The following is a 55,727-nucleotide window of genomic DNA, read 5'->3' as shown; positions in this document are numbered from 1 at the left end:
TCTCTTGATTCTCTTGATTCTCTTGATTCTCTTGATTCTCTTGATTCTCTTGATTCTCTTGATTGATTTTATCATCCATATCTAAATTTATACTAAAATTCTCTTTAATTTTTTTGTCTTCTTTTAACACTTTTTGCTTTATTTGTTTTTTACCAATTACTGAGTCTAATACAAAATTCAAAAATATTTCATACAATTTATTTTTGGAATTAGCTACATCAAAATAAGCACTTTTATTAAAGTAGCTTGCAAATTCTTCAAAAAACTTGAAAGGTCTATCATAATATCTATCAATTATATAGTCTGTAGATAACAAAAAATTACCTGAATTGTAGTATGTTTCTAGTATTTCCTCTATATCTTTTAGCCTCAATATTTCTCCATAAGAGATATATTTATTTGCAAGAATCTCATATGGAGGATAGTCTTTATAGATATAATCATGTATATCTGCCTCATTTCTAATACCTGTACCCTTGATCATTTTAAGAAAACCCAACTGTAAACATTCTGATTTGAGAGCAAATACATCGTCAAAAGAATACCCAAATCTATCATAATTTTCATATGGAAGTCCCGCTATAAGATCCAAGTGTTGATGAATATTTCTATATTCTGATATCGTATTCACTACTTTAGTCAATCTTTCAAAGTCATCTTTTCTGCCAACAGCTTCAAGTGTTTTATCATTTGTTGATTGAACTCCTATTTCAAACTGAAAAAGTCCTGGTTTACAATCTTTTAAAAAGTCTAGCATGTCGTCATCTATTAAATGTGCAGTAACTTCAAAATGATAAGTTGTATACCCGTTATCATTTTCCATGAGAAAATTCATTACATCTTTTGCTATTTCTCTATTTGCATTAAAAGTTCTATCTATAAATTTAATTTGAGATACTCTAGCATCTATTAGATTTTTAAGATCTCTTTTTATTCTAGCAACACTAAAATATCGCAATCCTTTTATTGCTGAAGATAGACAGTATTGGCAGTTAAATGGGCAGCCTCTTGATGATTCAAAATATACTATTTTGTTTTCATACTCACTCTTGTCTATATGCTCATATGGGCTCGGTATTTCATCCAAATCAGCGATTAGTGGCATTGCTTGATTTACTACAACTTGATTATTGTTTCTATAGGCAACTCCTCTTAGATCTTCCCGTCTCATTTTGCCCATCAAGCTCAGCATCAAATCTCTATAGACTCTCTCACCTTCTCCATACAATATATAATCTACAAATGGATACTTGCTCATAGCATTTTCACAATCATAACTAACTTCTGGTCCACCCAAAACAATTTTTATATTTGGTCTAACTTTTTTTATATTTTCACATAATCTCACTATATCTTCCACATTCCAAATATATACAGAAAATACCAATACATCTACGTCTAACTGATATATATCTTTCATAATATAGTCTATGCTATTGTTGATTGTGTATTCCTTCATAAAAAGTTTATAGTCTTCACCCTCTAAATATCTAGAATACTCTCTAATATATCTAATTGCCAAATTCGTATGTATAAACTTCGAATTCAACGTTGTAAGCAATACTTTCATAATTTCTCCATTCAAATTTATAAGCAAACTGTTATCTATTAAAAATAACAGTTGTGTCTTACACTACTATTTCTTATATTTATTTTCTAATGTTACTTCTTATATTTACTTTCCATTGTTACTTCTTATTTTTAGGGTATCTAAATTTATAATTTCCCGTTTTTGTAGATACCTCTATGATATATTTATCTTCACCGTCTTCTTTTTCTATATCTTTATAAAGAATTTTAGCTTGATTCAATATCGGATCAACAAATTCATCACCTATATTCATATTTAAAAAAGACTTTGGATTAGAAGATGCGTTATACTTTTTTGTATTAACTTCTATATTTCTTATTTTAATCAAATAATCTCCCATTGCATCTATAAACTTTTCATTTTTTATTTCTAAGCTGTCAGAACCTTTTGATTCAGATACCTTTTTAATAAAATTATAAACACTTATAGATCCACAATCCATATTTTCCAAGCTTTTATCCACATCTTCAACATCATATGCACATTGCAATATATCAATCAATTTTATTTCTGACTCAAAGAAAGATTCTTTTTTTTCAATTTCGTAATGGTCTATACACTTGTGTATATTCTCTATGTATTTTATTTTTCTTATCTGAAATTTTATATTTTCTTTTTTATTTAATTTATAAGGGTTAAATTCTATTAACTTGTCTTTTATTTCATACAAAATTTCTATCATAGCAGTATCTGATAATAAAAGTTTTCTAAATACAATGTCATAGCAAAGAAGATCCATTGTATAGTCATATTTTTTATTAGGCAAATTATAAAACTTACATAATTTTTCAATCAGGCTCAATGCCTCTTCTTCATAATTTTCAAAACTTCTACTGACCACCATCAGTGGCATAAAAAAATTAAGCAAATAATCATCACTCATTTTGCTATAGTATCTAAAGTATACAAATTCATCATATAATCTATCAATATCTACTGTTATTTTTCTATGTCCTTTATTGCAGTACAATACTTTTGTACAAATCAACATCAAATAGTATATTTCATTATCTACAGTTTGAAAAGATGCCCTGTAAGCATCCTTTATTGTACTATCTATTTTATATCCTACTCTATCTAAACTCATTTTTACACCTCATATGAAATTCATCTGTACTGTATATTTTACTCTAAAAATCAAGCCTTAACAAGCTATGTATACAAAAGACTTTTTGTTGGAATTGTTTAAACACTTATCAGTTTTGTCATGTATTATTTATTCTCTAAAATTAACAAGAAATTTATTAATTTCTTATTGGATATATAATTAATTTGATAGATCTTTATCCATTAACTATATTTTTAATTAACTATAACTTTTTCTTAGTATTTATAATTGACATAAAAGCTCTTTTTATATATAATTATTCAGACAAGTAGTCTTTTCTTGCATTTATAATCTATAGCGTGCTCAAAGGCTTCTTAGCTATAACTTTATAATTCTGACATTACTCATCATAAATAAATCTAAAAATGCAAATCTATAAGGGTATAAAAATTTTAATATTACCATATAGATATGTATCTAAGTATATTTAAATGAAATAAAAAAGGAGAAATATATGAGAGAATATGAAAATAAAACTGATTTAATAGAAGAAATTAAAAAAACCTCCAAATTGTTTATTGGAGAATTTGATGATATAGAAGAAAAAGATCTTCACAAAATAATTGAAGGCGTAGATAGATCACCTTTTCAAATGATTGCTTATCAATTAGGCTGGATCAATCTGATTCAATTCTGGGAGAGTCAAGAAAAAATTGGAAATAAAGTAATCACTCCAACTCCAGAGTATAAATGGAACAAATTAGGAGAACTATATAATGATTTTTATAGACAATATGAAAATTACAAACTTGAGGAACTAAAAAATTTGTTTAATAAAGATCTTGATAGTCTAATTGATTGGATCAATTCTCTTTCAAACGATGACCTTTTTGTACCTGACTCCAGACAATGGGCCTCTTCTACACCATCTAAATGGCCTATTTGGAAGTGGATCCATATAAATACTGTTGCCCCTTTCAAAACATTTCGAACTAAGATAAGAAAATGGAAGAAATTAAATAAAAAATCATAAATGTTTAATTAACAGCAATATATAAATATAAAAAACAGAGCAGTATACTGCTCTGTTTTTATTTTATACTGATTATCTAAATTTTAAGATAAGTTATTACTAAGCACTTAACTTTTCTACGCTAGATAAAGCTTTCTTTCCACTGTTTACTATTGCTGCTCCATATACAATTGCCAAAACAACACCAACTACATTTGCAATATTTTGAGGAAGATTAAATCCAATTTTTGCTCCTAATAGATAGGCTACTATAACATAAGTATAGAACATTCCTGGTATCAAAGCTATAATATAATTTTTCTTAAGTTTGTATAGATACATAGAAATCATAGCAAATGCAAATATTGCTATTGTCTGATTTGCCCATGCAAAATACTGCCATAAAACATTAAATCCTTCTGCATTTACCTTTGCAAATACTAGTATTGCTGCAACTGGTATAAATATAAATGTAGATAAGATTACTCTGTTCTTAGCCTTTGTCTGATCATATCCTATAGCATCTGCTACCATTAATCTAGCTGCACGTAGAGATGTATCTCCTGAAGTAATAGGTAATACAATAACACCTATTATAGCTATTAGTCCACCAATTGTACCTAACATATCATTAGCTACTAGTCCTATTACTGCTGGCTTTCCAACTAGATCTGGTGCTATACCCTTATTGTATAGTCCCATAGCTGCTGCTGCCCATATCATTGCTATTAATCCTTCAAATATCATCATATCATAGAAAGTTTTTCTACCTTCTCTTTCACTTGTTACTGATCTACCTATTAAAGTTGCCTGAGTTGAATGGAATCCAGATACTATACCACAAGCTACTGTAACAAAGAATACTGGTAAAAGTGGAACTCCTCCTGGATGTGATCCCATCCAATTTGACATGCTCAAGTTTTCTAATTGGTATCCATTTACAAATAATCCAATAAATATACCAACTGATGAAAGTAATAATATAATACCAAATATTGGATAAACCTTACCGATTATTTTATCAATTGGGAAAAGAGTAGCAGCTAAGTAGTATGCAAATATACATCCATACACTATCCAAACTACAGGATTACCCACAACTGATTCTTGCTTTAACAAGTTTATAACTATAAGATCGCCAGGAGTATATATAAATACTGCACCAACTAGTATCATAAGAGCTATAACAAAAACATTATATACCTTATAAACTTTACCACCTAAGTGATCATTTATTAGTGCTGGCATCTGCTTACCATTACTTCTGACAGAGATCATTCCGCAGAAATAATCATGTACTGCTCCACCTAATACACAACCTATTGGAATAAGAATAAATGCAATAGGTCCAAATAATATACCCTGTATTGGTCCAAGTATTGGTCCAGTACCTGCTATATTTAATAATTCGATTAGTGCGTTTTTACGTTGTTTCATAGGAACGTAATCTACACCATCGTTTATGCTTGTTGCTGGAGTTGGTCTATCATCTGGTGCAAATACTTTTTCAGTAAATCTACCATATAGAGAGCCACCAACAACTAACATAACTAGTCCGATTAAAAACGTTGTCATAATAATACCTCCGAAAATAAATTTTTACTCATATAAATTTTTACATATTTTATTACAAGTACAGTATACACCATTCTGTATCTATATGGAACTCATTTTTGAAAATTAATTAAGTTTTTTTTAAATATACTTTTCTTTTTATCATAAAATATACAAAAGGCTTTATTTTAGTAAAATTCTTAATTTTATGTTAAATTTAAGTTAAATCTTTCGGTATTCATTTGTAAGAGTATTCTTAATTTTTAAATTAAGAATACAATAAAAAAAGACAAAGTCAAACTTTATCTTTTTTTTATTATTATTTTTAATTTATTTCTAAAAGTTTTAAGTAGATAAACGTCACTTTCAGTTAGATCACAAAAATCTATAAAAGGATTATTTATATTCTACTTTTTAGTTTTATTGACACTACTCTATTTCAAAAACTATACAGTTTATTACATCTTCACTGGTGCTTGCATGCCCAATAGGTGAAGTGCATTTTCTATAGTCTGTCTAGTACATTCTACCAAGGCCAATCTAGCCTTTCTTAATTCTTCATCATCTACAAGAATTGGTCTATTGTGATAGAATTTGTTAAATGCCTGAGCAAGATCTAGAACAAATCTTGTTACTATATGAGGTTCGTTCTTTGACATAGCAAGCATAATATTTTTATTAAATGTTTCAAGAACCTTAAGTACCTCAGATGCTTCTTCATCACCAAGTAAATCAAAGTTTATATCCGATGAAATCTCTGTATTTGCCTTTCTTTCAACAGCACAACATCTAGCGTGAGTGTACTGAACATATGGTCCTGTTTCTCCTTCAAAGCTTAGAGTTCTTTCCCAAGAGAAAGTATAGTCCTTGATTCTGCTATTTGATAGCTCCTGGAACACTACAGCTCCTACTCCTACCTCTTTTGCAATTTCTTCTATATTATCCGCATTTGGATTTTTTTCTTCAATAATTTCTTTTGTCTTGTCTATTGCTTGATGAAGTACATCCTCTAGAAATACTACTCTACCCTTTCTAGTTGACATAGTTCCTGCTTCAAGAGCAACCATACCAAATGGAACATGTACCAAATCTTTATACCAATCATATCCCATCTTTTTAATAATAGCAAAATACTGTTCAAAATGAAGTATCTGCTGAGATCCAACAACATATATACATTTATCAAAATCATAAGTTTCTTTTCTATATATTCCGGCTGCTATATCTCTTGTGATATATAGAGTGGATCCATCTTTCTTCTGTATAAGTGCTGGAGGAAGTTTTTCATCCTCTAAGTCTACAATCATCGCTCCTTGAGATTCTTCAAGAAGACCTTTTTCATTTAATGCGTCTATTACTGCTGGCATCTTGTCTGAGTAAAAGCTTTCCCCTGTTAGTGAGTCAAACTGGATATCTAATAAATCATAAACATTTTGGAATTCCTTTAAACTCTCATCTCTAAACCATTGCCATAATTCAGTAGCCTCTTCATCGTGATGCTCAAGCTTTGTAAACCAAGATCTTGCCTCATCTTCCATTTCTGGTTTTTTCTCAGCTTCATCGTGGAATCTAACATACAGCTTCAATAGTTCCTTGATAGGATTTTGTTCAACAACTTCTTTCTCACCCCATAATTTATAAGCTACTATTAACTTGCCGAACTGTGTTCCGTAATCTCCAAGATGGTTAATTCTAATAGTATTATAGCCTTGAGATTCATAAAGTTTGTATATTGCATTTCCTATTACAGTTGTTCTTATATGCCCTATATGGAATGGCTTGGCAATATTAGGTGAAGAAAACTCCACTATTACATCTTTTCCCTCTCCATAATTACTTCTACCATAGTTTTCTTTTTCTGTTAGTATCTGATTTATTACTTTCTTTGCCAACTGTTCTTTGTTGACAAAAAAGTTTACATAGCCACCTAAGTTAATTATCTTAGAAATATCATCTGTTAATTCTAACTCATTTGCTATTTCTTCAGCTATCATATTTGGTGACTTTCTAAAAATTTTTGCTAACTTAAAGCAAGGAAACGCATAGTCTCCCATATCCTTATTTGGTGGTACCTCTAAAAGAGCTTTTATCTCTTCAATTGTCATATCTTCTATCTTTGCCTTTAGGCTTTCAGATATGACTTGCTTAAAATCTACCATATTGTCTTCCTCCCTAATGTAGTTCAAGTATATTTCATTGCAAACTATAACTTCAATATACAAAGTAATACCCTGTATTTTTTATATATCATAATAATATTTATTACTAAATAATATTTTAAAATTTTTGAGTATTTTCCCCTATATAAATAATAAACTCTATCCCCTAGATATTTTTTATAAACTAATACCCAATATATTATAATATATTATTTATCAAGATATTTCAATACAACATACTTATTTTAACGTAGATTTTGATCTTTATAGTATCTACTATTGTAAATTTAACAGTTATGCTATTATTTGAACTTTATCATATAAATTACCTATTATATTTTTGTTTATTAGAAGTCTACTTTGATATGATTTTTATTTATACACTTTCTATTTACTTATTATAAACTATTTAACCGATTTAAAGGACTTCTATCTTAGTTTTATTTATCAATTTCTATATATTAATAAATTCAAATCCACAAAAGTCCTCAACCTTTTTTTATTTTAAAGATCTTTTTCACTTATTACCATTATATTGTGTTTCTTGAATAAAGCTGTTGTTACACCTTGCCCTTGCTTTTTATCACCATCAAATTTTCCAGTGTAAATAGTATTTACCCCACATGATGGACTGGACTCTTTTAAAATAGCTTTGGAAACTCTATTATCTAGAGCTATTTCTAGAGCCTTTTGTGCGCCTAAAAGGAATTCTTCAGTAACATCTACCCCTTCTTTAGAATAAACTTTTGCATAATCATTTTTTTTAAATTCATTATTTGTACTTTTCTCTACTTTATCCACTAGATCTTCGCCACTTTTTCCATACTCTATTTCTGATGGAACTCTTGGTGTACTCAATCCTCCAAAGCATTCTGGACATATTGTAATATATTCTTTATTTTTTAAATATTTTATAACATTTTCATCTTTATTATTCTTTCCATTGTATTTACAGTCAATACCTACTAGACAAGCAGATACTATTATTTTTTCCTTATTCATAAATTCCTCACAAATAATTATTTTACTGTTACTATTGTTACTCCTATTCCACCTTCGCCATACTTTCCTTCTCTCATGGATTTTACATGAGGATTAGTTTTTAGCCACTCAGAAATTCCTCTTTTTAGTACTCCTGTACCTACTCCATGAATAATGGTTACTTCATCATGCCCAGCCATACAGGCATCATCTAGATATTTTTCTACCTTCATTATGGCTTCTTCTAGGTTCATTCCTCTTAGATCTACTTCTCTTTTTACATTTCCTGATTTTGATCTTATTATTTTTCTTGTAGCCCTTGTTACGTTACTTTGTTCTTTCTTTTCTATTCTTTTTAGAGATTTATAAGGAAGATTCATCTTCATTATACCTACCTGAACGAGTGCTTCTTTCTTTTTATCATCGGCTGATATAACTGTCCCTTCCTGTCTCAATGTGATTATATCTACATCTTCCCCAGGCTTTAAACTTTTGATTTCTTTTGATGCATATTTTGGAACTACCATGCTTTCTACACTTGGCTGTAGTTTCCCCATAGATTCACTGATTTCTTTACGAATTTTTTCTATTCTTCTATCATTGTCTTTTGACGCACGTTGTTTTTCTATTTCCTTTAACTCTTTAATCATATTGTCAGTAGAATCTTTAGCCTGTCTGATTATAGAAAAAGCTTCACTTCTTGCATTTTCCAACATCTTATCTCTAGAAGTTTGAAGTTTTTCCATTTTTATATTATAATCGTCTTTTATATTTTCTACTTCTTCTCTCATTCTTTCGGCACGCCTTAGCTCTTCTTCAGTCTTTAGTCTGCTCTTTTCCACATTTTGAAGAACATCTTCAAGTTCTATATTATCACTTGTCAAAAATTCTTTTGCACTATCTATTATGTGGTCTGGAAGTCCCAACTTTCTAGAAATTTCAAAGGCGTTTGACTTTCCTGGTACACCAATCAATAATCTATATGTAGGAGATAGCTCTTCCATATCAAATTCAACTGCCGCATTTTCAACATCTGGCTTAGCAAGTGCATACTTTTTAAGTTCACTATAGTGAGTAGTTGCAATACATGACGCTCCTGCCATTCTTATATCTTCCAATATAGCGATTGCAAGTGCAGCTCCTTCTTCTGGATCAGTACCTGCTCCCAACTCATCGAAAATTACTAAAGAATCTTCAGTTACATTGTCCAATATTTCTACTATTCTCGTCATATGTGATGAAAATGTTGATAGACTTTGCTCGATACTTTGGTCATCACCTATATCTGCAAATATATTATCAAAAACACACATACTACTTCCATAATCTGCAGGTATATGAAGACCACATTGAGTCATCAAGGCAAATATTCCCACCATTTTAATTGTAACTGTTTTACCACCTGTATTTGGTCCAGTAATCAAAAGTGTAGTAAAGTCTTCTCCTAGATATACTGTGTTTGCTACAACCGTACTCTTATCCAAAAGAGGATGTCTGCCCTTTACTATTCTAAATTTTTTATCTCTATTTAACCTTGGCTCTACAGCTTTCATTTCAAGTGACAGTTTTCCCTTTGCAAATATAAAATCTAGCTTAGAAAGTATTTCCTGATTAGATATAAGCTCACGGCTTACCTCTCCTACCATAGCTGACAACTCAGCTAATATTCTTTCTATCTCTTCTGCTTCTTCTAGCCTCAACTGTCTAAGATCATTGTTCATTTCCACTATTGACATCGGTTCAATAAATAAAGTCGCTCCAGAAGATGATTGATCGTGAATTATTCCAGAGACCATAGACCTATACTCTGCCTTCACTGGTACAACAAACCTATCACCCCTCATAGAAATAATAGCATCTTGTAGGTACTTTTGATAAGTTGTTGAAGATATAATAGAGTTTAGTTTTGATCTAATTGATTGGTTCTTCTGTATAGTTCTTCTTCTTATACTTCTTAATTCACTAGATGCTGAATCCGAAATTTCTATTTCGCTTACTATTGCATTGAAAATCTCTTCTTCCAAATCTTTATGTATATAAAGAGAACGTGCTAGTGACTGTATTATAGGGTACTTAACTATATCCTCTTGTTCTTCTTCTACTGCTGTTTCAGCATTTCCAAAAGTTTCTACTTTTATATCTCCACTTAAAATATTCGAAAGTATTCTAGTAGTTCTCATGGTATCGGCTATTTGTAATAGACTTTTGGCATCTATTGTAGCCCCTATGTCCGCTCTTTTCACCTTATCTACTATATTGTGAAGACCTTGTATTGGTATATGTCCTCTTTTTATTAATATCGATTGTGCCTCTGTTGTTTCTTTTAGAGCCATCTCTACTTCGCCATAGCTAAAAAATGGTTCTATATTTTCTATAATAGATTTTCCAAGCTCTGATGAAGCTTTTGTTTTTAATTGATCTATTATTTTATCTAATTCTAATACATTGTAAAATTGTTTATCCATAAAACTAAGTTTCTTTCTCCTTCCATCATCAGCTTCTATATAATAATATTATACAGTTGCTCTGATCTTAAATTAGTTCTTTCAAGCATCTGTTTTTGACAGATTATATATATTTTGCTCTACACTATATCTTTAAAAATTTTATTACTAGTTCTTTCTTTAAAGCTCACACTCATTCAATAGTTATTATATCATAAATATGATTTTGTTTGAAAATTTTTAAATAATTTGCTCTAATCATGCTATAATAGAAGTGTATACATTTTTATATGCAATTATATATACAAATTTATCTCTCAAGGAGGTGTTAATAATGGACTACATCACAGGAGGACTGACACCAAGCAGAGTTTTCAAAAATTTTGAAGATATATCTAGAATACCTAGAACATCTGGCAACGAAAAAGAAGTCAGCGATTATATTAAAAATTTTGCTGAAAATCTTGGTTTAGAGACTACTCAAGACGCATACAACAACTTAATAGTCAAAAAATCTGCCACAAATGGAAAACCTGAGGGGCGTACAGTTATGTTGCAAGCACATATTGATATGGTTGGAGAAGCAACAGATACTTCAGAGCATGACTTTGAAAAGGATCCAATAGAGCTTGTAATTGATGGAAATAAATTGATGGCCAAAGATACTACTCTTGGCGCTGATGATGGTATTGGTGTCGCATATATGATGACAGTACTTGAATCTTCTGATATATCACATCCGAACCTTGAATGTGTATTCACTACAAGTGAAGAGGTTGGCTTAATTGGAGTAAATAATATGGATTTATCTTCATTAAATTCAGAATATGTGATCAATTTAGATTCAGAAGAAGAGGATTACATTCTTACAGGATGTGCTGGAGCTATAAATTCTACTATTTCATTAAAGAAAGAGTACAAGCCAGCCAATACAAAGAATGTTGCACTAGAAATTAATGTTCATGGATTGTTAGGAGGTCACTCAGGAATTGATATTGACAAGCAAAGAGGTAACGCCAATGTCATAATGGGGAGATTATTAAACGCCATAACTCAAGAATTTGATCTTTTTAACATTAGTGGAGGATCAAAGAGAAATGTAATACCAAGAAATTGTGGAGCTGTAATATCTATAAAAGATGAAGATCTTGAAAAAGTTGTAAGAGATATACAGAAAATGGCAGCCAAAACTCAAAAAGAGATTTATGCCATTGATCCAAATTTAAAAATAAAACTAAGAAGATCTGCACCAGCATCTTTTAAGGTGTTTTCAACGGACTGTAAGAAAAAGATTATTCGTATCTTAAACTTGATTCCAAATGGAATTTTGTCTATGTCTACTTCACTAGAAGGTAGTGTTGATACATCATCAAATTTTGCTGTTGTAAAGGAATCCAATACCAGAATTGACTTTGTTAGTTTGACTAGGAGCTCTATGCAGTCAAAGAAAGAGTTTGTCATGACAAAAATGGCAATGCTTGCAGATATTTTTGATGCTTCGATCGAATTTTCTGCTGATTATCCTGCATGGGAATATGATTCAAACTCAGGTCTAGAAGAAATCGCTGTCGAAGTATATGAAAAGAAATTTACAAAGAAACCTATCGTAAGTGTAATGCACTGTGGGTTAGAAAGTGGAATATTGCTTAATAAGCTATCACACAGGGCCGAAGCTATATCAATAGGACCAAATGTATTTGATGTACATTCTTCAGGAGAATATGCAGAAATCGATTCGATAGCTAATATGTGGGAATACCTATTAGAACTATTGAAAGAACTATAGTTAAAAGGAGTGGGCGACTACTCCTTTTTTTTATACTCGTATATTTTTCAATATTTTTATTTTTATCAATTTACCTATCTTTTAAAAACATTGATTAATATTCTCGTTATTTTATTTTATATTTCATTAAAAACTCTAATAAATAAAATACTTCCTTCTATTTTATTCTTAATTTTCTAAATATTGACTATTCATATAATATTGTGCTAAATTAGTTCTACAAAGAGAGGATGATTTTTATGAACTGCAAAAAAAGTAACTTTTTTTATTTAATTGTTTTTTTAATATTTGAGTTTATTACTCATTTCGCCTATAAAGTTGGTCTGGTAAGCAACCTTATAGCCCCTAATCACACATATCTTTTTATATTTAGATTTTTTGAGCTTGCCTGTCTATTTTTCCTTGGATTCTATTTACTGAGAACTCTTATAGAAAAAGAGTTTATCCATGTAAAAATATTTTACAAGATGGACGCCATCTCAAAGTCAGTGTTTATTCTATTTATTTTAGGTATCATGTCATTTGAGGTTATCGCCGCCAATATAGACCGAGGCGTACCTCTGCTTTACTTTGATATAATAATGGGAAATATATGGCTACCTACAACACTTTTATTAGGTTGTGCTTGTGGATATTTCCATAAACCTGCTATAGAAGTTGTTGCTTAAATAAAATATTAGGGGATATTGCAAATGCAATATCCCCTTTACTTTATTTATTTATTTTTATAACATATAAATCCTGTAACACCAGGTCCACCATGTGTACCTATTCCACAACCAATCAAGAAATATTTTATTTCTTTTGGATTGAATTCTTCAATTAGTTTTTGCTCTAATCTTTCTCTTTCTTTTAAATCGTCTGTATAACCCAAAAATACCGTTTGGTCACTAAGATCAGAAACGCCATTTTCTTTGGCAATTTCTACTAATTTAGACGCAACATTTCTTTTTCCCCTGGCATTTGCTACATTGTCCACGATTCCTTCTTTTATTACACATAGAGGTTTTATATTCAAGACTGTACCTATCATAGCCATTGTTCCAGATATTCTTCCACCTCTTTTTAAATACTCTAAATCATCACAAGAGAATGTTACATATACTTCATCTTTAATTTTTTCTATTTCTTCTACTATTTCGTCAAGAGATTTACCTTGATCTCTCAATTCAGCAGCCTTGATAACCAATACAGCAATCCCATAACAAAGTGTATTAGAGTCTATTATCCTAATATCTCCGCCTTCTACCTCACTTCTAGCAAGCATAGCACTTTGCATAGTACCTGTTGCTGAAGCTGCTGCAGAGATATAAATAATCTTTTTACCTTCTTTTGTATACTTATCAAATACTTCATAAAAATCTGCATAAGTAATCTGTGAAGTCTTAGGCATTATCTTATCTTCTCTAATTCTTCTATAGAACTCTTCACTGCTTAGATTAACCCTGTCTTTATATTCTTCTCCTTCAATCATTACATTTAAAGGAATAAATTCTAAATCATATTTATCTATATATTCTTGTGTAATATCCGATAAGCTATCACACACTATCTTTATATCTTCCATATAATACCTCCAAACAATTAAGACGGCATACCTCTATACCGCTTCTCGACCAAGTCCCCACAAGTCAATTTTACAGTACACTTTAATATCCCGCTTTGGATTAGATTACAAATTAAATATCTAAATAAAAATATAAACTATTATATTTTTATAACTTCAAAATTTAGCTTGTAATTATATTAAATCCTGAAAATCCAACTGTCTCATAGCCTCATATGCAACTATTGCCACTGCATTGGATAAATTCAAGCATCTAGCCCCAGGTATATCTTTCATAGGTATTCTAATACAATTTTCAATATTTTCATCTATCAAATCTTTTGGTAATCCCTTTGTTTCTTTTCCAAACACCAAGAAACAGTTATCCTCATATTTTACCTCAGCATGATTTTTATTTCCCTTTGTTGTTGAATAGAAGTACTGAACATCTGGATATTTATCATGAAGCTCTTTAAAGCTATCATAAAATTTAATCTGAGCTATATCCCAGTAATCGAGTCCACATCTTTTCAAATGCTTATCATCAAAATCAAAACCTAATGGTCTAATAAGATGTAATGTTGCTCCTGTATCTGCAACTGTTCTAATTATATTACCAGTATTATGTGGTATTTCAGGTTCTACTAATACGATATTTAAAGCCATCGCGCCCTCCTAATCCTTTACTATAACTTATATTTTTCTCACTTGTTTTTTAATTTAATAACTATAATAATTTCAAAAAAATCCTCTTCAGTCCACACTATATAATACCATAAATGGACTATAAAATCTATATTCTAACAGTAAGAATGGTGTTTTATTTACTTATATTAGGTTCTACATCTGTTTTATAGTAATTACAATACTCTGTAATATTGCAATTTTCACACTCTGGCTTTCTTGCTTTACACACTCTTCTTCCATGAAAAATGAGTAGATGGTGGCTATGAGACCATCTCTCTTTTGGTATGGCTTTCATCAGAGCAAACTCTGTTTTTTCTGGTGTTTTTTCATTTACAATTCCTATTCGATTACTTACTCGAAACACATGTGTATCTACCGCAATTGCAGGAACTCCAAATGCATTGCTTAGCACTACCCCTGCTGTTTTTCTTCCAACACCAGGAAGAGTAAGTAATTCTTCTAGTGAATCTGGTACGTCTGAGTTGTACTTATCCACAAGAATAGAAGATGTTTCTTTGATTTTTTTTGCCTTACTCTTATAAAGCCCACATGTTTTTATTTCTTTTTCTATTTCTGATAGACTTAGATTGCTAAAATCTTCTGGTGTATTATATCTTTTAAATAAATCTTTTGTAACCATATTTACTCTTACATCTGTACATTGAGCAGACAAAATGGTTGCTATCAAAAGCTCAAATGCTGAATTATGTAGCAATTCACAGTGGGCATTTGGGTGCATTTCCGATAATAAGTCTAAAATCTCTATTACTTCTTTTTTTGTTTTTTTTCTAGGCAAAACTATCACTCCCCTCCTTTAGTAAGTGCAACAAAATAAAGTTTAAATATCAAACTGTTACTATGTGATACTGATATCTAAATTTTAGCAAATAGTCTGAAATTTTTATAAGCATATTTTTAAGTTTTAATTTATCAAATTTAAACTATCCTACTTCCACCTATAAACTCCCTAATTATAGCAGTTGGGCCAATATCGTCTATATCATTTAGCTCATCAAAATATTGAAGCAACTTTCTAAGTCTTACTGCCTCCAAATGATGTCTGCTGGTTTCACTTACCTCTTTTAGAATTTTTATTACTTGCTTTTTAAGGACTGGTATTTCATATATACTTGCCGAGTTAAACATTACATCTGCTTGCTCTTGATGAGGAAAAATATTTTTCTCTTCACCTCTTCTAACTGACGGCCATATATCCATAGTTGTCTCTGCATTCATTCCTCTAAACTGATAATCCCTGACCATTCTTCTTATCAATCTAAGGTCAGTGGTCGGTATTCTATTGTGATCATCTAGATTTACCTGAGTAATAACACTTATATAGATTCTAAACTTCAAAGACTCTTCAATAGATTTAGTAAGTATCGGATTTAATCCATGAATTCCCTCTAGTATAATCGGTTGTTTTTCATCGATTGAAATTTTTTCTCCAGTATATACTCTTACTCCATCCATAAAATCAAACTTTATTTTTTCAATTTCTTCTCCAGCCAACAGTTTATTCAAATCGCTATTAAATCTCTTTATATCTATAGACTCAATAGACTCGTAATCAGCTTCACCATCTTCGTTTCTAGGCGTATCCACTCTATTTACAAAGTAATCATCAAGAGATATAGCTAAAGTGTGAAGACCGTTTACTCTCAATTGAGTAGATAATCTATGTGCAAAACTTGTCTTGCCTGAAGACGATGGAGCGGCTATTAGTATTATTTTTTTATTGCTTTTCACTATAGTATCTGCTATTTCTGCAATCTTTTTTTCGTGAAGAGCCTCTACTGTTCTTATCATCTCACCGTAGAGATTGTTCTCAATTATTCTATTTAAATCTACTACTGTATCTATACCCAAGGCTTCTGACCATGTTTCAGACTCTCTGTATACGTCTGATAATTTAGGCATTTCTTTAAATTTTGTAACTGTTCCTTTGACTCCTTTTTCTGGACCCAAAATCACCAAGCCATCGGCCATTTTTGCAACTCCTAAGTCCTTTAAATATCCTGTTGACGGATACATATAGCCATAGAAATAATCAAAGTAACCACAGCACTCATATACTTTTGTCAAATCCTCAGTTCTATACTTTAATATTTCTGCCTTTTCAAATCTTCCTAATTTTGAGAATTTTTCAATGGCTTGATCATTTGGAAGGTATCTGCATATTATTTCATGATCTTCTCTAACATATTCCAACATCTTGTTTTTAATGTCTTTTATATCCTCATCTGTAAGAATAGGCATATCTTCTACCACACAGTAAAGTCCATCACCTATTGAATGTTTAATATATACCTTTGATCCATGATAAAGATCTCTACAGGCTAACATCAAAAGAAAAGAAAGTCCTCTAAAGTACATTCTATCTCCCTCAACTGCTGTGGTATCTATAAAGTTTATTTCACACCCTCTATATAAGGTTCTATTTAAATCATAAAGTTTATTATTTATAACCCCCATACAGATATAACCTTCATATCTATCCTCCAACATATTGGCTATTTCACTAAGTTTAATACTCTCTTTTTCAATTTCTAATGCTTCTCCATCCACCATAAATTTCAAAGTTTTCATAAACGCCTCCTACCCCTCAGCACAATCTTTCATTTTTATTTTTATAAACTACCTTACTATATTTAATAATTCTCTTATTATAAATAAATTCAAGGAGATAGCCCCTTGAATTTACTCCAAACTTTTAGTTTACTCTTCCAATATTTTCTAGTGGTAATAACCTAACTAAAACGCTACCAACTAACTTCTTTTCTGGTACGAATCCTACTTCTGGATATCTACTATCCAAGCTTCTCATTCTATTATCACCCATACAAAATAACATTCCCTCAGGTACTACTGTATCTATATTTCCTTCTGTTATGTTACCTTCAGAAACATATGGTTCCGAAATTTTTTGATCATTTACCTTTACTACGCCATCTTTTACAGTTATATGATCTCCGCCAACAGCAATAACTCTTTTTACCAAATCTTTTGTACTACTGTCATCTTGAAGAACGACATCTAATACTTTCTTTGCTGTGCTCTTTTGATCCTCTCCAGCATTTATAGGCATATCACTGTCAAATACTACTACATCGCCTCTATCAACTCCAGTATATCTGCTAACTCTATTAATTATAAGATAATCATTGTTATCTAAAGTTGGATACATAGACAACCCATCTACTCTAGTCGGTCTTATAAACTGTACTATTACCATAGCCAATACCATGGCCATCAATAGTATTTTTATTACCTCCCAGATTTCTCCTAGAAATCCCTTTTTAGCTCCTCGACTCAATGCAATCTCCTTTCTCAGCAAACTGATTTATTATTTTATTGTTACTCCCTTAGATTCTCAAGGCATAAATATTCAAAATACTCTCCTTGATTTTTAAAAATCAAGATAATATCAGTCGTTTTAATATTTATGTGTCTATCTATAAATTTGCACTTCTAATCAAAACTAAATCGCTTTTATATTCTTATTTGATAAAATCAATTTGATATGATTTTAATTTTATAAAAATATCCATTTAAAAAATTATCTATAATATCTTATATCTGTTATTAAGGAATGCAAAATATAGTCATACTTCAATCATAATATAATATATACATCGAATAATCTATAATTAAATAAGCACACATATGTCAATTCATAATTCTACTGAAAATTTTATAATATTTTTAAACATCCTCTACTTAGAAGAAGGAGCATCTATAAATACTTTATCAAAGAAACCTTTAAAAAACGTTAATAAAGTACCTAATTTTAAATTTATTATTATATATTTACTCACTATAAATAAAGTCTTTATCGGTCAAATAACTTTATTAGCCAAAAAGATTTTATCATATTTTATAAAACGTTTACATTACGCATTTTCATATCAATATTTTCATTAATATAGCTCTATTTTTTATTAATTTCAATGTTTTTATTAACTGCCATTTTTTTACTGATTTCCATATTTTTATTAATTACAGCATTTTATTAACTGCCATCTATTTCTAACCTTCGCCTATCTATTTCTTATCTACAAATGGTGTAGGGTCTCAATAAAAAATATTTTTTATCAATTAAAGTCCCTACACCCTATATAGTTATATAAAATCAATTTTTTTCAAGTATTTCATTTAAAAATCGGAATTTTATGATTTTTTCTAACCTATAGATTCATAGATTTATCTTTAAATACCCTTAGTGATATTCATATATCTTTGAAGCTTCACACGCTACAATTTTTAAGGATCCATGAATACATTCTCTATAGTCTGTTATCACAGCATTTAATTCATCATCAGCAAAATCTATTTTATTCTCTGTTACGATTGTTATTTTATCCTCTTCCATAAACATTATTAAATCATTTTTTTCTGTTTTAAGGTGAAATTCAGGGATTTTTTTATTTGTTATTTTATCTTTATAAAAATCAAAAAAAGCTATCTCCTTTATTTTTTTAGTATCAAATGAATTTTTATTTTCACCATCTGAATCTGAATTGGACCCACTTTTTTCCAAGCCTTCTAATATTTCCATTTGCTTATTGAAATCATTTATATCTATGTCTATTCCCATCTTTTCCAATAATTTTTTCTGTAGTTCCATTAATTTTTCATTTGAAATATTATTGTCTAACTGATACTTGCTCATCTTAGCAGTAAACTCAGAAATAGATATATTTCCAGTTACCACGTCTTCCATCATCATATTTAGAAAGTCTTCAAACTTATCTACTTCCTGCTCATTCCATTTTTCTTGAAGCTTGCCAAATTTTATAATTTTTTCATCAGACATTTTTACGCCTCCTAATTTATATTTTTAAAACATTTACAATAAATTTGGAACAAAGAATATTAGCTTTGCTCTCTTTTTAGTCTATTTTGACTATACTGATTTTTTATAAAAATTTAATCATTTATTTTTAGATAAAGCCTTCATTATATTTCAGAAAACTTTTTAATATTTTCATCTAAAAATCACTCAATTTTTTTATTTAAAATTGATCAATATTTATTGAATATACCGACAGACAAAGAATATTTTCTTAAATTCCAGACCTACAAAATCTTATATAGCTTGATATATTATGTCTAATTTTCAACACAATATACCTATTATATGTGAGTATATTTTACCACATTATAATAGATAGTACAAAATATATCAACAAAGACTGCTACCAGAAAAATCTAATAGCAGCCTCTCATTCTTTATTTCATTTCTATTGACCTTGTTTTCTGACCAATAATTATTTTTAATCTCCAATTAACTAGAGATTTATTTCGCATTTACTTTTGTTTTTACTTTTACTTTTACTTTTACTTATTTTATATTCTTTGTCCCTACAAGTCATACTCAGCCTTATTCAGCTGTTTCTTTATCATCCATATAACTTCTGTAATGCATATTTGACTCCGAATTTATTATTCCCATCTCTCTAGCTTTTTCTTCTTCTTTATAAATTAATTCTAAATAGAAGTTTGCACTTGATGTCATTATGTATGAGTTTACAAATATAACCCCTATACCAGCTGTCAGGATAGATAGTAAATACCATCCTATAAATGATATTTGTAATTTGAAAAATTCCCATAAATGACCTTTTAAAAGCGATCTTGAATATTTCATAGACATTATAGCATCTATATCTTCATTATCTCTTAGGATTACATACTCTGTCATACTATATATTAAGTCTATATATACCATCACAATAAGCAATATTAAACCTACTATTGCTAAAATCATTACAGCTCCCATATTCTGGCTTAGGGCTTTCATCATATTTTCATCAATATTTGATGATCCAAGCATAAATGATGTTGCAAGTACTCCACTACTAACCAAAGCAAATATTATCCCAATTAACATTTGTATCATCGCAAGTATCAAAGTGAATACTAAATATCTAATATACACAGTTTTATTTGCTATAAAGTTATTAAGATCTAACTTTTCTCCATTTGCTACACTCAACATCAATTTAGAAGAACCGACCATCAAGGGAACACAAAGTATTTGTGCTATTATTCCATTAACATAGTATCCTAATAGAAGCATAACTGCTACAACACCTAAATTTACTAAAGCAAGTTTTCCCCATTTCCCTTTCAATTGTCTTCTGCTCAACGTTTTAATTTCTTTATTTGTTGGCATATTGCCACCTCCTCAATCAAAACCATCTAATATTCTTTAACTATATCATATAAATTAGTTTACAATTTTTTATTTATATGTTTTCAATAATTCAATATTTAAAATAAAATAGTTAGGCATATCTATATACATCATTATATATTTTATAATATATTTTTGCAATAAATCTTTAAAATATACAATTTTTTCTTATTATTTTTTTCTTTTTCTCACTACTAGAACATTACTATTTATATTTTTATAACTTTTTTCTTTTCATTTACTATATATATGTTCAATATTTTATAGATCTATATAATAGATTAATAATTTATATGAAAACTATTTACGATTTCATACATAATTTTAATTAATATAGAAATAAGTTAAATAAAATATAATTAATATATGCTTAAAATTAAATCAAACTAACAAAAAGGCTAGTTCTAACTTTTAAAGTCAAAAATAGCCTTTTGCATTTAAGTTTATTTTATAAACTCTATATTTCATATTTTTTATAATAAGCATATAGCAATAGTTCTTTATTTATAAATCACTATTTCTACCATTATTTATACTGTTATTTCTGCTGTTTCTATAAGCTCTACACCCTTTAAAGCTGGAGCTACTATTTCTTTTAGAAATTCGTCTACCTGCATTGGAGCACATCCTACATATAGTTCAGGCTTTAGTACAGCCAGTATCTCTTCTTTTGTAATTCCAAATGAAGAATCATTAGCTATTCTATCAACTAAATCATTTTCTTGTCCCTCTACTTTGACCATTTTGGCTGCCTCTAGAGAGTGTACTCTAATTTTTTCATGTAATTCCTGTCTATTTCCACCCTTTTTAACTGCATCCATCATGATATTTTCTGTAGCCATGAAAGGAAGTTCCTTCATTAATCTTTGTTCGATTACCTTAGGATATACAACTAGACCATCACTTACATTTGCACACAAGTTAAGAACTGCATCTATTGCAAGAAAAGCTTCTGGAACTGCTATTCTTTTGTTTGCAGAGTCATCTAATGTTCTTTCAAACCATTGTCCTGATACAGTCATTGCAGGGTTAATCATATCTGCTATTACATACCTTGATAAAGATGCTATTCTTTCACTTCTCATAGGGTTTCTCTTATACGCCATTGCAGAAGAGCCTATCTGGTGTTTTTCAAATGGTTCTTCAACTTCTTTAAGATGCTGAAGAAGTCTTATATCATTAGAGAATTTTGTTGCAGATTGAGCTATTCCAGCAAGTATATTGATTACCTGGCTATCTATCTTTCTTGAATATGTTTGACCTGTTACCTGAAAAACATCATCATAACCCATCTTATTTGCTACAGTTTTATCTAAAGTTTTCACTCTTTCATAATCACCATCAAATAATTCTAGGAAAGAAGCTTGTGTTCCAGTAGTTCCCTTTGCCCCTCTTAATCTTTTTCTCTGTAGAAAATCTTCTAGACTTTCAAGGTCAAGCAAGAAATCTTGAATCCAAAGAGTCGCTCTTTTTCCTACAGTTGTAGGCTGAGCAGGCTGAAAATGAGTAAATCCAAGAGTTGGAAGATTTTTGTACTCATCTGCAAATTTAGATAATGTAGTAATTACCTTAGCAAGTCTTTCCTTTACTAGTTCCAAGGCTTCATACATCACAATTAAATCAGTGTTGTCACCTACAAAACAAGACGTTGCTCCTAGATGTATTATTCCAGCTGCCTTTGGACACTGAACTCCATATGCATACACATGGCTCATTACATCATGTCTTACTTCTTTTTCTCTAGCCTTTGCTACATCATAATTGATATCATCTTGAAATTTCTTTAATTCATCTATTTGCTCTTGAGTTATATCAAGACCCAATTCTTTTTCTGTCTCAGCTAAAGCTATCCAAAGCTTTCTCCAAGTTTTAAACTTCATATCTGGTGAGAATAATGCCTGCATTTCTGCACTTGCATATCTCGAAGTCAGTGGTGATTCATAAGTATTTTTCATCTACAGTCCTCCATTTTACTAGAAAGTAATATTTCATATATATTAGTTCTACATTAATTAATATTTTTTATAAATGTATAGACATAATATAGTATTTTCTACACAATAAACAATCTTATTATAAAATAAAAATGCTATAATTTACAAAATTCGCAGAACTAGTCTGCGAATTTGTAATTTATCGATACAACGCCTTATGGCATTACTATATACTGTTCTCTTTCTGGTCCAACTGATACATACTTGATCTTACAGTCTACTACTTCTTCTATATATCTGATGTATTCAATTGCTTCCTTTGGAAGTTCTTCTAATTTTCTACAGTTAGATACGTCTTCCATCCAACCTTTTCTGTATTCATATACTGGTTCTGCCTTGAATAACTTTTCTCCTATTGGGAATTCCTTTAGCATTTCACCATTGAATGTGTATCCTACACATACTGGAATTTCCTTTAGGTATGAAAGTACGTCTAGCTTAGTAAGTGCTATTTCATCAGCTCCCTGACATCTAACACCGTATCTTGATGCTAATATATCAAATCCACCAACTCTTCTTGGTCTACCAGTAGCAGCACCATATTCATTACCAGCCTTACGTAATTCTTCTGCTCTGTCTCCAAACATTTCAGCTGTAAAAGGTCCTTCTCCAACACAAGTTGAATAAGCCTTCATTATGCCTATTGATTTAGTTACCTTTAGGTTTGGAACACCAGCTCCTATTGGTGCATATGGAGCTATTGTTGAAGATGAAGATGTAAATGGATAAATACCATAATCTATATCTCTAAGTGCTCCTAACTGAGCTTCAAACATAATGTCCTTACCATTTTTATTTGATTCATTAAGGAATACTCCTGTATCACATACGAAATGCTTTACTATTTCACCATATTCTTCTAAATATGCCCACATTTCATCAAAAGATATAGCTTCTTTACCATATCCTTTTTCTATCATAAGGTTCTTCCATTCGATTATTCCCTTTAATCTTTCTTTTAAGCCTTCTTTATCATCTAGAAGCTCACCCATTCTGATGCCCTTCTTCATATATTTATCTCCATAAACAGGAGCTATACCTCTCTTAGTTGATCCATATGCTGCATCTGCTAGTCTTTCTTCTTCTAGACAGTCCTGCTCAACATGGTATGGCATAACGATTATAGCTCTATCACTCACCTTTAGATTATCTGGTGTAATATTTATTCCACCCTTTTTTAGCTTATTCATTTCTTCTACTAAGTGCTTGATATCAACTACAACACCATTACCTATTACGTTTACTACATCATCACGTAGTATCCCTGATGGCAATAAGTTTAGTACAAACTTACCCTTTTCATTTACAACGGTATGACCTGCGTTGTTTCCACCCTGATATCTAACTACTATATCGTAGTTTTCAGATAACAAGTCCACCATTCTTCCTTTTCCTTCATCTCCCCAGTTTACTCCAGTAATTGCTGTTAACATAAATTCTGTCCTTTCTTCTTTCTCTTTTTATAGATATTTACAAATATTGTCAAAAAAATAGTGCTCTAGATGGTTTTGAAATTTTATATTGTTGTAACAAACAAAATTTCCCACAAGAACACTGCCTATTACCTGTAGATTATACCATATAATTTTACGAAAGTCTATGATAATGTATATCTTTATACTTATTTTTTATTTAAAAGTGAAAAAAATATTCGTGTATTTGCAGTTTTTTTAATATTTTCTCTATTCATTCAAAAAAATATTTTTTTGTCATTCTAAATATTTTAAATAAGCAATATTATAAAAAGACATCACATTTTTATGCTCAAAAGTGTATTATGCAGTCAATAATTTTGCTGATATTCTGTATATTTATTTCAAAATATACCTTTTTTTGATAAGTAACTATAATTTCTGCAAATTGAATAAATTACACTGAACAAATTATCTAGACAATAAAAAAGACGATTTATTATAAATCGTCTTTTTATATTTACTTACTTTCTATTTTTTATTCTATTAAAATCTTCTCTTATACATCCTTGGACTAAATAAAAGTAAAATTGGGAATATCTCCAACCTACCAAGCAACATATCAAAGGATAATACAAGCTTAGAAAAACCTGAGAAAGTAGAGAAGTTTCCAGTTGGCCCAACAATGTTACTTATTCCTGGTCCAACATTATTTATACAAGTAATAACTGATGTAAGACTTGTTTCAAAGTCAAATTCATTGAGTGATATCAACAAAAATGATATTACTATCAATGAGAAATACATCAAACAATAAGCTAACACACTACTTATTACAGATGCCTCAACAGGTTTTTTATCAATTGTTACACCCACCATCGCTCTTGGATGTATCATTCTTTTTACTTCTGATTTTATATGTTTTCCCATTATAAGTATTCTAGAAACTTTTAAACCACCTGCTGTGGAGCCTGCACAGGCACCGACTATCATTATAAGCATTAATATAGCCTTTGAAAACATAGGCCATACATTAAAGTCTGCGGTCATAAATCCAGTAGTTGTAATTATAGAAGCTACTTGGAAAGACGCATATCTAAATGCCTTCATAAGAGAAGGATACATATGTCTTATATTGAACGTTATAAGTATTGTAGATACAGCAATTATCGCCAAATAGGCTCTCAACTCTTCACTTTGGAAAATTCTTTTAAACTTTTTTAAGATTGCTAAATAAAACAAGTTAAAGTTGATACCAAATAATATCATAAATATTGTTATTACACCATCTATATAGGCACTATCATAGTGTCCTACGCTGTTTGCCTTATTGGAGAAGCCTCCTGTACCTGCTGTAGAAAAGGCATGAATTATACTATCAAATAGTGGCATCTTGCCTGCCATCAAAAATAATATCTGTAAAATTGTCAAACCTATATATATAAAATATAGTATTTTAGCTGTTTGTTTTGCCTTTGGAACTATTTTATCTACTGTAGGTCCTGGTATTTCTGCCTTCATTATATTCATAGATCTGCTACCTGCCAATGGAATGATTGCCATTACGAATACCAATACACCCATTCCGCCTATCCAATGTGTAAAAGCTCTCCAAAACTGAATCCCATTGGGAAGGGCTTCTATATCGGTCAGTATAGTAGATCCTGTAGTGGTAAATCCAGACACCGTTTCAAAAAATGCATTTATAAATCCATGTATGCTTCCTGTTAAATAAAAAGGAAGTGCACCTATTATTGAAAATGCTATCCAAGCAATACCAACTATAAATAGGCCATCTTTCGCGAAAATATCTGATTTTCTTGGCTTTTTAATTGTAAATAGAAAGCCAACTGCTGCAAAAAATATAGCTATTAAGAAAATAGTCTTTGCTACATCATATTCACCATATATCAATGAGACTATTCCAGGTATCAACATTAAGACACCCTCTATTTTTGCTACATTTAGCAGAATATAAACTACCATTTCATAATTCATTATATTTCTCCTAATCTGCTATTATATCTTCTATATCATTGATATTTAGTCGTTTTGTTACTATTATAATATTATCTCCCTCTTGTATTGAATCATTTCCATCTGGAACTATAATATCTCTGTCCCTTACTATACAAGCTATTAATATATCTTTTTTCAAATTTAATTCAGAAAGAGGCTTGTTCATTATTTTACAAGATTCTGTTACTGAAAATTCTAGAGCCTCTACCTTGTTATCTATTATTCTATACAAAGAATTTAGTTTACTTCCATATGAATTATTCATTGCCTTTACATATCTCAAAATTATGTTACTTGTCAAATCTTTTGGAGATATCACTGTATCTAAATTAAAGTTTTCTGTAAGTTCCTTAAATGAAGACTGGCTTACCTTTGTTATTACCTTGTTTACATTTTTCATATTTGCATACATAGAAAGTATTATATTTTCTTCATCTATGCCTGTAAGCGAAACAAATGCATCTACATCCTCAATCCCTTCTTCTTCTAATAGCTGACTATCTGTACCATCACCATATATAATATCTACATTTGGTAGTAATTCTGATAACTCCTTACAAGTATCATAGTTATTATCTATTATCTTCATATTGAAATTTATCTGTTCTAAGCTTTTGCAAAGATAATAACCTATCTTACCTCCACCAACTATCATTACTGTCTCTATCTTTCTCTTTAGCCCTCCAACTTTTCTTAGAAATTCCTCTAAGTTATCATGAGAAGCTGCAATATTTATCTTATCACCTAGTTCAAGCTCTACATTTCCATCTGGAATGATTACCTCACCATTTCTTTGGACTGCACATATAAGCATTTTTAACTTTGTAGATCTTATAATTTCACTCACCTGCATACCTATTAGTGGAGAAGCTTCTTTTATCTTAAATTCAAGCAACTCTACCTTACCTTTGGCAAAAGTCTCTACCTTAATTGCAGAAGGGAATCTAAGTATTCTAGATATTTCATTTGCAGCTACATATTCTGGATTTATAACCATACTTAGCCCTAAATCATCTTTAATGTAGCTTAATTGATTATAATAAGCTGGATTTCTCACTCTTGCTATTGTATTTTTGGCACCTTGTTTTTTTGCAAATAAACATGAAAACATATTTGTTTCATCAGAAGAAGTGCACCCTATTACCAAATCTGCACTATCTACTCCTGCTTCTGTTTGTACTTCATAATCAATCGCATCACCATAAATACAGGCTACATCTTGATGTGAGTTTATCTTGTTTATTACATCTATATTTCTATCTATTACTGTAACATCATGTGATTCCTTTGATAGCTCTTCAGATAGTTTTTTACCTACCTTACCAGCACCTATTATTACTATTCTCACGGATATTCCTCCTATTATTTTCCATATACTTTGGTAAATTATATTAAAACGCTAAAACTCACAGCCTTCATTTAAGTTGAGAGTTTTCTCATAGGCTACAATAGTTGACATACCTTATCTTCAGCAGATAAATATATCATGTAGTCCTGACTTAAATTTGACTGTGAATTCCCGATTTTTAGCTATAATTCGCCACCTGTTATAATAGTTTAACACCTTTTAAGTCAATATACAACTCCTTATATTTTTCTGATATATAAAGTACTTTTCTCCATATTTATTTTGATTCCAAATAACATTTTTTTATAAAAATTATTCTTTTTTATTTTATAAAATAAAATCATTTTTTTATCTTTTTTTCATTACAATTTACTTCTTTATTAAGCAAAACAGATAATTTTTCACTTTTTTTATTTTAGTATTATAAAAAATTTCTATGCTATGATTAATTTATTGTATATTTTATCTAATTTATATTATATAAAAAAGAGGTTCATCCATAAATTATGATTTACCTCTTTTTATATTTAACTTCATTAACTTTTCTTATAAATCCCTATCTTTATCTTAATTACTTATAAAAATATTCTTCTGGCTTGCTTTCCGGAGCATCCTTTGGTAATCCTTTTTCCTTGTCTTCACTGTCTGGCATCTTAATCCACTGGTACCATCCACCAACATATACTCCTATATCATCCCAGCCCATAGCCTTAGCTATATAGTATGTTTCTGCAGCTCTCCAGCCTGTTCCACAGTGAAATGATACTGTCTTATCTGGAGTTATTCCCCATTTTTTCCATCTATCAGCACATATATTGTAATTAAACATTGTATTGTCTATATTTCTATAATCTTCCATAGCATATGGATTAGACCCTGCATATGCAAATCTAGCATTTTTAATATCTCCTGCCTTATCTATATAAGTATATCCACTCATTTTTCCAATATATTCATCAAAACTTCTAACAGATGCTATTACAGCATTTTTATCATTTGTAAGTTTCTTTTCTTTTTCATAGTCAAATACTATTGAAGGATTTTGTGGAAGCTCTGCACCAAAATCCACTGGTTCTATAGATACAACCTCTTTATCTAGTGGTCTTTTTTCTAATTTCCAAAGTTCTTTACCACCATTTACTAGTTTAATATTCTTAACTCCTGCATAGTCCATTACTAGTGCTGCTCTATTTGCTGCCGTAGTTGCATTTCCTGTTCCATAAAGAACGACCATTGTATCTTTGTCAATTCCAGCATTTTCAAGGATTGCTTTTATTTTTTCATCTTCAGGAAATCCCCAAAATTTAAGTTGTTCTTCCATTGGTATTCCTTCGTATTCCTGAACTGTTCTTGGGCCTGCTTTATGATTAATTTCATCAGAGTTCATATTTATTGCTCCCTTTATATGACCATTTTTATATTCATCTTTTTCACTTGGAAGGGATATCTCTACAATTTTATACTTCTCTCCATTATATCCTTGAGGTTTTTTGCCATTACTCAGATCTTCTACCCACTGAGGTGATACAAACATATCATAACCTGCTAGTCTCTCTAGCTTTCTACTATCCTTTGCATACTCATTGATACCACCTTCTAACACATGTATATCATGGAACCCTAAACTAACAAATTTATCTAGTTCTTCTTGCTTCACATCTCCATCTGAGTATAGAACTGTTTTTTTATCTTTATCTATATGACGTCTGTGTAACTCTATATTTAAGTTTTCTTTATTTGCTTCATAACTAATCCACTCTACAGGAAAGTCCACCGCTTTGGCAATATGGCCACTTAGCTTCTTTTCATTTTCCCAACCTATAAATTTATCTGGGTGTCTTATATCAATTATTTGTGTTGCATCATCTAAAGAATCTGATTTTACTACAGCCTCTTCAATTTTCAAAGTTTTTTGAGCTTCATTTTGAGCTTTTTTTTCGTCATGGCAAGCTGTCAAAGCAACTGTTAGAGAAAAGGCGCCTACGATCAAAAGTGTCTTTTTAATTTTTTTGAATTTCATCTTTGAATTCTCCTTTTTACAATATAATTTTTCATAGATTTGTTACTCTTTTAATAATAGCGATTATACTAACTTACTTTTAATATTCTTAATTTACTATAGCTCTTTAATACAAATCTCAATGTCACTCTAATATGTTATTGACTTCAAATTGCCTATAGACTTGCTATGAGTTTGTATATATGTTTATTGTCCATAGATCTCCCAGTTGATTTATTGTGGGAGCTTTTTTTGATCTAATTCTTAGCTTTATTATTTTGTTTTTGTAAGTAATAATAAAACTTGATAAAAAATTAGAGTTATCAAGCCTGAAAATCCATATATTTTTGCTTGCTCTAAAACTGCCTGAGTTTCAAATAAGGATGATGTATCCCTAGAACTAGTAGTTATCCAATTAGAAATTCCTATTGATAGTGGCTTTGCTAATATTGATAGTAGAATTGATGACACTACTATTACTAAAGTTATATACACTTTCTTATTTTTAATCATGTTCTTTGATATACCATTTTTTACGATGGAAATAATAGAAATGTCTATTACCCACAATATCAATGAGTAGTTCAAAAACTCCGCTGATAAACCAAACTTGATCATTATTATTTGCATTATAGCTATAAATACTAAAGATGGAATAATTCCAAAATAAATTGAAAAAATAAATATTCCTATTATATTCAAATAAATATAACTTGGAACATTCAAAAATATTAAAGAACAAGTTGTATATATAGTGATAGCAGAGGCTGCTAGAAGTATAAATATAGCTTGAGACATTTTAAAACTATTATAAATTCTTTTATTGTACATTTAAATTCACCTCCCTCACTATTGCATACGATTTCAACTCAATAATATCATATTGATACACATTATACAAGGTATATACTTATTTATGGTTTAATTTTTTATAGTATTCTTCTATTTTTGATGCTTATAGTATTTTTTATTTAGATTATCTATTATATTTCAAAACTTTTTACGCTTTTGCTTATTTATTATAAATTTTTATACCTTACTATTTTTTTTATTAATTTTAAATCATTTCTTTTATTTTATTAATCTATATTTTCTGTAGTGGCTTTTAATAATAGGACTTTTTTAATATCTTTTTTCAGTTTATTTTTATGAATATTCTTTAAAAGGTTCATATGATAGATAACTTCTTTAAAAGATTTCACTTTTCGTAATCTTTAAAAAAGAAAATTTATTGATTACTAAGTAATCTTTTATATTTTTAAAATATTGTTGACAAGGGAAACAATATTTGTTAAACTGATTATAGTTTCTAAGGAAACAATATATTTGAGGAGTATATAAATGGATGTTCAAAATAGAGTATTAGATCTTTTTAAAAATATATATGAAAAGCAAGATGAATTAAGCAAGTTGACAGATTCTAAATTATTCAATGAATTTAGCAATTCTGAAGTTCATACTATCGATATTATTGGAAAAACAAAAGATGTAAATGGTGTCACAATTTCATCTAAATTAGGTCTGACTAGGGGTGCGGTCAGTAAAATCATATCTGGATTAAAGAAAAAAAAATTAATTGATAGCTATCAAAATTCAGATAACAAGAAAGAAATATATTATAAGCTAACAGAAAAAGGAGAAATTATATTTTGTAAGCACGAAAAAGCACATAAAGAATGGGAGGAAAGGGAATTAAAATTCCTCAATCAAATTTCCCCTCCTGAAATAGATATCGTATCTGATTTTTTAAATAGATACAACTCTTATCTAAAGAGTTTAATAGTTGAAAGGAGTAATAACTATGATAATAGATTTAACAACGAAAATAAATAAAGAACTAATAGAACCTTGGCTAGTAAAGCAAGAAAATAAACATTTGGCAACTGGACACGTAGGTACACATCTTGACACTTATATGAAATCAAATATACCAATGGAATACTTTAAAAGAAATGGTGTTTTAATTGATGCCAGTCAATATGCCAAAGAAAGAGAAATTAATATCTCTGATGTTTTAAACGCAGAAATTAAAGAAGGAGATTTCGTACTTTTTAGAACAGATCAAATAAAAAAAGAGTACGGCAGAAAAGAATATTTCGATAATCATCCTCAACTTTCTCATGAATTAATCCAATTCTTATGCGATAAGAAGGTTAGCTTTATAGGAATAGATGCAGCGGGAATACGTAGAGGTGCTGAGCATAGAGACGCAGATGTTCTTTGCGAGGAAAATAATATATATGTTATCGAAAATCTTACTAATTTAGATCAGTTTAATAATGATTTTACTGTATACACTATGTGGCTAGAAGATGAATTAGCTACAGGTCTTAAGTGTAGAGTGCTTGTTGAAACTAACTCTAAATAATGTCAGTATATAATTGCTAAAATGTACAATAGCTTATACTTTAAAAGTATCTGTTATTGTACATTTTTTTTATAATTTTAATTATTTTATCTAGTTGTCTTTCTATTTTTTATTTTTTTTGCTAAATACTTATTTATGTTTTCTTTTAGATTAATCTCATAATTTTATTACAATATGGTAAAACTCTTTGAAATCATTCAATATTTGCCATTTCTGTTGTATAATATATTTATTGTTTTATATTATAATTTACTATTAATGTTTCATAACATTAATAATTAAATATATTTTTATAACTATTAGATATAAAAATTTGGAGGGAAAATTATGTTTTTAAGTAAAAATGCAAGTAGAAAATTTAAAAAGGGAATGATCTTGTCTGCATGTTTTGTCATGCTATTCTCAGCTGTAGGTTGCGGAAGTGACAAGTCAGAATCAAGCAAGAACAATAAAACAAAGGCAGAAAATATTTTAGATGTAAGAACTGCTGATATAGTTGGTCAACAACAAGCTATCTTAAGATTTACTACTGACCACAAGGCTGGAAGTATAATTTCTATCGAGCTAAAACCTTCACAAGATAAATACACATATACAGTAAATGCTGTGGATAAAAAAGGTATTGAGTCTATAATGACAATTGATGCCAAAACTAGTAATGTTTTGAAAAAGGAAGAAAAAGGTCCAATTGATAAAAATAACGCACCAGGATACATTGATTTCACACCTGTATTAGATGTAGACAAAGCAGCTAAACACGCTACAAGTTTTGCCTCTAATAAAGATATGGATCAAATAACTGCATATAAACTATATAATGATGGTAGCAAAAACGTCTATCAGTTTACACTTACGGATGGAGCCATTGAAAAAGCAAAAACTGAAAAAGTTCTAGTAGATGCAGTTACAGGCAAGAAGTTAGATTCAAATACAAGCAAGGACAGCAATTCTGGCAACGCTAATAAAAGCAATACTGATAAAAAATAACTCAAATTATAATTAATAGTTTCTTTGATAATATTTTTTATATTATGCTATGATTTTTTATACAATTGATATATAATGAATAGTGTAGAATAATTCTCCATCCAAGCCATTGGGTGGAGTTTCTTTATTTAGTGTACATGCTAAGCAATATGTGTATAATTCGTTGATATTATTAAATACTATGTATTTATATATTATAGTTTAATACTTTATTTTAATGGGGAGATTATCATGTCTATTTTTAATTTAATAAGTATCGGTATAGGTCTTAGTATGGATGCCTTTGCAGTTGCAATATGTAAGGGACTCTGTCAAAGAAAAATGAATTGGAAAAATGCTATTAAAATAGGTCTCTACTTTGGATTCTTTCAAGGACTTATGCCTCTAATTGGCTACTTTTTAGGATCACAATTTGCAGGCTTAATAGCTTCTGTAAGTAATTGGATTGCTTTTTTCTTATTGGCTATCATAGGTGGTCATATGATCAAGGAATCTCGAGAGGTAAAGCAAGTTGAAGAAGTTGTATGTGATGTAGATGGTGAACTAAAACTAGATGTAAAAAACATGCTATTATTATCAATCGCTACTAGCATTGATGCACTAGCTGTTGGTATTTCTTTTGCCCTTTTAAATATCAATATCTTCTCGGCTGTAGCATCAATTGCTGTTATTACATTTTTATTTTCTACAGTTGGAGTTTTTATCGGATTTAAATTCGGTGCAAAGTATAAGAGTAAATCAGAGGTTCTTGGTGGAGTGATTCTTATTGTTATAGGACTAAAAATTCTTCTAGAATCTATCCTGTAGCTTCAAATACTAGCAAAAAATAAAGATACCTTCTAAATCCTTTTGTTGTTTGGACTGAGAAGGTATCTTTGTTTTTATATTTATCTAACCCTAGTATAATCTTATTAGTATCACTTAACTTAAATTTTTTATCATCTTCATTTGTCATTGTTTGTCATTTTTCCCTATTTTTGATAGTATTTTGTGAACAAATTCCACGGCTGCTGAATTTGAATCATCGCCTTCTTCTTCTGGAGCCACTTCAAATACTCCAATAATCTGAAAATCTTCCACAATAGAATTCTCATAAATAACTTTTTCCACTAACATTCCACCTTTTGATGCTTCTATATTATGTTTATCACTCAAATTATCTATTACACATACCACATCACCAGATTCAAAACGCTCTCCTAGATCAACCTTCCATTCATATAGTTTGCTAACACTACAGCAATCGTTTACTTTTGGAACTTTAATCTTTTCTCTCATAATATCACCTCAAAATAAAAATAATTTACTATGTTTCTAACCACTTCTTCTAGTTTAACATAAACACTAAAACTTTTAATCTATTATCTAAAAATTGACACATTATTTATCAACAAGGATAATTCATTATATCTATAGCCAAATTTAACACTATTTTCTATATTTTCTTAGATTTATATTTTCTTTATATACGCTTAAAAAACTTTTATTTTCTTAAAAATACTCTTATTTGAAAATCAATATACCATATTTTCCTAAAAAAACTAATTTTTTTATTAGTAACTTTATAATTTTATATTTTGAACTTTTAAGCCCTTAATTAAATAATTATAAAAACTTTTTTGATAGCTAATACATTGATATTTTATGAACAATTTATTTTTATATTTATATTTATAATATTTTTTTAAATGCTCTTTTATAAAATTAATAGTTTATAATTATTACATATATATTATTTAGTTTTCACTATGTATATATATAAATAATATGAAATTATTTTCAATAGTTTACCATTCACGTCTCATGAATATTTCTTAATAGTATCATTTAACGGTTACTAGAAGTAATACTTAAAAAGTATACCGTCTCTAGGCATAGCGAATCATCAATACTCTTTGTTGCACATTAATAATTTTAAAATTGATGTATAAATACAGTTTCAATCAAATTTTAAGTTTATATTTTTTATAAGTATATTTCTCTATAATTATGTTAATACCCATTTATTTTATTATATATCTTTTATAAAATATCCATCAATATACTTTAATAATATCCCTATATTTTGATCTATATTCAAAATAAGCTTTATGATAATATTCATTAAAAAAGTAGCTATTTTGTCTAATAAAAGATTAAAATAGCTACTAATTATCAATTATAATTTATTTTCACTTTTTAAAACTAGTGTGATAATAAATATTTTTCTGCTGCGTGTACTGCTATCGCACCATCTGCCGCTGCTGTTATTATCTGTCTTAATGATTTTTGTCTTATATCACCTACAGCATAGATTCCAGGAACATTAGTTGCACAATCTTCATTTGTAATTATATAGCCATTTGGAGCCATATCAACTAATCCCTTTACCAAGCCTGATGTTGGTATACCGCCTATTGCAACAAATAAACCATCTAACTCTATCTTTCTTTCTGAGTTATCTGTTTTATCCACTGTTACGATTGCCTCTATCTTGTCATCTCCAACAATTTCTTTAATAGTACTATTCCATACTACTTCAACACCTGATTCAAATAATCTACTTTGAAGAGTCTTATTTGCTCTAAGTTCATCTCTTCTATGTACAAGATATACCTTTGATGCTATTCTAGAAAGATATATAGCATCCTCAACAGCAGTATCTCCACCACCATTTACAGCTACTACCTTATTTCTGTAGAAACCTCCATCACATATAGCACAGTAGCCTACTCCTCTTCCTGTTAGCTTTTCTTCATTTGGAAGGCCAAGCTTTCTAGAAGTTGAACCCATAGATAATATTATAGTTTTGGCTAATATTTCTTCTCCACCTGCAATTATTTTTTTCACTCCATCATCCAATACTTCTATTGAATCTACACCCTTATAATCTATTGTCGCACCAAATTTCTTTGCATGTTCTAGCATAGTATTAGAAAGTTCTACTCCGTTTGTGTCTGGAAGTGCTGGATAGTTTTCTATTTCATTTGTAGACACCATCTGTCCACCATGGAAGTTTTTTTCAAGGATCAAAGTTTTTAGCTCTGCTCTTCCTCCATATATACCTGCTGTCATGCCAGCTGGCCCACCACCTATTATTACTATGTCATAAATTGTTTTTTCGCTCATAATTATCCTCCTCCAATAAATGTTTTATTTTAAAATGTCTCCACTGGTCCATTAGTTGCAATGTCATAAAAATATAACTTGTTTGAATATTTTTTATATGAATCGACTATTTTATTAATGTATTTCCAGCTTGTTTCTATTTGTTTCCATTGTGAAAATAGACTTTTATCTGAATCCATGCAAGATTTCAATAATCTTTCATATGCTTCTGGTGTATTTGCCCTATTTTCTAGTATACAGCTCTGGCAAAAATCCATCTCAACTTCTTTTATTACTTGATTACCTATTCCAGGTTTTTTAATATTAAAGTTCAATTTTACACCTTCATCGGGTTGTATCTTAATTAAGAGATTATTGCCTGCTACACCTTCTTCCATAGATTTAAAACTAACAATTACTTCACTTTCTCTTTTATCTAGCTTCTTGCCAGTTCTTAGGTAGAAAGGAACACCTTTCCATCTTTCATTTTCTATTTCAAGCTTCAATGCGACATATGTTTCTGTTACAGAATTTGGATCTACCTTTTCTTCATCTCTATATCCATTATACTGCCCCATCAACAAAATTTCATCTATTTTTTCTCCATCTATATCTTTTAATTGCTTAAATACTTCATTTTGTGAGTCCTTTATAGAAATCGTATTATTATCTTTTGGTTTTTCCATTGCCACGATAGACATTATCTGGAATAAATGATTTTGTATCATATCTGCTAAGGCTCCACTTTTGTCGTAATATCCACCCCTGCTGTCTACCCCTACTGTTTCATAGGCATTTATTTCTACTTTTTCTATATATTCATTATTCCAAACAGCCTTGAATAGTGCATTTGCAAACCTTAAAGTCATAATATTTATTATCATTTCTTTGCCAAGATAGTGATCTATATGATAGATATTTTCCGTTTTAAAATAACTCTTTAAATTACTGTATATTTTTTCTGCTGCCTGAAGATTTTCTCCAAATGGTTTTTCTATAATTACCTTAGTATCTCCCATACAACAGCTTTCATTTAGTGGTGTATTTTCACATTGACAACTATGTTTTTGACAGTTTCCCTTTTTTAGACCTTCTGTTATAGGATCAAAAAGCTCTGGTGATACTGCATAATAATATATCAAACCATCCTCTATACCTTCCGAATCTATAAAATCTATCAAGCCTTTATATTCATTGCTGTCACTCATATCCATCTTATAATATCTAATTTTCGACTTAAACTCTTCAAATTTTTCATCGGTGTACTTTAATCTAGAGAATTCTTTCATCCAGTCTTGAACTATTTTTATATACTCTTCTTGACTATAGTCTCTTCTTCCTACTCCAATTATTTCATAATCTTCGGGAAGAGTGTTCAAGCAGTGTAAATTGTAAAGAGCTGGAAACAACTTTCTATATGCCAAATCCCCTGTTCCACCAAATATAACCATTGCATTATTAGCTATCTTTTGGTTAGCTTCTTTTATCTCATCTGTTATATTTTTTGATTTATTATCTTCTATATTATTTATATTATTATTTGTCATTTTTATCTATCCAATCATAATGAAAATTACCCTCTTTATCTAGCCTTTCAAATGTATGAGCCCCAAAGTAATCCCTCTGAGCCTGTATAAGATTGGCCCCTGATCTAGATGTCTTATATGTGTCTATATAACCTAGAGCTGAAGTCATTGCATTTACAGATACTCCACTTTTCACTGCCAGACCTATCAAGGTTCTTAAATCTTTCAGTCTTGAATTTATTTCTCTTGAGAAAAAATCCGTAAATATCAAATTGTCAATTTCCGAGGAAGATTTAAATGCATCGGATATATCATTTAAAAACTTTGCTCTTATTATACATCCGCCCCTAAATATCTTTGTTATCTCTGCAAAATCAAAGTTCCAATTGTACTCTGACTCAGCAACTGATAATAGTTTAAAACCTTGGGCATAAGAAATAATTTTAGATATATAAAGACTATTTTTAACTATCTCTATAAGCTCTTTTCTATCTATATCAATATTTTTCAAACTTTCTTCAATGCTGCTATCAATTATTATTTTTTCGGCTTTCATTCTTTCATCTTTTAAATTTGACATAAATCTCGCATTTAAAGCTGCCGTGATAACAGATATATCTACTCCCAAATCTATTGCTTCAAAATTCGTCCATTTACCAGTACCCTTTTGAGAAGCCTTATCCAAAATAACATCTAAAAGATAATTTCTACCTTCCTTTACCTTAAAAATATTTGCTGTTATTTCTATTAGATAACTCTCCAGCTCGCTTTTATTCCAGCTATCAAATATTTCTTCTAATTCCTTATTAGAGAATCTGCCAATTTTTTTTAATATTGTATATGCTTCACTTATCAGTTGCATGTCAGCATACTCTATACCGTTGTGTACCATCTTTACATAGTGTCCTGAACCATCTCTTGATATATATCTACAGCATGGCTCTCCATAAGCCTTTGCAGATATTTTTTCAAATATCTCAGAAACAAATGAATAAGCTTTTTCATCACCACCTGGCATAATAGCTGGTCCGAATCTTGCACCTTCTTCTCCACCGGATATCCCTACACCTAAAAAATATATATTTTTTTCTTTTAAGTATCTTTCTCTTCTTATTGTGTCTTTAAAGTAAGAATTGCCACCATCTATAATTATATCTTCTTCATCCACTAAATTAATTAATTGTTCTATCAGCATATCTACGGGCTCACCTGATTTAACCATCATAAATATTTTTCTTGGCTTTTCAAGTGACTTTATAAAATCTTCCAAATTATAAAATGCAGAAAAATTTTGATGTCCATGTTCTTTCATCACTTTATCAACAACCGAGGTCGTCCTATTAAAAATAGATACTTTATAACCATTATCTGCCATATTGAGTGCCAAATTCATCCCCATTACGGACAAACCAATTACTCCTATATTGCTTTTCATATATCTACCTTCTCCTTTTAAAACTATCCTACAAAAGATTATATATTTTATATATCTTTTGGGCTTCATTATATACTAGGCAGCTTATATCTAATATATTAGATATTATAATCTTGTCTAGTTTACCTTATATTCTTATATTTTAATTGTAACTTTAAATTTCACATTTATATTTTATATATACACCTATTACCCTATTTTTAATCATACAATGTATTTTTTATTGTTTTAAATACGTTTTCCTTTATTTTTTTACAAATAAACATTTTTATCCTTTTTCTTTTTGGAAATTCCACCTTCCATGTGAGAAATATCATTTCCAAGAAATATTGCCCTTTTTATTGAATCTTCTCCGTACTTTTCTCTTATTTCATCTACTGCATCATATAATTTTTCTTCTTTATCATCATTTATATCATCAAAGAAATTCATTTGCTCTATTTTTTTATTTGCTACACTGCTCGTACTGACTCCAATATGTCTAATGGGCATTTTATTCCATATTTCAAGAAACATAGCACATGCTTCTTTATATATTATATTTACCGCATTTGTATCTACTGATAGTTTTCTTTGCTTGCTATAGCCTTCAAAATTCATATCCACCATTTCAATACTTACTACACCAGCCTTCATATTCTTTTTCCTAAGTCTAGCGCAAACCGTCTCACAAAGAGAAAGTATTAGCTGATTTGCCTGATTTACATCTACAATATCATATGCTGTTGTAGATGAATTTCCTATAGATTTATTTTTTACTTCTTTTTTAAGAAATGTATAGCCCTCTTCTCCATTTGCATGTTTATGAATTACTTCTCCATGTTTTTTAAATCTTTTTCTCATAAAATTAATATCTGAATTAGCAATATCTCCAATACTCACAAAACCCAAATTCCTTAATTTTTTAGCAGTTTTTGATCCGACAAAAAACAATTCTTCTACAGCTAGTGGCCACATCTTAGACTCTATTTCATCTTCAAACAAAGTATGTGTTTTATCTGGTTTACTAAACTCTCCTGCCATCTTTGCTGTGAGCATATTGTTTCCTATTCCTATGTTTACAGTAAAGCCTAATTCTTTTTTTATTCTTTCTCTCATATTATCTGCGCATATCTTAGCTTCTCCAAATAACCTATCCGTTCCAGTCATGTCAATAAAGGCTTCATCTATTGAATATTGATATACATTAGGGGAATATTGATTTAATAACTCTATTAGTTTATTAGAATTTTCAATATATAAGTCAAAGTTTGCGGGTACAATATAAAGTTGTGGACATTTTCTTTTCGCCATTTCTATAGGCTCCCCTGTTTTTACTCCAAACTTTTTGGCTATTTGACTCTTTGCTAGTACTATCCCACTTCTTTTACTCGGATCTCCCGCTACTGCAGATGCGATATTTCTAAGATCATCATCCATACTATTTTCTTTAGACCTTTTTACTGCCTCCCAGCTCAAATAAGCTGAATTTACATCTACATGAAAAAATATTTTTTCTTTCATCTTAACCCCCCTATTCATAAACATACGTTCTTATTCTATTATATAGTATTTGATGAAAATATTCAATTAAACACAAAAATGACCTAGGGAAATCCCTAGGTCATTTTTGTTTGTTTTTAGACTTTCATTCGCTCTCGAATAACACTATACATTATACCATTTTATCCGAAAAATTTAAAGACCTTTTATGTATTTTATATAATCTATATATAAACAGGCATTTAAATAACTTTTATTTATTTTCTTCCTGTAGATCCTACTCCACCCAATCTCTCTTCTGATTTTGGACAATCTTCGTCTGCTACCAAGTATTTAGAAAATATTCCTTGTATTACTCTTTCTCCAGCCTTAATTATTACTTCTTCATCAGTTAGATTTCTCAACATAAATCCAATATTTCCATCGTTGTCTGGATTGGAATAATAATCTGAATCTATAATTCCAGTTGTATTCGCAAGCACTAGACCTCTTTTCATACCTATAGAGCTTCTTACATGAGTACATAATACTTCATCTGGAAGCATATATGACTTAATGTCTGTGAAAATAACCTTAGAGTTTCCTCTTGCTGGTATTACTATATCTACAGGAGTACAAAAATCGTAACCTGCTGATTTTGATGTTCCTCTTTGTGGCATTACTATATCGCATTCTGGATGCTTTCTATGTTCTTTTTCTACTAATTCAAATCCTCTTACCATTCTTTGACCTCATTTCTATAATTTTGTCACTGATTATTATAACATAAATATGAAATAATTACATTTTTAATGTTCTCATAAAAAAACAGTGTCAGTTTAAAATTTAAATTGACACTGTTTATTCTTTTATTAATATATATTTTAAAGTAAAATATTACTTAGTATCTTTCTTTACCATTTCAGCTATTTCCTTGGCAAGAGCTCTTAGGTTTTCTATATCTTCTTCCTTCATAGCTCCCTTTGTATCTACAATTGTTGGCGCAACTTCAAAAGTACCACCTTCAGAAGCAAACTCAGTCAATTCCTTAACTGCTCCTCCGCTCCATCCATAAGAACCAAATATACCAAGAGCATGATTTTTAATCTTATTCATCTTTAAAGTATACATTAACTGATTCATCATTGGATATACTGAATTATTATATGTACAACTTCCTAGTACCAATCCATTATACTTCCATATATCACTTAATATATATGATGCATTTGTCTTTGATACATCATATACCTTTACGTTTTTTATTCCCTCTTCAGCAATGAATCTTGCAAGATAATCTGCCATCTTCTCTGTATTTCCATACATTGAACCATAAGCTATTATTACGCCTTCTTCATTTATTTGATTTGCCAATCTAATATATTCATCCACTATAAGATCTGGGTTTGTTCTCCATACTATTCCATGAACTGGGCATATAATATTTATATCTAGAGCCTTTACTTTTTCTAAAGATCTAGCCGCTTGCTTTGAATATTTTCCTACTATATTTGAATAATATCTTCTAATATCATCACGGAAGAATTCAAAGTTCATCTCATCATCAAATATTGTACCATTTAGTGAACCATATCCACCAAATATATCCTGAGAGAACAACACCTTGTCAGTAGATTCATAGCTGACCATTGATTCTGGCCAATGAACCATTGGTGTCATAACAAAGTTAAGTTTTCTATTTCCTAGATCCAAGACATCGCCATTCTTTACTTCTATATAGTTATCAATCTCTATATCAAAGTAATCATCCATCATTGCTCTAGCCTTTTTATTAGTTACTATTGTTACATCTGGATATAATTCCATTATTGTTTTTACACAACCTGAGTGATCTGGCTCCATATGGTGTATTACTAAATAATCCAGATCTCTTCCATCAAGAATGTCTTTGACTGTATCTACAAAACCATCCACCTTTGTTATCTTTACTGTGTCTAATAAAGCTGTTTTTTCATCTGTTATTAGATAAGAATTATATGCTATACCATCTGGTAGAGGCCACATATTTTCAAATAAATTTGTCTCTCTATCGTTAACTCCTAAGTAGTATAAATTATCCAAAACTTTTACAGAAACTGTATTCATTTTAAAACTTTCTCCCTTCGTTTACTAATATAATAATCTATTACTATTATCATCTAAATCTAATTATACAATAATTGTAATGGCTTGTCTACAATACTTGCGAGCTATATTTTATAGCTAACTTATAAAAAACTTCTTAATAACTCGCAATTTTTACTATCTAGCTTTGTAATATTTTACAACCTTTATAATATACCCAATTTTATAAATTTCTAATCAGTTTTTATCACTTTTAACCTTTGATATATCTATATATTTATATATATTCATAAAAATATAATATAAAACTTAACTTTTCATTTAAAAAGCAAATCAAAAAAGAGTTGTCATCTAACAACCCTTTTTGAACAAATTCTATATTTAATTCTAAGGAAGAATCTTTTATATGCTTTTATTACTTATTTTACTCTCTTGTACTCTTACTCTCTTACTCTCTTACTCTCTTACTCTCTTACTCTCTTACTCTCTTACTCTCTTACTCTCTATTTTAAATAACACTATCCAACATTTCATATTTTTTAAAAATACTTAAAAATTTTACAGTTTTTCTCCTGATCTTAAAGCTCTTCTCATTTCTTGTATTATTTTATCCATTTTTTCTAACTCTTCTAGCTTATCTTTTTCGTCTTCGCTAGTGTCTAGTATATTAAATATACCACCATTTTTGATTACTATTCTTCTATCTGCAATAAGAGCTAATGTAGGATCATGTGTAGCCATCAGCACTATCTTATCAGATGAAACTAGTAAATCAAGGGCCTTCTTTCTATCAATTCCTGCATTTTCTATCTCATCTATCAATACTATAGGAGATGATGAAAGAATTGCTGTATCAGCTATCATAAGAGCTCTAGACTGCCCACCACTAAGTGCTGTAATCTGAGTATCAATGTTGAACTGTTCCCCTGCTAATTTATTTGCTTCTTTGATTATTTTATCTACTGTTTCATCAATATTTTCAACCATTCTACTCTTTGCATGTAACTCCAAAAAGTCCTTTACAGATAAATCCATTACAAAATTCATATTTTGTGATAGCTGAGCAACCAATTTATTATTAGATGAAAATCTCCATTTTTTATCTGGGCTTTCACCATTTATTAGAACTGTTCTTTTTGTTGGTGTATCATTTTGAGCTGCCCACTCTATATCCGCCAGAAGTCTTGACTTTCCTGAACCAGTAGGCCCAACTATAGCAATCATTTCAGATTTTTTGATTTCTAATACATCAAATCCTTCTTTATTACCTGATTTATCTTGACCAGGAAGAATTGTTAGCGTCTCTACACCTGAAGATTCCTGTATTCCAAGAAATTCCTTCATCTGCTTGATATATTCATCAAAATCAATTACTAACTTATTTAAGTCAAGAGCCATATCTTCTATTTCTTCATCTGTAAAATGCTTTAAAAATTCTATAAATGTTTTATCTTTAAATCCTTCTGTATCTAGATTATTTTCTTCAAAGAAAGACTCTGCAAAAGGATATTTTTTTATTATTTCTTCAATACTCAATCTATCTAGATTATTTTCCATCTTTTTTGTCCTCCAAATCCATTTTTCTAACATTTCCCATCTGATATTGTTCTCCAATTCTAGTTTCACCTAGGCAATATGAACAAAGAGCAGATGGCATAGGAAATCTCAACTTCATTCCTTTTACTGTGTTTATCTCTTTCTTCTCATCCAATAGTAGAGTGCTCAATTCATACGCACCCTGCCCTGTCAATCCATTTATGTGCATTGTTGTCGCTGTTGGATTTACTGAGTTTACCTTTGATTCAAATACTTCTCTTTCAGCCTGAGATACTATATCTCCCTTTGTTATTACCACTATATCTGCTGACCTTAACATAGGTCCAATCTTCTTAGGAGTATTGATACCTGATAGATTATCTATTACACATATACCCTTAATTTCTTTGATATATGGCGAACATCTATTGCAAAGACCTGCCGATTCTGTAATTAAAAGATCAAGATTTTTTTCTACTCCCCACTGTACTACCTCTTCTATATTTGATACAAAGAAGTGGTCAGGGCAAAGCGATCCTGATAGTCCCTTTCTCACTGGAATTCCTGCCTTTTCATACAAAACATCGTCATCAGTATACAGACAATCAAACTTTACAACACCTACATTTATATTCTGGCTTTTTAAAGCATCTATTGTTTTCATTATTACACTAGTCTTCCCTGAAGATGGAGGACCTGAAAATACTACTAAATTCATATTAATTCTCCTTTTAAAATACCTTTTTACTCTCAATCTATCCCAACAAAGCTTTTCTATATCATCTCTATCAAAGCTTCTCCATATCATCTCTATCAAAGCTTCTCCATATCATCTCTATCAAAACTTCTCTATATCATTTCTGTCAAAACTTCTCTATAATATATATTAAACTCACTTCACATTTTTATTTATTTTATTATCTCTTCATTGAACTTAGCTTCTAACTCTTTTAAAAGTGCTCCTATATCTGTTTTTTCAATAAAGTCCCATCCAACCCATTTAAACTTTTGATCTTCTTTCAATCCATTATCTACTTCTTTGTTAGTAGAAGGGAACTTACCATTTGCGGAAAATATCTCACCAATTTCTTTTGACATGAAGAAATCTATTATTGGTTGTATTTTTTCTTTTTTCTCTTTCTTTGCTATCATAAATATAGGGCTGATTACTGCTCCATCTTCTGGCCAAACTGCTACTTGATTCTCGCCGCTTAACATCTGTGTAAAGAAGTAAGGTATAATACTTACGGCTGGATTCGTAGATTTTGTCTTTCCTTTTGCCTTAACCATCTGAGCTGGATGAAGATTTTTCATATATGACCTTGCCAATTTTGATATTCCATCCATACCATATTCTTTGTACAAGCTGACAACTAAAGCATTAAATAAATCCAAATCTCCCATGGGAACTGCTACTGAATCTTCAAACTCTTCGCTAAGTATATCTTCCCACTTAGTAGGCATTTTTCTCCCATTTAATTCATCCTTATTCACCAAAAATACTGCAGGAACTACACCGGTTATCAGATACTTTTTATGAGGATCTCTCAAATCAATATAGTCATTGCAAAAATCAGAATTTATTTCATCTGTAGAAGCCTCAAACACATCTTTATCTAAAAACTGTCCCATTAATTCTTTGTCGAAAAACAAATCAAAGCCTGCTGACATCAATACATCTGGTATCTGATTTACATCCCCTGTTTTTACTTGATCCTTGATCCAGTCTAGTCCCATATTTGCTGACTTTAGCTCATAATCTATACTATAGTCTAATTTCTTTTGATTTTCTTCAAGCCAAGACTCAAAGCCTTCTAATAGCGGTATTCTTATTGGGCAAGGAAGAACTCCTTCAATATTTACATCTGCATTTTCTTTTTTGACTTTGCCTACCAAAGCTTTATCTACACTATCTGTTTCTCCTTCCAAAAATGATACTAATCTCTCTTCAAACAAATCAACATTCATTTTCTTTAGCTTCAACGCCATAGATAGACTAACATTTTTTGACATTTTCTCAAACATCCCTCTATCTTCAAACTGTTCAAAGCCATTTGATATCAAAAAATCTATGGCTTTTGGATTTTTCTCTACTATATTATATATCTTATCATTTACTGAAAAATACTTATTCATATCTTTAATTACCTCCCTAGTAATCTGAACTCTTAATTTTATACTTTATCAACTCATCAATTTTGATTTCTATTTTTTATAATTTTTAACTTATTCAAGTATCTTTAATTCTTAATTTCGGATAAATATTTTATGGATATTTAAATTCTAGCTTTCTAAAAAGCACTTTAAATATTTCTTATTTATCCTATACCCTATTTATACAGGATTTTGCAGATTCTTTCAGTTGCAATTGCAACATATTAGATTTTTTTATATAAATCCTATTTTTATAGATATTTATTTTCTATATTCCACATTATTTTATATATCTGTACTTTATATATTGCACATCATTTTTTATCTGCATGTTTTATTTGTATCATTTATCAATATCTTTTAAGCTACATATTTTTTAACCTGCATATTTTTTGTATTATTTATAAATATCTTTTAGCTTGCATATTATAGATTTTTACTTAAATAATTGTAAAAATATTTTCTTAATTTATATATCTCTGCTATTAAATACTATAAAAAAAGAAGTCGGACCTATAAAATCCAACTTCTTTATACAAATTACTATATTTTTCTTATTATTTATTGCTACAACTTTTATTTATCTACTTAACTACTTTTAATGTTGCTCCAAAACCTCCTATTGAATACTTTATATTCACATCTGGCCACTTTTGTTTATTTGCTTTATCAACTATTGAAATAGTGATAATATCGCCATCTTCAAATCCATTAAAAGAAAAACTACCATCGTTTACATTTCTAATATAATAAGACTTTTCTTTTGAGTATAGATTTTCTGTTTTACTAATATTTATATCTTTTTCATTTAGCTTAAAGTTTGCTTTTTGCTCATGTAAAAGTTTAAACCATTCCACAGTACTCTTATTAGAAGTATTTATACTCAAACTAGAAGATAAAAATGGTGGATTTTTTATTTCAACTTGAGTATTTAATAAAATTTCACCTTCTTCTTTATCCTCTTTATCCGTAGACTTACCTGAATCATCCTTTCCAGTGCTATCCTTATCTTTATCTGAAGTTTTGTCAGTACCTTCCTTATTGATATCTATACCTTCTTTGTCAGTGTCCTTACTTTCTTTGTCATCGTTTTTGTTTTTATTTTCATCGTCGTTTTTATTTTTGTTTTCATCATCGTTTTTTTCTTTATTGCTATCTTCAGTATTTCCACTGTCTATAGATTTGTCTATTTTAAGAGCGTATAGGCTATCATTAAAGCTTGAAGTTACATATAGATTAACACTTGGCCAACCCTTAACGGAAAGTTTTACCTTATCTCCTATCTTCAAACCATTTACTCTTATTCCAAAATTGTATGATCCTGGATCTTGAACATAGTAGCCTTCAGAAGTATTTTTATCCGCTTTATTAATTTCTCTTTGATTAGATGTCACCTTTACTTCATCACTATTTCCAGTATATAGCTTTTTATACCATTCCAAGGTATTTTTATCCATACTATTAATAGTTATTGAATTCATTGACATCATCTCTTCTTTTAATATTGGACTAGTTTTTTCGGATTCAGTTTCACCTGAATCATCTTTTTCCTCCTTATCTAGCTCTTCATTTGTGTTGTCATCTACTACTTTGCCTTGACCCTCTTTTCCATCTTTGTCCTTACCGTCTTCTGGATTTTTTTCTTTGTCTTCATTTTCTATAGGATTTTCAGCATCTTTTGAATCTTTTTCAAATACAGCCTCTATATATATACTTCTTTCTTCTCCATCTTCAATTGATAGTAAATCCTTACTTGCTTTTAGTTCTTTTATTTCTTCAAGGCTTTTTATTTCTTCTTTTCCTCTAATCTTCCAGCCTTTTAAATTGTAGCCTTTTGGACTAATATTTTCCAGAAAACTAGTTGATGATTCCATTTCTTTTACTAGTGTTTCCAGTTTATCTCCTTCCTTGAGTGCTATGGCTACCTCTTCTTCCACCAATCCATCCTTATCAAAATCAATTGCTAATTTCGCATAAATTCTATTATCTTTTTCTAATTCATCATTTTCTGAGCTTGAAGATGATGAAGATCCTGAAGATGAGGAGCCTCCTGTAGAACTGTCCACTGAAGAATTAGTTTTATTAATGTTTTTTATTTCTTCAACTAGTTTTTGACTTATAGAAGATTTACCTCCGACCACAACAACTTTTTTTGCTTTTTTTATAATTTCTTTTGTTCCCTTTGTAAGGCTATCTCCATCGCTGAGCAATATTGGTGCGTTTAACTGATGCGACAAGGGTGTAGCAGATAATGCATCTGCAAAGTTTTTACCTGATGCCAATATTATCGTGTCGAAATTCTTATATTCAGCTGCTATTTTTTCTGCAGTTTCATATCTATTATCTCCTGCTATTCTCTTTCCAAAAGTTTTTGATATAGATTTTTCTCCTCCAAATGTATATATAGGGTTAAATCCATCTTTAATCTCATTTTTATTGTTTAGCAATAAAAGCGGCATATTCTTTTGTGACAAAAATGCTCCTGAAGAAAGAGCATCTGCAAATAAATTTCCTGTTGCTACACCTATATCCTTTGAATTCATTTTCTGAGCCAATAATTCTGAGCTTTCATATCTATCTTTACCAGCTACTCTACTTGAATTTATAGTTTTTTCTATTATGTTTGAGATTTCATCAGAAACACTATTTTTGCCACCTACAATTGTAGCAGACTCTATATCCAAAAGCTTTATATCACTTCTTACTCTGTCTTTTGCAGATGTAAGTATTATAGATGCTCTTTCCTTGGATGCTACTGGCCCAACAGAAAGTGCGTCCCAAGGATTATCTCCACTTACAAAATATGCCTTCTTTCTATTTAATTTCTTGGCAATTTCAATAGAAGTTTCAACTCTATTCTCTCCAGAGATTCTCTCTACATCAATCTTAGAATCCTCTGCACTAACACTATTTTGTCCAACTCCCCCACTAACTATTGCCCCTGCCATCACTATACTTACCACTTTTTTAAAGCTACTCATATAAATCTCCCTTCAAGAAAATATTTTCTATTCTCTAATATATTTCATATAATTTATTTTACAAAGTATTTGTAAGTTTCAAATCCTCTTGAGTATATTGTTACAGTATCACCCTTTTTAGGTTTCTTGAAAAATGTCAACATATAATTATCTCCATAACCACCTATCATAGCACCTGTAGACCCAAGACTTATCTTCATTCCATTAATTTCAACCTTTTCTATTTTTCTCACAAAGTTTGAATAATCTCCAAAACTTCCATCATTAAGTAATCTTCCACTTTCTAGATCGATTGCCATACCAGGAAATTTAGTCTGCATTTTTGCTTCATCAAAATCAGCCTCTTCTGGTATAAAGTAACTGTTCTTATCATCTATATCTTCATTATCTTTTGTAGAATCACTTGATGGTTTTTCTGTACTTGAATTCGATTTTACTAATATGTCTCTTTCATACTTGTCAAAATTCTTTGAATCTATTTCTACCCTCATATTTCCAACTCTATCGAATACATTGCCCTTGATTATTAGATTACTGTTTGAATAATCCAATATAAAATCTTTGTCCTTTAGCAAAGTTTTTCCATCTATCTTGATGTAGTTCAAGTTGTTTGTCCATGGAGCCATAGGAATAACGATATTCTTTCTCAATTCAACCATATCAAATTCCTCATACACCTTATCTGGTAGATCACTTTTACTTTTTCTCTCATCTTCTGTAAATATATTGTCCATTGTATATATAGGCTTTCCTATTCCATTTCCAAGGGCATATTTCATTTGGTAATATCCGTTTTTTGTAGTAACTATTTCAGGACTATTAAAATACTCTCCAAATGTTTTATAAGTTGAGTTATTTACTCTATTGTTTTGAACAAATGTCAAATATCTATCCCAAACCACTTTTCTATAAGGATTTGATTTTAATAAAGCCATTTCTTTTGAAGTACCTTCCCATGCATCAAGTAGACTACTAGCTTCATCATTTTGATATCCAAGCTTTTCTAATATACTTGCATTTGCCACCATATCAAAATCAAAAATTAACTTGCAACCCATATTAACACTTCCGCCTGAAGAAGAATCTCCACCTACCGATGGTTTTGATGTTCCTCCTCCTGTTGCCTTCGATATAACGTTTACCTTGGCTGCAGATTTTAGACCTGTATTTGAAGATTTCTTATTGATAGTTAATTTTAATATATCTTTTTTTATATTCTCTTTGTCAGAATTTATTTTATCCTTACTTGCCAACAGTTTATTTTCATCTTTAGGATTTGATTTTTCTTTCTCAGATTGCATTTCTATGTATTTTTCAGTATTTTTATCAGATTTTATATTCTTTCTTCCCTCATTTAATGTGAATTTAAAACTACTATCATGGTATCCTTCATATTTTATAGTCAGATTATTGATGCCTTTTTTTAGATACTTCACACCATCATTTTTAATCCTGAAAGATTCTCCTACTACATGCCAAGGATTTCCACTTTCATTTTCTAGTACATTAGGATCCTTAGACTTTGCATACCCATAATCTTCTCCATCATTTATTACTCTATTTCTCTTCAGTTCCTTGCCATTTAGGTATACTGATTCGATTCCTGTAGATTGTTGGAATGTATAGTCAAATCCTTTTAAATTAAATAGTGTGCTCTTGCCTGTTAGGTACTCGCCATTATCAGCAGTTAGAATTACTTCTGGTGCAGGCATTTTATATTTTATTATCTTTTCTTTTGGGGCAAGTCCTCTAAATATCAGTTTTATTTTATGACTGCCCTTCTTTTGTAAAACATTTGATTTTGCAAAAGATATTTTTACTTCTCCTACATTATTTTTCGAATTTTTAGAAATCATTAGTTCTACTTCTTGTAAGTTATCTTCATAAACCTTTACAATAGAGCTTAATCTCATAAATTCATCTTTCTCTTTTTCATCATTTAAATTATATTTTATTACTATATCTTCTCCGTATTCATAGTCACTGTCCAACATTACTTCTGCTGGATTGGTTGGATATAGAGATGAACCATCCACATCTTTGACATAATTTATCTTATTTACAAGACTTTCACTAGATCCTTTTAGATCCATCTCAATTTTATGCTCTCCCATCTTTTGGATAGCCTTATTTTTATCGAATTTAATTAATAGAATTCCTTTACTGAAATCTGATTGTCCGTCTTTTTTTATTTTCTTTGAATAGTCTAGCTTTATAGATGATTTTTTGTCATCAATTTTTTTAACACTTCTTATATTTTTATAATAATTTCTTTCTTGCTGATTTGATAGATCGTATTCAAATACTATATCTTCTCCATACTTTATTACTTTCACGCTCTCTTTGGAACTATTTGGCGTGGGAGAAGTCTCCACATCCACATCATTTTTTTTCGAAATTTCGGCATCAAAAGTGCTGCTAGAAGGATACATTATTTCTACACCGTTAGCATCTTTTTTTGCATTATGAAAGTCCCAAATCGCCATACTTGCGTGACCAATTACGACATCTGGTGATACTCTACTTTTGCTTGATGTTTGATAAGGAAAAATTTTATAAATATTACCTATTTCCTTCGTGATATTACTTCCATCTTCAAATTCAACTTTTAACGAACTATGTTTACCATCGAATTCTCTTTTGATAATTTTACCTCCATTGTCTACTGATGTAAAATCACTCAGTTTTCCATCCAAAAATACTTTGTTAGGCTTTGATTTCATACTTGTAAGATCTAGTACTAAGTATGATGATGTATCTGCTACCGTCACAATTCTAGCATCTAAAGCATTCCCCTGTTCAGCAAATGATGCTGGAATCATCGCCAGTACGATGGTTAAAGCCATAAAAAAACTCAAAACTTTCTTCATGTTTATTCCCCCTATTATTTTTTTAATTAATTATTATTTGGTTTCTCAAAGCATTAAATAATAATTATCATTTACATTCTACCATATATGATAACCGTTATCAATAACTATTTGATAAATATTCTCTAAATCTTTCCAAAACTTTTAAAATAAATCTTCACCAAACAATTTTAATACATAAAAACTTTTTTCTGCATTTTACTTTCAAATAATTTTATAAAACAAAGCAATAAAAATAAAAAAGATCGCGAAATTAATCGCGACCCCTCTTTTATTTCTAGATTTTTATATTTTATTTTTGAACTTCACCTTTTGTTTGTAGATTTTATCTTTGTTCCTGAACTTCGTCTTTTATTTCTAGATTTTGCCTTTTATTTCTGAACTTAATTTTATTTTTTTGAGTTCTCTATCTTTTTATTGACATTTTCAAGAAATTTTTCATTGTCAACTATAAATCTCTCATGCTTACCTTCTCCAATTTGCTCTATCTCATCAAAACACTTGACTTCAAAAGATAGTCTAGATCTATCAATTTCCACAAGCTCGCACTCACAAATTACTTCCATTCCTAAAGGAGTGGCAGCCTTATGATTTGTAGATATAGAAATACCCACTGTTCCCTTTCCTGCTTCTAATTGACCATCTACACAATTTTTACAAGTTCTTTCCATCAAGGCTATCATAGATGGAGTTGCAAATACTTCTAATCCGCCACTTCCAACATGTGCTGCAGTGCTTTCTCTATCAACTACCATTTTTTCCGTATGTTTCATTCCAACTTTTAACATAGTACCCTCCTATTTTTTTTATTTTATAATATAAGTTTATCATCAAAAATATAGTCTTGCAAAGTATTTTAATTATATCCCATCTAACTTTTGATGTGAATTGTTCTATTATTATTTATAGAGATGCTTATATGTGGTATAATAGTACAAAGATATAGCAATTTCAAGGGTTAAAGATTTTCTTTAGCCTAATTATTGAGATAAAATAAACTATAAATAACATTAAATAGAGGTGCAAAAATGATTTTATCTGGTAAAGAAATATTAAAAAATGTCGAAGCTGGCAACATAACTATTGAACCATTCGACAAAAGCAAGGTAAACCCAAACAGCTACAACCTATCTCTGAGCAATGAGTTAATGGTCTATGAAAACAATGAGTTGGATATGAAAATTCCCAATCCTGCCAAAAAGATTACTATTCCAGAAGAAGGCCTTTTACTTGAACCGAATAAGCTATACCTTGGCAGAACAAATGAATTTACAAAAACAGAAAAATTTGTTCCTATGTTAGAAGGTAGATCTTCTACTGGAAGACTTGGACTATTCATACATGTTACAGCTGGATTTGGCGATATAGGATTTGCAGGCTATTGGACTCTTGAAATATTCTGTGTACAACCTATAAGAATATATCCAAACACTGAAATTTGTCAAATTTATTACCATGACATACATGGCGATTACGATTTATACTCTAGTGGAAAATACCAGAACAATGAAGGTATCCAACCATCATTAATGTATAAAGATTTTGAAAAACAAAAGGATAAATAAGATCACTTATAATAAAAAAAGACAGCAAAATTGCTGTCTTTTTTATTTGTTTTCAATTCTAAATTGTGATTTTTTATAAATATATCATAATTTAATTCTCTCTACTTTATAAATCCAAGTTTTTATCTAATAATATATTTTTTTATTATTAACTCACATTAAGAGAGTGTTTTTATACTATTAAATATCATTATCAGCTAAATTTCCATAGATCTTAAAAGTTTGATTTCTTTCTGGTATCCTTCAAAATCATTCGGTGTCTCCAAAATCATAGGAAGTGTCTTTAAATACGGTTGATTTATAATATTTTTGAATGCATCTAGTCCTAAATGGCCTTCACCTATTTTTTCATGCCTATCTTTTTTAGAACCCATTGGATTTTTACTGTCATTAATATGAAGAGCCTTTAAGTAATCTAAACCTATCACTCTATCAAATTCTTCTAACACACCTTCAAGATTATTTGCAACATCATATCCACCATCACTTATATGGCAAGTATCCAAGCAAACTCCTATTTTACTCTTTAGATGTACTTTATCTATTATAGCTTTTATCTCCTCAAAGTTTCTTCCTACTTCTGTTCCCTTTCCGGCCATAGTTTCTAGAAGAACAGTTGTAGTCATTCCTTCAAATAAAGTCTCATTTAATACTCCTGCTATCAATTCGACGGCTTTTTCACTTCCCTGCTTTACATGACTTCCTGGATGAAAATTATAGTAATTTCCAGGCAATAGTTCTAGTCTTTCTATATCTTCTTTCATTGTAATAAATGCAAACTCTCTTGTCTTTTCAGTTGCACTAGCAGCGTTAAGAGTATACGGTGCATGAGCTACTAGTTTTCCAAATTTATGCTCTTTTATGTACTTATTAAATAGATCCATATCCTTTAAATCCAAATCTTTCGCCTTACCACCTCTTGGATTTCTGGTAAAAAACGCAAAGGTATTGGCTCCCATTGCAGATGCTTCTTTTGCCATGGCTAAATAACCATGTGTAACAGATAAATGTGCTCCTAAATATAACATCTTATCCTCCTTTAAAAATACTCGCCCGTTTATACAAATATAGTAATTATATTCATACCCAATTATACCATATCCATAACAAAATAAAAGAGAAGCAGCGCTTCTCTTTTGTTTTTAATTCCTTACATTCATCTGAATTTATAGTTAATTTTTCTTATTTTTGCAAGTCTACCCGTCAAAATTAGATTTATGAAATTTTATTATACTGCTAATTAGATTTATGACTTAAAAAATAAAATAATAATATTTATTTTTCTTATAAGTCTATCTCTAACAAATTTATCATTTCTATTGCAGCAACAGCAACATCAAAGCCCTTATTTCCTGCCTTAGTTCCAGCTCTTTCTATAGCTTGTTCTATATTTTCTGTTGTCAATACACCAAACATTACTGGAATACCAGTGTCTAGAGATATATGGGCAAGACCCTTTGATACCTCACTACAAACATAATCATAGTGACTCGTACTTCCTCTTATCACTGTTCCCAAACATATTACTGCATCATATTTTCCACTTTTTGCCATTTTCGAAGCCATTATAGGTATTTCAAATGCGCCTGGAACCCAAGCCAAATCTATGTTATCATCATCTACATTATGTCTTTTCAATGCATCTAAAGACCCCGATAATAGCTTGGATACTATAAACTCATTAAAACGTCCTGCTACTATAGCTATTTTTGCATCTTTTGCTACTAATTTTCCTTCATATATATTCATATTTTCCCCCTCAATTTTCATTGTTTTATATATCTTCTTCAACAATAATATTTATAAATTTATTAAAATATCTATAGCCTATTAAAGTACTTCCTTTAGGTCCAAAATGTGTCCCATTTTTTCTTTTTTAGTTTTCAAATATTT

General features: G+C 29.9%; 44 protein-coding genes (1 of these 44 running past the window's edge). 8 read left to right on the top strand and 36 right to left on the bottom strand.

Translation table 11 applies throughout. The annotated features are described in order from the left end of the window. Together RR561_RS06550 and RR561_RS06545 are read right to left on the bottom strand one after the other, a co-directional pair. Positions 1–1,570 (bottom strand): B12-binding domain-containing radical SAM protein (locus tag RR561_RS06550; RefSeq protein ID WP_332506753.1); only part of this gene is annotated, 1,570 nt, incomplete at its 3' end. A 118-nt stretch (positions 1,571–1,688) separates the two neighbouring features. Further along, positions 1,689–2,678, bottom strand: coding sequence for a hypothetical protein (locus RR561_RS06545; RefSeq protein ID WP_332506752.1), 990 nt, complete (start codon positions 2,676–2,678; stop codon positions 1,689–1,691). A 475-nt stretch (positions 2,679–3,153) separates the two neighbouring features. Here RR561_RS06545 and RR561_RS06540 point away from each other — a divergent pair, with 475 nt between their 5' ends. Beyond that, positions 3,154–3,672 (top strand): ClbS/DfsB family four-helix bundle protein, encoded by a 519-nt coding sequence (locus tag RR561_RS06540; protein ID WP_332506751.1) that lies wholly within the window; start codon positions 3,154–3,156, stop codon positions 3,670–3,672. Between the two features lie 99 nt (positions 3,673–3,771). On the opposite strand, the gene RR561_RS06535 is transcribed toward RR561_RS06540, so the two are convergent. From RR561_RS06535 to RR561_RS06520, 4 genes are all read right to left on the bottom strand, one after another. After that, positions 3,772–5,226 carry a carbon starvation CstA family protein gene (locus RR561_RS06535; protein WP_332506750.1) on the bottom strand — a complete coding sequence of 485 codons (1,455 nt, stop codon included), beginning with the start codon at positions 5,224–5,226 and terminating at the stop codon, positions 3,772–3,774. A 437-nt stretch (positions 5,227–5,663) separates the two neighbouring features. Then, positions 5,664–7,364, bottom strand: coding sequence for an arginine--tRNA ligase (argS, locus tag RR561_RS06530; RefSeq protein ID WP_332506749.1), 1,701 nt, complete (start codon positions 7,362–7,364; stop codon positions 5,664–5,666). 504 nt (positions 7,365–7,868) lie between these two features. Then, positions 7,869–8,366, bottom strand: coding sequence for a DUF523 domain-containing protein (locus tag RR561_RS06525; protein WP_332506748.1), 498 nt, complete (start codon positions 8,364–8,366; stop codon positions 7,869–7,871). 17 nt (positions 8,367–8,383) lie between these two features. Continuing rightward, on the bottom strand, positions 8,384–10,810 hold the full coding sequence (locus RR561_RS06520; RefSeq protein WP_332506747.1) for an endonuclease MutS2: 2,427 nt from the start codon (positions 10,808–10,810) through the stop codon (positions 8,384–8,386). Between the two features lie 313 nt (positions 10,811–11,123). Here RR561_RS06520 and pepD point away from each other — a divergent pair, with 313 nt between their 5' ends. After that, positions 11,124–12,575 (top strand): beta-Ala-His dipeptidase, encoded by a 1,452-nt coding sequence (pepD, locus tag RR561_RS06515; protein WP_332506746.1) that lies wholly within the window; start codon positions 11,124–11,126, stop codon positions 12,573–12,575. Positions 12,576–12,814: 239 nt separating this feature from the next. Continuing rightward, a complete protein-coding gene (locus RR561_RS06510; protein ID WP_332506745.1) occupies positions 12,815–13,243 on the top strand; it encodes a hypothetical protein in 429 nt (142 codons plus the stop codon). 47 nt (positions 13,244–13,290) lie between these two features. Here RR561_RS06510 and RR561_RS06505 read toward each other — a convergent pair whose 3' ends face one another. The 13 genes from RR561_RS06505 to RR561_RS06445 form a co-directional block, all read right to left on the bottom strand. Further along, positions 13,291–14,142: a DegV family protein gene (locus tag RR561_RS06505; protein WP_332506744.1), complete on the bottom strand. Its 852-nt coding sequence runs from the start codon at positions 14,140–14,142 to the stop codon at positions 13,291–13,293. A gap of 174 nt (positions 14,143–14,316) precedes the next feature. Beyond that, entirely contained in the window at positions 14,317–14,787 is a 471-nt protein-coding gene (trmL, locus tag RR561_RS06500) for a tRNA (uridine(34)/cytosine(34)/5-carboxymethylaminomethyluridine(34)-2'-O)-methyltransferase TrmL (protein WP_332506743.1), read from the bottom strand. 154 nt (positions 14,788–14,941) lie between these two features. Continuing rightward, positions 14,942–15,604: an endonuclease III gene (gene nth / locus RR561_RS06495; RefSeq protein WP_332506742.1), complete on the bottom strand. Its 663-nt coding sequence runs from the start codon at positions 15,602–15,604 to the stop codon at positions 14,942–14,944. 140 nt (positions 15,605–15,744) lie between these two features. Continuing rightward, a complete protein-coding gene (locus RR561_RS06490; protein ID WP_332506741.1) occupies positions 15,745–17,397 on the bottom strand; it encodes a hypothetical protein in 1,653 nt (550 codons plus the stop codon). A 124-nt stretch (positions 17,398–17,521) separates the two neighbouring features. After that, positions 17,522–18,124 carry a signal peptidase I gene (lepB, locus tag RR561_RS06485; protein WP_332506740.1) on the bottom strand — a complete coding sequence of 201 codons (603 nt, stop codon included), beginning with the start codon at positions 18,122–18,124 and terminating at the stop codon, positions 17,522–17,524. A 903-nt stretch (positions 18,125–19,027) separates the two neighbouring features. Next, entirely contained in the window at positions 19,028–19,624 is a 597-nt protein-coding gene (locus RR561_RS06480) for a DUF3867 family protein (protein WP_332506739.1), read from the bottom strand. Positions 19,625–20,191: 567 nt separating this feature from the next. Next, a complete protein-coding gene (locus RR561_RS06475; RefSeq protein WP_332506738.1) occupies positions 20,192–20,986 on the bottom strand; it encodes a DUF975 family protein in 795 nt (264 codons plus the stop codon). A gap of 551 nt (positions 20,987–21,537) precedes the next feature. Next, complete coding sequence (gene purB / locus RR561_RS06470; RefSeq protein ID WP_332506737.1) at positions 21,538–22,962, bottom strand: adenylosuccinate lyase; 1,425 nt, start codon at positions 22,960–22,962, stop codon at positions 21,538–21,540. 194 nt (positions 22,963–23,156) lie between these two features. After that, on the bottom strand, positions 23,157–24,434 hold the full coding sequence (locus RR561_RS06465) for an adenylosuccinate synthase (RefSeq protein WP_332506736.1): 1,278 nt from the start codon (positions 24,432–24,434) through the stop codon (positions 23,157–23,159). Positions 24,435–24,959: 525 nt separating this feature from the next. Then, a complete protein-coding gene (locus tag RR561_RS06460) occupies positions 24,960–26,411 on the bottom strand; it encodes a TrkH family potassium uptake protein (protein WP_332506735.1) in 1,452 nt (483 codons plus the stop codon). A gap of 10 nt (positions 26,412–26,421) precedes the next feature. Beyond that, positions 26,422–27,780 (bottom strand): Trk system potassium transporter TrkA, encoded by a 1,359-nt coding sequence (gene trkA, locus RR561_RS06455; protein WP_332506734.1) that lies wholly within the window; start codon positions 27,778–27,780, stop codon positions 26,422–26,424. Positions 27,781–28,351: 571 nt separating this feature from the next. Next, complete coding sequence (locus RR561_RS06450; RefSeq protein ID WP_332506733.1) at positions 28,352–29,800, bottom strand: rhodanese-like domain-containing protein; 1,449 nt, start codon at positions 29,798–29,800, stop codon at positions 28,352–28,354. Between the two features lie 252 nt (positions 29,801–30,052). Further along, positions 30,053–30,610: a hypothetical protein gene (locus tag RR561_RS06445; protein WP_332506732.1), complete on the bottom strand. Its 558-nt coding sequence runs from the start codon at positions 30,608–30,610 to the stop codon at positions 30,053–30,055. Between the two features lie 510 nt (positions 30,611–31,120). On the opposite strand from RR561_RS06445, the gene RR561_RS06440 reads away from it, so the two are divergent. The 4 genes from RR561_RS06440 (at position 31,121) to RR561_RS06425 (ending at position 33,941) form a co-directional block, all read left to right on the top strand. Further along, positions 31,121–31,612: a MarR family transcriptional regulator gene (locus RR561_RS06440; RefSeq protein ID WP_332506731.1), complete on the top strand. Its 492-nt coding sequence runs from the start codon at positions 31,121–31,123 to the stop codon at positions 31,610–31,612. Then, positions 31,581–32,147 (top strand): cyclase family protein, encoded by a 567-nt coding sequence (locus RR561_RS06435; protein WP_332506730.1) that lies wholly within the window; start codon positions 31,581–31,583, stop codon positions 32,145–32,147. The genes RR561_RS06440 and RR561_RS06435 overlap by 32 nt, the downstream gene beginning before the upstream one ends. A gap of 327 nt (positions 32,148–32,474) precedes the next feature. Further along, entirely contained in the window at positions 32,475–33,134 is a 660-nt protein-coding gene (locus tag RR561_RS06430) for a PepSY domain-containing protein (RefSeq protein ID WP_332506729.1), read from the top strand. A 231-nt stretch (positions 33,135–33,365) separates the two neighbouring features. Further along, positions 33,366–33,941 carry a manganese efflux pump MntP gene (locus RR561_RS06425; RefSeq protein ID WP_332506728.1) on the top strand — a complete coding sequence of 192 codons (576 nt, stop codon included), beginning with the start codon at positions 33,366–33,368 and terminating at the stop codon, positions 33,939–33,941. Here the strand turns inward: RR561_RS06425 and RR561_RS06420 are convergent. The 14 genes from RR561_RS06420 to RR561_RS06355 form a co-directional block, all read right to left on the bottom strand. Then, positions 33,931–34,089 carry a hypothetical protein gene (locus tag RR561_RS06420; RefSeq protein ID WP_332506727.1) on the bottom strand — a complete coding sequence of 53 codons (159 nt, stop codon included), beginning with the start codon at positions 34,087–34,089 and terminating at the stop codon, positions 33,931–33,933. The genes RR561_RS06425 and RR561_RS06420 overlap by 11 nt on opposite strands. Next, positions 34,086–34,412 carry a hypothetical protein gene (locus tag RR561_RS06415; protein ID WP_332506726.1) on the bottom strand — a complete coding sequence of 109 codons (327 nt, stop codon included), beginning with the start codon at positions 34,410–34,412 and terminating at the stop codon, positions 34,086–34,088. The genes RR561_RS06420 and RR561_RS06415 overlap by 4 nt, the downstream gene beginning before the upstream one ends. A 906-nt stretch (positions 34,413–35,318) precedes the next feature. Beyond that, entirely contained in the window at positions 35,319–36,242 is a 924-nt protein-coding gene (trxB, locus tag RR561_RS06410) for a thioredoxin-disulfide reductase (RefSeq protein WP_332506725.1), read from the bottom strand. 29 nt (positions 36,243–36,271) lie between these two features. After that, entirely contained in the window at positions 36,272–37,768 is a 1,497-nt protein-coding gene (zwf, locus tag RR561_RS06405) for a glucose-6-phosphate dehydrogenase (protein ID WP_332506724.1), read from the bottom strand. Then, the gene (gndA, locus tag RR561_RS06400; protein ID WP_332506723.1) at positions 37,758–39,182 is read right to left on the bottom strand and encodes an NADP-dependent phosphogluconate dehydrogenase; all 1,425 of its coding nucleotides are present in this window, start codon (positions 39,180–39,182) and stop codon (positions 37,758–37,760) included. The genes zwf and gndA overlap by 11 nt, the downstream gene beginning before the upstream one ends. 252 nt (positions 39,183–39,434) lie before the next feature. Then, positions 39,435–40,685 carry a DNA polymerase Y family protein gene (locus RR561_RS06395; RefSeq protein ID WP_332506722.1) on the bottom strand — a complete coding sequence of 417 codons (1,251 nt, stop codon included), beginning with the start codon at positions 40,683–40,685 and terminating at the stop codon, positions 39,435–39,437. Positions 40,686–40,921: 236 nt separating this feature from the next. Then, positions 40,922–41,386, bottom strand: coding sequence for a hypothetical protein (locus RR561_RS06390; protein WP_332506721.1), 465 nt, complete (start codon positions 41,384–41,386; stop codon positions 40,922–40,924). A 154-nt stretch (positions 41,387–41,540) separates the two neighbouring features. Further along, positions 41,541–42,749: an FprA family A-type flavoprotein gene (locus tag RR561_RS06385; RefSeq protein WP_332506720.1), complete on the bottom strand. Its 1,209-nt coding sequence runs from the start codon at positions 42,747–42,749 to the stop codon at positions 41,541–41,543. Positions 42,750–43,286: 537 nt separating this feature from the next. Then, complete coding sequence (locus RR561_RS06380) at positions 43,287–44,285, bottom strand: ATP-binding cassette domain-containing protein (RefSeq protein ID WP_332506719.1); 999 nt, start codon at positions 44,283–44,285, stop codon at positions 43,287–43,289. Continuing rightward, entirely contained in the window at positions 44,275–44,982 is a 708-nt protein-coding gene (locus RR561_RS06375) for a GTP-binding protein (RefSeq protein ID WP_334309600.1), read from the bottom strand. The genes RR561_RS06380 and RR561_RS06375 overlap by 11 nt, the downstream gene beginning before the upstream one ends. 191 nt (positions 44,983–45,173) lie before the next feature. After that, complete coding sequence (locus tag RR561_RS06370) at positions 45,174–46,400, bottom strand: ABC transporter substrate-binding protein (RefSeq protein ID WP_332506718.1); 1,227 nt, start codon at positions 46,398–46,400, stop codon at positions 45,174–45,176. A gap of 602 nt (positions 46,401–47,002) precedes the next feature. Then, complete coding sequence (locus RR561_RS06365; RefSeq protein WP_332506717.1) at positions 47,003–49,399, bottom strand: cell wall-binding repeat-containing protein; 2,397 nt, start codon at positions 49,397–49,399, stop codon at positions 47,003–47,005. A 53-nt stretch (positions 49,400–49,452) separates the two neighbouring features. After that, complete coding sequence (locus RR561_RS06360; RefSeq protein WP_332506716.1) at positions 49,453–52,269, bottom strand: hemoblobin-interacting domain-containing protein; 2,817 nt, start codon at positions 52,267–52,269, stop codon at positions 49,453–49,455. 389 nt (positions 52,270–52,658) lie between these two features. Beyond that, the gene (locus RR561_RS06355; protein ID WP_332506715.1) at positions 52,659–53,057 is read right to left on the bottom strand and encodes a thioesterase family protein; all 399 of its coding nucleotides are present in this window, start codon (positions 53,055–53,057) and stop codon (positions 52,659–52,661) included. 240 nt (positions 53,058–53,297) lie between these two features. On the opposite strand from RR561_RS06355, the gene dcd reads away from it, so the two are divergent. Then, entirely contained in the window at positions 53,298–53,834 is a 537-nt protein-coding gene (gene dcd / locus RR561_RS06350; protein WP_332506714.1) for a dCTP deaminase, read from the top strand. Between the two features lie 197 nt (positions 53,835–54,031). Here dcd and RR561_RS06345 read toward each other — a convergent pair whose 3' ends face one another. The 3 genes from RR561_RS06345 to RR561_RS06335 form a co-directional block, all read right to left on the bottom strand. Further along, a complete protein-coding gene (locus RR561_RS06345; RefSeq protein ID WP_332506713.1) occupies positions 54,032–54,862 on the bottom strand; it encodes a deoxyribonuclease IV in 831 nt (276 codons plus the stop codon). Positions 54,863–55,118: 256 nt separating this feature from the next. After that, positions 55,119–55,583 carry a 6,7-dimethyl-8-ribityllumazine synthase gene (ribH, locus tag RR561_RS06340; RefSeq protein WP_332506712.1) on the bottom strand — a complete coding sequence of 155 codons (465 nt, stop codon included), beginning with the start codon at positions 55,581–55,583 and terminating at the stop codon, positions 55,119–55,121. An 81-nt stretch (positions 55,584–55,664) separates the two neighbouring features. Then, positions 55,665–55,727, bottom strand: partial view of a bifunctional 3,4-dihydroxy-2-butanone-4-phosphate synthase/GTP cyclohydrolase II gene (locus RR561_RS06335; protein WP_332506711.1) — the 3' end only. The gene runs 1,149 nt beyond the window's last position; only the last 63 of its 1,212 coding nucleotides appear in the window; its start codon lies off the right edge, out of view; the stop codon is at positions 55,665–55,667.

This window comes from Peptostreptococcus sp., from assembly GCF_036639115.1.
GTDB lineage: Bacteria > Bacillota > Clostridia > Peptostreptococcales > Peptostreptococcaceae > Peptostreptococcus.
The sequence above is the reverse complement of the archived record's forward strand: the minus strand, read 5'-3'. Positions and strand labels throughout refer to the sequence as shown.

Bases quoted from the DNA above. Each gene is read 5' to 3' on its own strand.
- purB (WP_332506737.1), bottom strand. From the start codon at position 22,962: ATGAAAAATACTTATGAATCACCACTGACTTCGAGATATGCAAGTGCA.
- RR561_RS06430 (WP_332506729.1), top strand. From the start codon at position 32,475: ATGTTTTTAAGTAAAAATGCAAGTAGAAAATTTAAAAAGGGAATGATC.
- RR561_RS06460 (WP_332506735.1), bottom strand. From the start codon at position 26,411: ATGAATTATGAAATGGTAGTTTATATTCTGCTAAATGTAGCAAAAATA.
- RR561_RS06385 (WP_332506720.1), bottom strand. From the start codon at position 42,749: ATGAATACAGTTTCTGTAAAAGTTTTGGATAATTTATACTACTTAGGA.
- trmL (WP_332506743.1), bottom strand. From the start codon at position 14,787: ATGGCTTTAAATATCGTATTAGTAGAACCTGAAATACCACATAATACT.
- RR561_RS06420 (WP_332506727.1), bottom strand. From the start codon at position 34,089: ATGACAAATGAAGATGATAAAAAATTTAAGTTAAGTGATACTAATAAG.
- RR561_RS06370 (WP_332506718.1), bottom strand. From the start codon at position 46,400: ATGAATAAGTATTTTTCAGTAAATGATAAGATATATAATATAGTAGAG.
- dcd (WP_332506714.1), top strand. From the start codon at position 53,298: ATGATTTTATCTGGTAAAGAAATATTAAAAAATGTCGAAGCTGGCAAC.
- RR561_RS06415 (WP_332506726.1), bottom strand. From the start codon at position 34,412: ATGAGAGAAAAGATTAAAGTTCCAAAAGTAAACGATTGCTGTAGTGTT.
- RR561_RS06375 (WP_334309600.1), bottom strand. From the start codon at position 44,982: ATGAATTTAGTAGTATTTTCAGGTCCTCCATCTTCAGGGAAGACTAGT.
- gndA (WP_332506723.1), bottom strand. From the start codon at position 39,182: ATGAAAAGCAATATAGGAGTAATTGGTTTGTCCGTAATGGGGATGAAT.
- RR561_RS06510 (WP_332506745.1), top strand. From the start codon at position 12,815: ATGAACTGCAAAAAAAGTAACTTTTTTTATTTAATTGTTTTTTTAATA.
- RR561_RS06490 (WP_332506741.1), bottom strand. From the start codon at position 17,397: ATGAAAACTTTGAAATTTATGGTGGATGGAGAAGCATTAGAAATTGAA.
- RR561_RS06525 (WP_332506748.1), bottom strand. From the start codon at position 8,366: ATGAATAAGGAAAAAATAATAGTATCTGCTTGTCTAGTAGGTATTGAC.
- RR561_RS06345 (WP_332506713.1), bottom strand. From the start codon at position 54,862: ATGTTATATTTAGGAGCACATTTATCTGTTACACATGGTTATTTAGCC.
- RR561_RS06545 (WP_332506752.1), bottom strand. From the start codon at position 2,678: ATGAGTTTAGATAGAGTAGGATATAAAATAGATAGTACAATAAAGGAT.
- ribH (WP_332506712.1), bottom strand. From the start codon at position 55,583: ATGAATATATATGAAGGAAAATTAGTAGCAAAAGATGCAAAAATAGCT.
- argS (WP_332506749.1), bottom strand. From the start codon at position 7,364: ATGGTAGATTTTAAGCAAGTCATATCTGAAAGCCTAAAGGCAAAGATA.
- RR561_RS06360 (WP_332506716.1), bottom strand. From the start codon at position 52,269: ATGAAGAAAGTTTTGAGTTTTTTTATGGCTTTAACCATCGTACTGGCG.
- RR561_RS06435 (WP_332506730.1), top strand. From the start codon at position 31,581: ATGATAATAGATTTAACAACGAAAATAAATAAAGAACTAATAGAACCT.
- RR561_RS06440 (WP_332506731.1), top strand. From the start codon at position 31,121: ATGGATGTTCAAAATAGAGTATTAGATCTTTTTAAAAATATATATGAA.
- RR561_RS06365 (WP_332506717.1), bottom strand. From the start codon at position 49,399: ATGAGTAGCTTTAAAAAAGTGGTAAGTATAGTGATGGCAGGGGCAATA.
- RR561_RS06445 (WP_332506732.1), bottom strand. From the start codon at position 30,610: ATGTACAATAAAAGAATTTATAATAGTTTTAAAATGTCTCAAGCTATA.
- RR561_RS06395 (WP_332506722.1), bottom strand. From the start codon at position 40,685: ATGAAAGAAAAAATATTTTTTCATGTAGATGTAAATTCAGCTTATTTG.
- RR561_RS06465 (WP_332506736.1), bottom strand. From the start codon at position 24,434: ATGTTAACAGCAATTACTGGAGTAAACTGGGGAGATGAAGGAAAAGGA.
- RR561_RS06535 (WP_332506750.1), bottom strand. From the start codon at position 5,226: ATGACAACGTTTTTAATCGGACTAGTTATGTTAGTTGTTGGTGGCTCT.
- zwf (WP_332506724.1), bottom strand. From the start codon at position 37,768: ATGACAAATAATAATATAAATAATATAGAAGATAATAAATCAAAAAAT.
- RR561_RS06520 (WP_332506747.1), bottom strand. From the start codon at position 10,810: ATGGATAAACAATTTTACAATGTATTAGAATTAGATAAAATAATAGAT.
- RR561_RS06450 (WP_332506733.1), bottom strand. From the start codon at position 29,800: ATGAAATTCAAAAAAATTAAAAAGACACTTTTGATCGTAGGCGCCTTT.
- RR561_RS06390 (WP_332506721.1), bottom strand. From the start codon at position 41,386: ATGGTAAGAGGATTTGAATTAGTAGAAAAAGAACATAGAAAGCATCCA.
- RR561_RS06505 (WP_332506744.1), bottom strand. From the start codon at position 14,142: ATGGAAGATATAAAGATAGTGTGTGATAGCTTATCGGATATTACACAA.
- RR561_RS06480 (WP_332506739.1), bottom strand. From the start codon at position 19,624: ATGTCTGATGAAAAAATTATAAAATTTGGCAAGCTTCAAGAAAAATGG.
- RR561_RS06380 (WP_332506719.1), bottom strand. From the start codon at position 44,285: ATGGAAAATAATCTAGATAGATTGAGTATTGAAGAAATAATAAAAAAA.
- RR561_RS06355 (WP_332506715.1), bottom strand. From the start codon at position 53,057: ATGTTAAAAGTTGGAATGAAACATACGGAAAAAATGGTAGTTGATAGA.
- pepD (WP_332506746.1), top strand. From the start codon at position 11,124: ATGGACTACATCACAGGAGGACTGACACCAAGCAGAGTTTTCAAAAAT.
- RR561_RS06540 (WP_332506751.1), top strand. From the start codon at position 3,154: ATGAGAGAATATGAAAATAAAACTGATTTAATAGAAGAAATTAAAAAA.
- RR561_RS06475 (WP_332506738.1), bottom strand. From the start codon at position 20,986: ATGCCAACAAATAAAGAAATTAAAACGTTGAGCAGAAGACAATTGAAA.
- trxB (WP_332506725.1), bottom strand. From the start codon at position 36,242: ATGAGCGAAAAAACAATTTATGACATAGTAATAATAGGTGGTGGGCCA.
- RR561_RS06425 (WP_332506728.1), top strand. From the start codon at position 33,366: ATGTCTATTTTTAATTTAATAAGTATCGGTATAGGTCTTAGTATGGAT.